Raw genomic sequence first — 57,325 nt, 5'->3', positions numbered from 1 at the left:
CGAACCTGGTCGAGGCGATGGGCTACGTCGCGACGCTCGGCAGCCACCGGGTCCCGACGGACGCGGCGCTCGTGCGCGCGGGAACCTCCCGTGCGGTCGTCCGGGCCAAGGTCGTCCGTGAGCTGGAGCCCGGGCGTCCGCGCACGACGCTGGTCGAGATCGAGGTCACGCCCGGCAAGGCGAACCGTGCGCGGGTGAACGGCGGCTCGCCCACCCGTGCGCGGGACGTGCTCGGCATCCTGCGCACGGTGCTCTTCGCGCCGGAGGACCTGTCGTTGGTCAAGGGCGACCCGGACGGCCGCCGGCGCTTCCTCGACGACCTGCTGGTCCAGCTCACGCCGCGGGTCGCGGGGACCGTGGCCGACTACGACCGGGTGCTCCGTCAGCGATCGGCACTGCTGAAGTCGGCGGCCGTGGCGCGGCGGGGTGCGGGTGCGGACCTGCGCACGCTGGACGTCTGGGATGCCAAGCTCGCGCAGACCGGCGCGCAGATCATCGTCGCGCGGCGGAGTCTGGTCAGGGCTCTGGCGCCGCACATCGAGAAGGCATACGCGCAGGTCAGCGCAGGGCAGGGCGACGCGATCGTGACGTACAAGGCGTCGCTGGACGCGGTGCTCGAGATCGACGACGACACGGCCGGTGTCGAGCTGGTCGAGGCGCAGCTGCTCGAAGCGATGGGCCGGTTGCGCAGCAAGGAGATCGAGCGCGGCGTCAGCCTCGTCGGGCCGCACCGGGACGACCTGGTCCTCACGCTCGGCGGGCTGCCGGCCAAGGGGTATGCGAGCCACGGGGAGTCGTGGTCGTTCGCGCTGGCGCTGCGGCTCGCCTCGTACGAGCTGCTGACGCGCGGCGACGAGGGGGTCGGGGGCGACTGGGGTCCGGACGGAGAGCCGGTGCTGATCCTCGACGACGTGTTCGCGGAGCTCGACGCCCGTCGCCGTGACCGGCTCGCGGAGCTCGTCGCACCCGCTCGGCAGGTACTCATCACAGCGGCCGTGGCCGACGACGTCCCGGCTCCGCTGGCGGGCGCGCGCGTGGATGTCATGGGCGGTGAGGTGGCGCGTGTCCTCTGAGGAGCTCTTCCCCCAGCCGAAGGCGGCAGACACCCCGCTGCGGGACCTGGTCGAGCTGACCCCGCCGCGCCAGGTGGCGCTCGGTGCGCTGGGTCGCGCGAAGGCCGCGGCCGCGCAGCGCGGGTACCGGCCGGGCGACCCGGCGAGGCGCCGACCGCTGGTCCCGGTGGCCGTGGGGACCGCCGGACCGGGTGCGCGCGACCCGCAGCTCATCGGCTCGACGGTCAGCGGGCTGCTCGACCAGCTGGGCGGGCCGTCGGACCAGGTGGCGGGCGTGCTCAAGCACCGGTGGTCGGAGCTCGTCGGCCCGCAGGTCGCCGAGCACTGCGAGTACGTGTCGTTCGAGGGCGGGGCACTCACGCTGCGCGCGCACTCGACGTCGTGGGCGACACAGCTGAAGTTCTTGGCACCGGCGATGCTCGGGCGGTTCGCGGCGGATCTCGGCGACGGGATCGTCCTCGAGATCACCGTGCTGAACCCGGGCGGACCTCGGTTCAAGACGGGTCCGAAGAGGGTCGCCGGGCGCGGCGAGCGCGACACGTTCCGCTGACCGAGGAATGCAAGGGTCGACGCCCCGGGGAAAAGAGGGTCCAGGCCCGTCCACCAGGTAGACTGTGAAGGTCATTCCTGGCGCATCTGTGCCTGGAACTCCAGCGTCATGGAGTGATCCGATCCGGTGAAGTTCGGTCGGCGCCCTCCGTCGCGTGTGAGAGCTTGAGGAGCACCACCGCCCGTGGCCGAGCAGAGCACCACCCCGTCCAGCACGTTGAAGAGCGGCAACGGCGGGTACGACGCCAGCGCGATCACGGTGCTCGAGGGGCTCGAGGCGGTGCGCAAGCGCCCCGGCATGTACATCGGCTCCACCGGCGAGCGCGGCCTGCACCACCTGGTGTCCGAGGTCGTCGACAACTCCGTGGACGAGGCCCTCGCGGGCTACTGCGACCACGTCGAGGTCACGCTGCTCGCGGACGGCGGCGTGCGCGTCGTCGACAACGGCCGTGGCATCCCGGTCGCCATCCACCCGACCGAGGGCCGGCCGACCGTCGAGGTCGTCATGACGATCCTGCACGCGGGCGGCAAGTTCGGCGGCGCCGGCTACGCGGTCTCCGGCGGTCTGCACGGCGTCGGCATCTCTGTGGTGAACGCGCTGTCCACACGGGTCGAGACCGTGGTCAAGCGCGACGGCTTCACGTGGCAGCAGAACTTCTCCGACGGCGGCAAGCCGCTGGGCGAGCTGCAGAAGGGCGAGCCGACCGACGAGACGGGCACGTCGCAGACGTTCTGGGCCGACCCCAGCATCTTCGAGACCACCGAGTACGACTTCGAGACGCTGCGCGCGCGCTTCCAGCAGTACGCGTTCCTCAACAAGGGACTGCAGATCTCCCTGACGGACGAGCGTCCGGAGCACGTGGGCACCGGCGACGAGCTCGCCGGCGACGAGGAGACGGCGCCGACGTCGCGCAACGTCACGTACAAGTACGACGACGGCCTGGTCGACTACGTGAAGCATCTCAACAGCGCCAAGAAGGTGGAGGTCGTCCACCCGGACATCATCGACTTCGAGTCCGAGGACACCGAGCGCCGGATCGCCGTCGAGATCGCCATGCAGTGGACCAACGCGTACTCCGAGTCGGTGCACACGTACGCCAACACGATCTCCACCACCGAGGGCGGGACGCACGAAGAAGGCTTCCGCGCCGCGATGACGTCCCTGATCAACCGCTATGCGCGGGAGAAGGGCATCCTCAAGGAGAAGGACGAGAACCTCACGGGCGACGACATCCGTGAAGGACTGACCGCCGTCATCTCCATCAAGCTGGGCGAGCCCCAGTTCGAGGGCCAGACGAAGACGAAGCTGGGCAACACCGAGGCCAAGACATTCGTGCAGCGCGTGGTCAACGAGCAGCTGGGTGACTGGCTGGACTCGCACCCGAACGAGGCCCGTGAGGTCATCCGCAAGTCGATCCAGGCCGCTGCCGCTCGCATGGCGGCCCGCAAGGCTCGCGAGGCCACGCGCCGCAAGGGTCTGCTCGAGTCGGGCGGCATGCCGGGCAAGCTCCGCGACTGCCAGTCGAGCCGGGCCGAGGAGTGCGAGGTCTTCATCGTCGAGGGCGACTCGGCCGGTGGCTCCGCGGTCCGTGGGCGCAACCCGCGCACGCAGGCGATCCTCCCGATCCGCGGAAAGATCCTCAACGTCGAGCGGGCGCGGCTGGACCGGGCGCTGGGCAACCAGGAGGTCCAGGCGCTGATCACGGCCTTCGGGACGGGCATCGGTGAGGACTTCGACCTGTCCAAGCTCAGGTACCACAAGATCGTGATCATGGCCGACGCCGACGTCGACGGCCAGCACATCCGGACCCTGCTGCTGACGCTGCTGTTCCGGTACATGCCGAACCTGATCACCCACGGTCACGTCTACATCGCGCAGCCGCCGCTATATCGGATCAAGTGGGCGAACGCCGACCACGACTACGTCTACACGGACCGTGAGCGCGACGCCGTCATCGCCGACGGGCAGGCCAACGGCAAGCGGCTGCCGAAGGACAACTCGGTCCAGCGGTACAAGGGTCTGGGCGAGATGGACTACCAGGAGCTGTGGGAGACGACGATGTCGCCCGAGCACCGCACGCTCCTGCAGGTCACCCTCGACGAGGCCGCGGCCGCCGACGAGATCTTCTCGATCCTCATGGGCGAGGACGTCGAGTCCCGCCGCTCGTTCATCCAGCGCAACGCGAAGGACGTGCGCTTCCTCGACATCTGATCGAGCGCGCGCACGGCCCGAGCAAGCAAGCAACGACGTAAGGAACCACGTTGAGCGAGACCACCGGCAACGAGATCGAGCACGGCCGCATCGACCAGGTCGACCTGCAGCTGGAGATGCAGCGCTCGTACCTCGACTACGCCATGTCCGTGATCGTCGGACGGGCACTGCCGGACGTCCGTGACGGTCTCAAGCCGGTGCACCGCCGCGTGCTGTACGCGATGTACGACGGCGGCTACCGCCCGGACCGCCAGTTCTCCAAGTGCTCGCGCGTCGTCGGCGATGTCATGGGCAAGTACCACCCGCACGGTGACACGGCGATCTACGACGCCCTGGTCCGCCTGGTGCAGGACTGGTCGCTGCGGTACCCGCTGGTGTCGGGCCAGGGGAACTTCGGCTCCCCGGGCGACGACCCCGCGGCCGCCCCGCGGTACACCGAGTGCAAGATGGCGCCGCTGTCCATGGAGATGGTCCGGGACATCGACAAGGACACCGTCGACTTCCAGGACAACTACGACGGCCGCACCCAGGAGCCCACGGTCCTGCCGTCGCGGTTCCCGAACCTGCTGGTCAACGGCTCGGCCGGCATCGCGGTCGGCATGGCGACCAACATCCCGCCACACAACCTGCGCGAGGTGGCCGAGGGTGTCCAGTGGCACCTGGACCACCCCGAGGCGTCGCGCGAAGAGCTGCTCGCGGCCCTCCTGCTGCGCATCAAGGGTCCGGACTTCCCGACGGGCGCGACGATCCTGGGCCACAAGGGCATCGAGGAGGCGTACCGCACCGGTCGCGGCTCCATCACGATGCGCGCGATCGTCGAGGTCGAGGAGATCCAGGGCCGCATCTGCCTGGTCGTCACCGAGCTGCCGTACCAGGTGAACCCCGACACGCTGGCGAAGAAGATCGCGGACCTGGTCCGCGAGAACAAGGTCACCGGGATCGCGGACATCCGCGACGAGACGTCCGGCCGCGCCGGCCAGCGCCTGGTGATCGTGCTCAAGCGTGACGCCGTCGCGAAGGTCGTGCTGAACAACCTCTACAAGCACACGCAGCTGCAGGACACGTTCGGCGCGAACATGCTCGCCCTCGTCGACGACGTCCCCCGCACGCTGAGCATCGACGCGTTCGTGCGCCACTGGGTCACCCACCAGCTCGAGGTCGTCGTCCGCCGCACCGCTTTCAAGCTGCGCGAGGCCGAGGCGGACATCCACATCTACCGCGGGTACCTCAAGGCGCTCGACGCGCTCGACGAGGTCATCGCGCTCATCCGCCGGTCGCCCGACGCCGATGAGGCCCGTGCCGGCCTGATCGCGATGCTCGACATCGACGAGCTCCAGGCGAACGCGATCCTCAACCTGCAGCTGCGCCGGCTGGCCGCGCTGCAGCGCCAGGAGATCCTCGAGCGCTACGCCAAGCTCGAGGCGGAGATCCTCGAGTACCAGGCGATCCTCGCCTCGGAGCAGCGCCAGCGGGACATCGTGTCCGAGGAGCTGGGCGAGATCGTCGCGAAGTACGGCGACGAGCGCCGCACGACGATCCTCCCGTTCGACGGCGAGGTCAGCGTCGAGGACCTCATCGCCGAGGAGGAGATGGTCGTCACGATCACCCGCGGTGGCTACGCCAAGCGGACCCGGTCGGACAACTACCGGGCGCAGCGGCGCGGCGGCAAGGGCGTGCGCGGCGCACAGCTGCGCGAGGACGACCTGGTCGACCACTTCTTCGTCACGACGACGCACCACTGGCTGCTGTTCTTCACCAACCTCGGTCGCGTGTACCGCGCCAAGGCGTACGAGCTGCCCGAGGGCGGCCGCGACGCGAAGGGCCAGCACGTCGCCAACCTGCTGGCGTTCCAGCCGGGCGAGAAGATCGCCCAGGTGCTCGACATCCGCGACTACACCAAGGCCGAGTACCTGGTGCTGGCCACGCAGCGCGGCCTGGTGAAGAAGACCCGCCTGTCCGACTACGACTCGAACCGGTCCGGCGGTGTCATCGCGATCAACCTGCGCGAGGACGACGAGGGTCTGCCGGACGAGCTGGTCTCGGCGCGGCTCGTCGACTCGGACCAGGACCTCATCCTGGTGTCTCGCAAGGGCCAGTCGGTGCGGTTCACCGCGTCCGACGAGTCGCTGCGGCCCATGGGCCGGGCCACGTCGGGTGTCACGGGCATGAAGTTCCGGGCCGACGACGAGCTCCTGGCCATGGACGTCGTGCGCGAGGACGCCTTCCTGTTCACCGTCACCGAGGGCGGCATCGCGAAGCGCACCGCGCTCACCGTCGAGAACTACCGCCAGCAGGGCCGCGGCGGTCTGGGCATCAAGGTCGCCAACCTGCCGGAGGCGAACGGCGACCTGGTCGGCGCCCTCGTGGTGGACCCCGACGACGAGGTCCTGGTCATCATGGAGCGCGGCAAGATCGTGCGTTCGGCCACCGCGGAGGTCAACGCCACGGGCCGCACGACGCAGGGTGTCATCTTCGCCAAGCCCGACAGCGGGGACAGGATCATCGCGGTCGCGCGCAACACTGAGCGACACCTGGCCGACGAGCCAGGTACCGTGGGCGCTGAGAATGGCCAGGTTTCGGACGTCCCGGACTCCCCCGTCGGTGAAGAGGCGTCCGAGGCTGAGGCTGTGACAGACCCGCCAGCGGAGGACGCATGACCGATTCCACGCCCCCCTCGATCCCGCCACGCAAGCGCCCGACGACCCCGACGACGGCCGGCCGTCAGACGACGTCTGCGCCGCGCACGGGGTCCGGACCGACGTGGAGCGACAGCGAGGACGCCGCGACGCACGTGCCGAACCTGAACGGCTCCAACGGGACGACCACGTTCACGGTGCCCGCGAGCGTGTCACCCCCGACGGTGACGCCGACGCGGACGTCCACGTCGGCGGCCCGGACGGCGACGCCGATCCGTCCGGATCGTCCCGAGGCCGGGACCACCACCGCGACATCTCCACAGGATCGTGACGCTTCCGTCCCCGGAACCAGCGGTGAGCCCGAGCCACCGTCCCCGATGATGGTGGCGGTGGACACCGCCACCGTCTGGCTCAAGAAGGCCGGCGTCGCCACGTCTGCCGCGTTCACTGCGGCCACCCGACCTCGTCCTCCCAAGGAGCCGTCCATGACCACCACTCCGGCGGCCCCCCGGACGGCCACGTCGACCGACAACCTCACGGGTGCCCGGCCGAGCACGGGACGCATCCCGACGGTCGGCTCGCACGGCGCCCCGCGCCGGGTCCGGCTCGCCATCTCGCGCGTCGACCCGTGGTCCGTGATGAAGCTGTCGTTCCTGCTGTCGGTGGCCATCGGCGTGATGATCGTCGTCGCTGCGGCCGTCGTCTGGTTCACGCTCAACGGTCTCCAGGTGTTCACCAAGGCGGACGACCTGGTCACCCAGATCACCGGGACCGAGAGCGGAATCGACATCCTGCAGTACGTCGAGTTCCAGCGGATCATCTCCGGCGCGACCCTGATCGCGGTCATCGACGTCTTCCTGCTCACGGCTCTGGCGACCATCGGCGCGTTCCTCTACAACATCGTGGCGGCGCTCGTGGGCGGTGTGCACGTGACCATGACGGACGAGTGATCGTCGGTTTGGGTGGTGCCCCTGCCCTGGGGTAGTCTCATCCGGCGCCACTGCGGCGCGCGCAGTGCACGGGCCTATAGCTCAGACGGTTAGAGCGCTTCCCTGATAAGGAAGAGGTCACAGGTTCAAGTCCTGTTAGGCCCACTCCCGACCCGTGGGGGAACCGATGAAGAAGCTCCTGCTCCTGGCGGCCGTTGCCGCCATCGGATTCTTTGTGTGGCAGAAGTACGCACAGGATCGTGACGAGCGAGACCTGTGGGCAGAGGTCACCGACACGTTCGAGTGACGGTCGGGGGCCCGCCGCTGTGCGGCACGGGGCCATGGCGCAATTGGTAGCGCACCTGCTTTGCAAGCAGGGGGTTAGGGGTTCGAGTCCCCTTGGCTCCACCACTCAGACGCGGGACATCGATGACCGATGTCCCGCGTCGTCGTTGTCAGCGACTGAGCACGGGTAGCGCGATCGGTGCGGCCCGGCGCACGCCGCGGACCAGCAGGTACGCGATCAGGGTGAGCTCGGCGACCGTGGTGACCGTCGCGACGACGGCGCTCAGGACGGTCGCGTCGGGGAGCCCGAACAGGATCACCGGGTCGAGCACCCATGCGACGGAGCCGGCGATCAGGAGCACACCGAGCCAGGTCGGGAACAGGGTGGTCCGGACCGCGGCCCAGCCCATCGGGAGCAGCCAGAGGCCGAAGAAGACCCCGCCGAGCGAGTAGCCGTAGGCGTGCAGGTCGAGCAGCAGCAGGGTGGTCGCTGCGTCGTACGCAGGGTCGATCGCGGTGATCAGGGCGCCGACCTGGAATGTCAGGTTGATCAGGATGGAGCTGGCGCCGACGGCGACGAAGACCAGCAGGGCGATGCCCGCGCGGCGGTGGACTCCGTCGAGCAGCCGGAAGAGCGTGAGGCCGAGGAGCACGAAGACGACGGCCATGAGGATGTCGGCCACGATGCTGAGTCGGAACAGGGCCTCGTGCTCGACGATCCCGGTGGCGGTGGCGGCCGCGTCGTCCGGAACGTACACCGATCCGCGCGCGGCGAGCTGCGCCCAGGAACCGAGCACGGCGAGAAGGAGATACAGGGCGCCCGCGGTTCGCGCGAGGGTGAGTGGTCTGATCATGGCCCCACCGTCCCGGTGCCGGGCGTGCCGCGGCATCGGCGCTGCGGCCAGCCCGGGCTCCACCGGATGGTGGAGACGGAGCGGCCGGAAGGTGGGCGAGGGCTGCGGACGCACTGCCTAGGCTGCCGTCATGCCCCAGAAGCCGCCCACCCCGCCGCAGCCTGCGCTGTCGGTCTGGTCCCGGGTCTGGCGATACCTGGTGGCCATCGCAGTGGGCGTCACCGCCTGGGCGATCTCGGCGGCCGAGCACACGAACTTCGCCCCCGAACCGGAGGGTGTGGCGGTCGGCCTGATCGCGCTCGACCTGCTGCTCGGGGTGCTGACGCTCGGGCTGCTCCCGCTCCGGCGGCGGTACCCGTTGGTGGTCGCGTGCCTGACGACCGTCGCGACGACGGTCTCCACGGCGAGCATCGGCCCGGCGACGATCGCGCTGGTCTCGATGGCCACGTGGCGCCGGCGGGCGTGGGTGATCGTCGTCGGAGCGGTGACGCTCGTCGTCAGCGTGCTGTCGGAGGTGTACTACCGCACCGCGTTCCCCGGTACCCCGCCCGACCGGTTCGTCATGCTGTTCGGCATCCTGGTCGGTATCACGTACTTCGTCGCGACGATGGCCACGGGCTACTACATCGGCACCCGGCGTGAGCTGGTCGCGTCGCTCCAGGAGCAGGTGGCGACGGCGGACCGTGAGCGGGAGCTCGCCTCCGAGCGGGCGCGGGACGCCGAGCGGACCCGGATCGCGCGGGAGATGCACGACGTCCTGGCGCACCGGATCTCGCTGGTCGCCCTGCACGCGGGAGCGCTGGCCTACCGCGACGACCTCACCCGCGAGGAGACCCGGGAGACGGCGCAGACGATCCAGTCGAACGCCCAGCTCGCCCTCAGCGAGCTCCGTCAGGTGCTCGGGGTGCTGCGGGCCGGGACGGACGCGGCGGGCATCGAACCTCCGCAGCCCACCCTGGCGGAGCTCCCCGCCCTGCTCGCCGACGCGGAGGAGGCCGGGTCGGCCGTCACGCTCGACACCACGGACCTGGCCGAGGACCCCCGCCCGCAGACTCTGTCCCGCACGTCGTTCCGGATCGTCCAGGAGGCCTTGACCAATGCCCGCAAGCACGCGCCCGGTGAGCCCGTGAGCGTCCGGCTGGCCGGTGGACCCGGCGCCCAGCTCCGGATCGAGGTGCGCAACAGCCTCAGCGCGCTCCCCGACGGGCGCCCCGGGGGTGTCGGCCTGGCCGGCCTGGCTGAGCGCGCGGAGCTGGCGGGCGGCGAGCTCGGCCACGGCGTCGGGTCCGACGGGTCGTTCGTCGTGGAGGCGAGGTTGCCGTGGCCGGCGTGAGCACGGTGCGCGTGGTCGTGGTGGACGACGACCCCCTGGTGCGCGCCGGGCTGCGGATGATCCTCGGTGGTGCACCCGACCTGGACGTCGTCGGGGAGGCGGTCGACGGGCAGGACGCGATGGACGTGATCGCCCGCGAGCTGCCGGACGTGGTGCTCATGGACATCCGCATGCCCCGGATGGACGGTCTGGCGGCGACCCGTCGGCTCAAGGAACGCGGGACGACCGCCCGGATCATCGTCCTGACCACGTTCGACACCGACGAGATGGTCCTCACCGCCCTGCAGCTGGGCGCCTCCGGGTTCCTGCTCAAGGACACCGCCCCGGCCGACCTCGTCGTCGCCGTCCGGCGGGTCGCGCTCGGGGAGCCGATGCTGTCGCCAAGCGTCACCCACCAGCTGATCGCGGCGGTCACCCGACCGTCCGACGACGGCCGGCGACGCAAGGCCCGCACGCTTCTCGCGCGCCTCACCGAACGGGAGCGGGAGGTGGCCGACGCGGTGTCCGACGGGATGACCAACACCGAGATCGCCCGGTCGCTGCACCTCGGGGTCGCCACCGTGAAGACGCACGTGGGCAGCGTGTTCACCAAGCTGGAGGTGACCAACCGCGTGCAGGTGGCGCGCTACGTGCACGACGCGGCCGACGACCGCTAGGTGGTGTGGACCTCCAGGGAGAACTCACCGCCCCAGGGCGCGCCCGCCGCTCCCGGACATCGTGCGGTCCGAGACGGCGATGTCGGCGCGAGCGCCCGCCGCTGCGCCGGCCGCCCATCCCCGACCCGAGAGCCGACGCGTCGTGCGGCGCAGGTCCGGGAACGCGTCAGCCACAGCGGCGTCGACGTCGCGATCCCGCGCGGCCAGGACCAGCGCACTCGACGTGCCCTCGGTCTCCGCCACGACGAGCACCTCGGCGTAGAACTGCCGCAGGCGGTCGGCGACGATCGATGCGAAGCCCGCGGCAAAGGTGCGCTTGTCGCTCACCGCGCTGCCGTGCCGATACATCTCCGCCAGCATCTGTGGCTCGAGCGACGCGGTCAGGACGGCAGCCATCGACATGTCCGAGGCGAAGCCGAAGGCGACGAACTCGGTGACACCATCCCGACGCACCCGCACCGGGCGACAGCCGAACGCGCGATAGACGGCATTGCGCAGCTCGATCCGGTCCGCGACCCATGATCCCTCGACGTGCACCTCCGCGCGGACCGGCTGACGCGCGCTCTCGCTCGTCATGCGCACCGCGGCCTCGTCGATGCTGTGCCGGAGCATGAGCTTCTCGGCGCGGACCCGGGCGAGCTCACGCTCCGGCTGGTGGGGCGAACCGCCGTCGGCGATCGCCAGCAAGGTGCGGATCAGCGCGAGGGTCTCGTCAGGGGACTTCGGCAACGGCGCTCCCGGGTCGGTGGTGGAGCGGCCACCGTAGGGGCAGGCACCGACACGCGGCGTGTGACGCGCGTACGACGAGCTGGACGCGTCAGATGCCGAGCTGCTCGCGGACGGCCGCGACCCCGACGAGGTCGACCTCCGGGCGCAGCTCGGCCGGTCGGCCGTCCCACGTCGCGCGGTCCAGCCCGTACCGACGGCTGGTAGCAGGCTTGCCCTCGCGGGCCAGGACCTCGGCGCCGTTCTGCGCATAGCCGATGCGACGGGTGACGCCGTTCGAGGAGGCGTTGTCGTCGAACGCGCTCGTCGTCGCGCGGAGGCCGTCGAACCCCTCGAAGAGCAGGTGCAGGATCATCAGCCGCATGCGGGTGCCGATGCCCTGTCCGTGGTGGCGCAGACCGAGCCACGACCCGGTCTCCGCGGTGCGCGTGACCGGGAAGTCGTGCGCCGTGAGCGACTGCGTGCCCAGCACCTCACCGTCCCGCACCACGGCGAGCTCGAGGTTCCACCTCTCCGGAGAGGCCGACGCGCGTGCACCCCACTGGTAGGTGAGCACGCTGCGCGACACCTCGGTCGGCGTGCCGCGCGTCCAGGGCACGGTGAACGGCATCGCGTCGGGCGCGTGCACGCCGTCGGCCGCGAGCCTCGCGAGGGCGTGGATGTCAGCGTCGTCCATGTACCGCAGCTCGAGGTCGCCGCTGCGGACGCGCAGCGCTGCGAGGGGCCAGAGGTCGTCCATCGGTGCAGGCTGCCCGGCGGCGCTGCCTCGGTCAACCGTATTGCGCTGGGGCGCTGTCGGTCCTCTCGTCTAGGTTGGACCGCTGTGACCGCACCCGTCATCGCCGCCCACGGCCTCACCAAGCGTTTCGGCGACTTCACCGCCGTGGACGGCATCGACTTCGAGGTCCCGCCCGGGGAGTCGTTCGGGCTGCTCGGGCCCAACGGCGCGGGGAAGTCCACGACCATGCGGATGGTCGGCGCGGTCTCGCAGCGCACGGCGGGAGACCTGACCGTGCTCGGCCTCGACCCCGACTCGCACGGCCCGGAGATCCGGTCGCTGCTCGGGGTGGTGCCTCAGGAGGACAACCTCGACACCGAGCTGCGCGTGCGGGACAACCTCATCGTGTACGGCCGCTACTTCGGCATCCCCCGGTCCGTGTGCGCGACGAGGGCCGACGAGCTCCTGGGGTTCGCGCAGCTCGAGGAGAAGCGCAACTCCAAGGTCGACGACCTCTCGGGTGGCATGAAGCGGCGGCTGACCATAGCCCGGGCGCTGATCAACGAGCCGCGCATCCTCATGCTCGACGAGCCGACCACAGGCCTCGACCCGCAGGCTCGGCACGTGCTCTGGGACCGGCTGTTCCGGCTCAAGGAGCGCGGCACCACCCTGGTGCTGACCACGCACTACATGGACGAGGCCGAGCAGCTGTGCGACCGGATCGTGGTCGTCGACAAGGGCAAGATCATGGCCGAGGGCAGCCCGTCGGCGCTGATCCGGCAGTACTCGACGCGGGAGGTGGTCGAGCTGCGGTTCGGGTCGGAGCGCAACGCGGAGGCCGCGGTCCGGATGGGCGGTCTGGTGGAGCGCATCGAGGTGCTCCCCGACCGGGTCCTGCTGTACGCGGAGGACGGCGAGGCGGTGCTCGAGCGCGTCACCGACCTCGGGCTGCACCCGACGACGTCGCTGGTACGACGCTCCAGCCTGGAGGACGTGTTCCTGCGGCTCACAGGGCGGAGCCTCATCGAATGACGACGACCCTCCCCGAGGCAGCCGTCACGGCCGCGGCCAGGCCGCGGCGCTTCGGCGCCTGGTACATCGCCGAGCACCAGCTGCGCGGCATGAAGGCGTACGGCTGGACCATCGTGGTCGGCAGCGTCGGCAACCCGCTGCTCTACCTGCTGGGCATCGGGCTCGGCCTGGCGGCGTTCCTCGACCAGCCGATCGCGTCCGGCGCCGACGGGCTCGTCGACTACGTGTGGTTCGTGGCGCCCGCGCTGCTGGCCACCGCCGCGGTCACGGTCGCGATGGACGAGTTCACCTTCGTCATCATGGCCGGGTTCAAGTGGCGCCGGATCTTCTGGGGCATGAACGCCTCCCCGGTCGCGCCGCCGCAGATCGCCGCGGGGCTGGTGATCTCGGTCGTGCTCCGGATGCTGTTCACCTGCACCATCTACTACCTGCTGATCCTGGCGTTCGGCGCGGTCGGCGACCCCGTGACCGGGGCTCTCATGCCGCTGGTCGGGGTGCTCGGCGGGCTGGCGTTCGGGCTGCCGCTGATGGCGTTCTCCGCGGGGCTGACCGAGGACAAGGGGCAGTTCGCGCTGGTGCAGCGGTTCGTCTTCACGCCGCTGTTCCTGTTCTCGGGCACGTTCTTCCCGCTCACCACGCTGCCGGTCTGGTTGCAGTGGATCGGCTGGATCTCGCCCATCTGGCACGCGAGCGAGATCGGCCGGACGCTCTCGTACGGCTCGCCGCCGGGTGCGTGGCCCGTCGGCTGGCACCTGGCGATCCTCGTCCTGCTCGCCGCGGTCGGCTGGGTCATGGCGCGGCGCGTGTTCGTGAGGAGGTTGCGGGCCGGATGACGACCACCACGACCGAACCCACCCACAAGGCCACGATCAGCTCCCTGTACGCGCGCAACGCACGTTCCGTGGTCGCGCGCGGGCTCAAGGCGACCAAGAGCACCAACTGGGTCATCGTGCTGTCCGGGTTCTTCGAGCCTGTGTTCTTCCTGCTCGCGATGGGCCTCGGGCTGGGCACGTTCATCGGCGACGTCGAGCTGCCGAACGGCGCGTCCGTCTCGTACGCGGCGTTCATCGCGCCGGCACTGCTGGCCGTCTCCGCGATGAACGGCGCGGTGTACGACTCGACGTGGAACGTGTTCTTCAAGATGCACTTCGGCAAGCTCTACGACGGGATGCTCGCCACGTCGCTGGGGCCGCTGGACGTCGCGTTCGGCGAGATCACGTACGCGCTGCTGCGCGGCGGTGTCTACGCCATCGGCTTCCTGACCGTGATGCAGGTCATGGGCCTGAACCTCGCGTGGTCCGCCGCCCTGGCCATCCCCGCGGTGCTGCTCGTGGCGTTCGGGTTCGCGAGCGTCGGCATGGCTGTGACCAGCTATATGAAGACCTTCCAGCAGATGGACTGGATCAACTTCGTGATGCTCCCGATGTTCCTGTTCTCGGCCACGTTCTACCCGATCACCGTCTACCCCGGATGGATCCAGGGGCTGATCAAGGCGCTGCCGCTGTGGCACGCCGTGGAGCTGGTCCGTGGCCTGACGCTCGGGGTGCTCGACGGCTCGATGCTCACGCACGTGGCCTACTTCGTCGCGATGATCGGCCTGGGTCTGGCGTTCACCACCGTGCGGCTGCGGGCGCTGTTCCTCGACTGAACGTCCGACATTTGAGACGGGTGTCCGGTGTAGGATTGGGCAAGTGATCGGGATCATCGACTACCGCACCGGTAATTCGCAGAGCATTGCTTATGCGCTCGAACATCTCGGTGTCCCGCACGCGCTCGTGGCCAAGCCGGGTGAGTGCGACGAGGTCGACAAGTACATCCTGCCGGGGGTCGGCGCCGCTGGCGTGACCATGGAGTCGCTGGCCCAGGAGGGCTGGATCGACCACCTCAGCGAGAAGGTTCTGGGCGATGGCCAGGGCTTTCTCGGCGTGTGCGTCGGGCTCCAGGTGCTGTTCGAGCACTCCGCCGAGGGTGACGTCGAGTGCCTGGGCTGGCTCCAGGGCAGCGTGCACGAGTTCGACAGCACGCAGGTCCGGGTGCCGCACATGGGCTGGAACACCGTCGACGTGCGCGGCGACCATCCCTTTTCCCGCGCATTCACGCCGGGCGGCTACTACTACTTCGTGAATTCATTCTTTGCGCGGCCCACCGACGATTCCACGCTGGTCGGAGTGACCACGTACGGCCAGGAGTTCGCGGCGGCCGTCGCGCACAAGAACATCATGGCGACGCAGTTCCACACCGAGAAGAGCGCGCGCGCCGGACTGCAGGTGCTGAAGTCGTTCTGCGACCTCGACATGAAGGACGTGACGGATCTCGATGCTCGCTAACCGGCTGATCGCCTGCTTCGACGTCAAAGACGGGCGCGTCACCAAGGCCCAGCAGTTCCAGGACAACATCGACGTGGGGGACCCGGCCGAGCTGGCCGACCGGCTCTACCACGAGGACGTCGACGAGATCGTCATCTACGACATCATGGCCAGCGCCCAGAAGCGCCAGATCGACCTGGCCATGGTCCGCAAGGCCGCGCACCGCACCTTCGTGCCGCTGACGGTCGGTGGTGGGATCCGGCACCTCGAGGACATGCACGAGGTCCTGCGCGCGGGGGCGGAGAAGATCAGCATCGACTCCATGGCCGTGCGCAACCCGCAGATCATCACGCAGGGGTCGGTCGAGTTCGGCCGGCAGTGCATCGTGCTGAGCATGCAGGTCAAGCGCGTGGACAAGACCGCGAAGATCCCCAGCGGCTACGAGATCGCCATCGACGGTGCGCGCACGTTCACCGGCATGGACGCGGTCGAGTGGGCGAAGCGCGGTCAGGACCTCGGCGCCGGCGAGATCGTGGTGAACAGCATCGACCGCGACGGGACCGGTGCCGGCTACGACCTGGACATCACCGGGCTGATCACCGAGGCCGTGAGCCTGCCGGTGATCGCGTCGGGCGGTGCAGGGCTGGTCACCCACGTGAGCGACGCCTTCGCGATCGGTGCCACGGGAGCGATCGTGAGCTCGATGCTCTACTCGCCGCGCGTCGAGCACACCCTGTCGGTCGAGGAGATGAAGGCGCAGCTCGGCGCGATGGGCGAGCGGGTGCGCCCGGTGCACAGCGCCGACTGACCCGGTCCGAACCTCGAAGGGCGCCCACCTCGGTCAGCGAGGTGGGCGCCCTTCGTCGTGCCGTCGGTCAGGAGACCGTGCAGGCCGCCCCGTTCACCGTGAAGGCGGTCGGGGCCGTGTTGGTGCCGGTGTGCGACCCGTTGAACCCGATGTCCGTGCTGGCACCCGGGGCCAGGGTGGCGTTCCACCCGAGCCCAGTCGCGGTCACGGCGGATCCCGTCTGGGCCCACGTGGCGCTCCAGCCCTGGGTCACCTGCTGGCCCGAGGGGAACGTGAATGCGAGGGTCCACGTCACCGGGGAGGTCGACGTGTTGGTGATCTTCACGCTGCCCGTGAAGCCGACGTTCCAGCTGTTGGCCGAGTACTTCACGGCGCAGCTGCTGGTGGACGTCGTCGGGAGGGTCGTGAAGGTCACCGACGTGCTCGCCGCCGAGGTGTTGCCGGCGCCGTCCTTGGCCCGCACCGCGTACGTGTACGCGGTGTTCGCCGTGAGGCCGGTGAGCGTCGTCGTCGCCGACGTCGGCGAGGCCACCAGGGTCGAGGTCGAGCCCTGGACCCGGTACACGTCGTACCCGGCCAGCCCGCTGCCGCCCGAGTCGGTCGACGCGGCCCAGGTGAGGGTCGCGCCGGTCTGGGTGATCGACGACGCGGCCGGGGTGCCCGGGACGGTGGGTGCGGTCGTGTCGGACGCGGTCGTCGTGGTGAACGTGACGCCGACCGAGTTGAGCGACACGTTCCCGGCGGAGTCCTTGGCCCGGACCGTGTACGTGTACGCGGTGCCGGGGGTCAGACCCGTCAGGGTGGTCGTCGTGCCGGTCGTCGACGCGACGAGCGTCGCGGTGGTGCCGACCACCCGGTGCACCTCGTACCCGGTGACGGCGTACGTGCCGGCGGTGGAGGCCGTCCACGTGAGCGTCGCGCCGGTCGTCGTGATCGCGGAGGCCACGGGGGTGCCGGGCCGACCGGGGACCACCACGTCGACCGGCGGGTCAGCGGTGGTGAACGTGCCGGCCGACGACGCGGCCGAGATGTTCCCGGCGACGTCCTTCGCCTTGACCGTGTACGAGTACGCGGTGCTCGGCGTGAGGCCGGACAGGACGGTCGACGCGGCCGTGGTCGACGCGACCAGGGTCGAGGTCGAACCCTGGACACGGTAGACGTCGTACCCGGCGACCCCGCTGCCCGAGTCCGTCGACGCGGTCCAGCTCAGCGACGCACCGGTCGAGGTGATGCCGGACGCGACGGGGGTGCCCGGGACGCTCGGTGCGGTCGTGTCGGTGACCGTGCCGGTCGGCTCGGTGCCCCAGATCAGCTTGCCGCCGTCGTAGAGCGTGATCGCCTTGGTCTTGGCCAGTGCGGTGGTGTTCAGGCCCGCGAAGGACGCGTCGTTGGCCGCGTTCCACGTGGAACCACCGCTCACCCGGAACTGCAGCTCGCGCCGGTGCTGCGACTGGCCTCCGGGGTAGATGTTCTGGCCCACGCAGCTGAGCTCGGCGTAGTAGAGCGTGCCGCCGGCGCTCACGGGCTTGCCGGTCTGCGTGCCGCACTCGCTGTAGTTCGTCGAGAGCGTCAGGTTCGCCGCCGAGTCACCGGAGTCGAGCGTGAACCAGTACCGCAGCGTGCCGTTCTTCAGCGCACGGGCAGGGAACGCCGACTGGTTGCGGATCATGGCCTTGATCTCGGTGAACGTGCCGCCGGCGGGCTGGTTGAGCATGGCCTCGACGAAGATCTCGTCGCCGTCGGGCTGCTCGGCGACGGGGAAGCCGGTCAGCGGGGTGCCGCCGTACTCCTGCGTCAGCCGCGCGAGCGCGCTCGAGAACCCGGCGTTGTAGTCGGTGGCCACCTCGTTGGCCGTGTAGTCGGACCGCAGGTCGGTGTAGGCGTCGTTGGCGCCGCTGGGTCCGCCGACGAGGGCGCCGTACAGGACGTGCCGCGTCTTCTCGGGCTGGGTCAGCGAGTCGAGCCACGAACCGTGCGCGGTGCGGTGGTGCGGGTTCTGCGGCGGGTTGGCGCCGAAGCCCACGACGTAGCTGGACTTGCGGGGGTTGTCGCCGAGCGCGTAGTTGATCTGGCGCACGCCGAAGTCGTGGTACCTGGCCTTGCGCGTGGCGTCGGTCAGCCAGTCGGAGTACACGAGCGCGACGAACGAGGTGTTCGCGGCGTAGCGCAGCGACCCCCACGAGTCGAGGACGGCCTGACCACCGGGCGAGTACGGGATCCGCTGACCGTTCACGCCGACCGTCCAGTAGTCGAGCCACCGGTTGGCGTCGTCGATGTACTGCTGCTTGCCGGTCTCCATGGCCAGCAGCGGGTACATCGCGTAGGTCTTGTCGTCCCACGCGACGGTCCACTTGTAGGACCGGGTCGTCGTCTGGTTCTCGACGCTCAGCTTCTGGTACTCCGCCTCGGCCTTCGCCAGGTAGGTGGCGTCACCGGTCGCCTTGTAGAGCCAGTACGCGCCCCAGACGAGCTCGTCCTGGTAGCCGGACCACGACTTGTAGTACGCCGCGGCGGCGGTGACGCAGTCGGAGTACTTGCCGCGGTAGGTGTCCGCGAACGAGTAGAGCTGCTTGGCGTGCGAGAGCAGCGTGGCGGAGTACGTCGGGTCGTCGGTCTTGAACACGATGGCCGCCGACGCCAGGGACGCCGCGGTCTCACCGGCGACGTCGGAGCCGGGGCAGGACGCGCTGACCTTGTACGACGGGCGCGCCATCGTCATGACCTCGGCGGGGCCCCACCACTTGTGGTCCGCCTCGCCGTCACCGATCTGCACGTACAGCTCGTTGGGTGCCGTGTGCGCCTTGATGAAGTAGTCGTTCACCCAGCGCAGGTTGCCCTTGAGCTCGTCGAGCTGGCCGGCCTTGGTGTAGCCCTGCGGCGCGGCGATCGCACCCCACGCGAGCATGGTGGAGCTGAACGCCATCGGCAGGCCGAACTTCACGTGGTCGCCCGCGTCGTACCACCCGCCCGTGAGGTTCTTGCCCACGTCGGAGCCGTCCGTCATCGCGGAGTCGCCGCGCCACGAGACGGGGTTGTCGGCGGGCAGGTCACCGGCGCGCTGCGCCTGGTAGAAGAACATCGACTTCTGGAGCGCCTCGGCGTAGTTGTACGCCGGGTCCGCGGCGGTCGCGGCGCCGGCCAGCGGGGCGACGAGCAGGCCGGCGGCGACGGTCAACGCGGTCGTGCACGCGATCGCGACGCGACCGCGGGATCTGGGGCGGGGCATGGGGTCCTCTTCCACGGCACGGGAGAAACACGGAGGCGGCGGGTGGCCCCGGCGTCGCCTCGCTGCGGCCCCGGCACGACGCGCCTGGCGCATCGTGCAGAGCGCGTGGTCCGAGGGTCAACGGCCAAAACGTTTCGGTAGACGACGACGGCCCCCGGTCCGTGGGGACCGGGGGCCGTGCGAGGTGCTGCGTCAGACCTGCTTGTCTCGCTCCTCGAGGTCACGCACCGGGTCCGGGATGGGGTCCACGACCGCAGCGGCGCCGGAGTCGACGACCGCGGGGGCCGTGACGTCGTCCGCCGGCTTCGTCGTGCGCCGCGTCGTGGCCTTCTTCGCCGCGTCCGTCGCGCCCGCAACCTTCTCCTTGGCGGCGTCGGTCGCCTCGGCCACCTTCTCGGTGGCGTCGGCCACCTTCTCCTTGGCTGCGTCCGTCACGGCCGTGACCTTCTCGGCGGCCTTGCGCGTGGCGTCGCGCCCCTTGGCGACGGCGCTGCCCGCCGCCTCCCCGACCGCGTCGGCCGCATCGCCCACGCGGGCGTGCGCGGTGCCGGCGTCCGTCGGCTCCCACGGCTCGGCCCACGGGTCCACGCTCGAGCGCGAACGCGTCCAGGCGGCGACCCCCGCACCGATGCCGATGAGCGCGGCGAGCAGCCAGAAGACCTTGGCGCCGGTGTGCTTCTTCTTGCCGGACGCCGCCTCGGCGGCCGCGGCGAGGGCCGCTGCCTGCTTCTTGCCACCCTTGGCGGCGCTGTCGGCGGCCTGCTCGACCGCCGCGCCGGCCCGGACCGCGGCCTCGTTCATCGCGGCGACCAGCTTGGGCAGGAGGTCGTCGACGAGCTTGTCGTGCGCCGTGTCGATGGCGGGCGACACCTTCTCGGCCGCACTCTCCACCTTCGGCGCGGCTGCCTTCACGCTCTCCTTGTACAGGTGCTCCACCCGCGGCAGCAGCCAGTCGATGGCCTGCTCGACCTTCGGGGTGGTCCAGTCCTTGGCCTGGGCGGCAGCATCCCCGGCCCTCGACGCGGCGGTCCCGGCGGTCTCCTTCGCGCTCTTCGCGGCGTCGGCGAGCGTGGCACCCAGGTCGGCCAGCTTGTCGCTGTCGACTTCGATCTTTGCGCGGCTCTTGGTGAACGGCATTCTCGGCTCCCGGCTCGTCGGCTGCACTGACCTCCCACTCTGCCACCGCGCGCGCGGCAGCGCAGTGGCTGTGGCCTGCGCACCTGTGAGATTGCCGGTGCTCCTTCGGGCATCGTGCGAGACTTCTCGCATGTTTGCGACCCTCCACACGACCGCCGGAGACATCCGGATCGAGCTGTACCCGAACCACGCGCCCCGCACCGTGCAGAACTTCACGGGGCTGGCCACGGGATCGACCCCCTGGACGGACCCGACCACGGGCGAGGAGCGGACCGACCCGCTGTACGACGGTGTCGTGTTCCACCGCGTGATCTCCGGGTTCATGATCCAGGGCGGGGACCCGCTGGGCACCGGCCGCGGGGGCCCGGGCTACACGTTCGACGACGAGATCCACCCCGAGCTGTCGTTCAACGAGCCCTACCTGCTCGCCATGGCGAACGCCGGCAAGCGCCTCGACCCCACCACGGGCAAGGTCGGCGGCACCAACGGCTCGCAGTTCTTCATCTCCGTGGCACCCACCGAGTGGCTCAACGGCAAGCACACGATCTTCGGCAAGGTCGCCGACGACGAGAGCCGTGCCGTGGTCGACGCCATCGAGAGCACCCGGGTCCGCCCCGGCGACCGTCCCGTCGAGGACATCGTCATCAACTCGATCACCATCGAGGACTGAGGGCACCATCAGCGGGTCCTCCTCCGAGCCGGGCGCGCCGGTCGCGCCGCCGGTCTGCCCTCGTCACCCGGACCGGGTGTCGTACGTGCGGTGCCAGCGGTGCGGCCGGCCCACCTGTCCCGAGTGCCAGCGCCAGGCCGCTGTCGGCGTCCACTGCGTCGACTGCGTCGCCGAGGCCGCCCGGGCGCTGCCCACCACCCGCACCGCGCTCGGTGGGGTCCGGCACGAGGGCCGGCCGATCGTCACGCTCACGCTGATCGGCCTGTGCGTGGTGAGCTTCGTCCTCCAGCTCGTCCTGCCCGACTGGACGGTGCGGTGGCTGTTCCAGCCGTACGTCGCGTTCTTCGAGCCGTGGCGGTTCCTCACCGCCGCCTTCCTGCACTCCCCAGGCCAGTACCTGCACATCGTGTTCAACATGGTCGCCCTGTGGTTCGTCGGGCCCACTCTGGAGAACACGCTCGGTCGCGCGCGGTACATCACCCTCTACCTGATGTCCGCCATCGGCGGCTCCGTCGGCTCGGTGCTGCTGGCCACGGCCACGGACAGCTGGGCGACCACCAGCGTCGGTGCGTCCGGTGCGGTGTTCGGCCTGTTCGGCGCGATCCTCGTGATCAGCAAGCGGCTGGGCGGCGACGTCCGCGGCATCCTCGTGCTCATCGGCATCAACCTGGCGCTCGGCTTCGTCATGGCGAACATCGCGTGGCAGGCGCACGTCGGTGGGCTGCTGACCGGTGGGCTGCTCGCCGCGGCCTACGCCTACGCGCCGCCGGCCCGCAGGAAGCTCGTCGCGGTCGCCGCACCGGTCGCGCTCGGTGCCGTGCTGCTCGTCGCCACCCTGCTGACGTACGCGTCGATCGGCGCCTTCTCCCTCTGACGTGCCGGAACGTGCGGCCCTCACGATCGCCTGGAGAGCCGGTTTCGACGGCCTCGTCGCCGTCCCCACGCTTACCCACACCTGTGGAACTACACCCGTGTAGTTATCCACAGACTTGTGCACCGCTGGGGACAGCCGCCGCGTTGTCGCAGGTCAGAACGGGTGGCTGTGGACGACTGTCGCGGCGCCGCGGTGGGGGCGAAGGTGGGGACGGAGCACCGATGGGGAGGATTCGGACGTCCCGGCCCAGGGGTCGACGAAGGCGCCGCCCGCACGGTGTGCGAGCGGCGCCCAGGTGCGAGTGTCCGGCGTCAGCGCCAGCGCGTCGTCATGGCGAAGCCACTGACGATGAAGGCGAACCCGATGAGCAGGTTCCACTGGTTGATGCCGGGGATCGGGTACTGCGACTGCGTGAGGTACGTGACGACGATCCAGATCAGACCGAGGATCATCAGCCCGAGCATCACGGGGAGGAACCAGGGCGCGTTGACCTTGGGTCCCGTCGACTTGGCGGGCGGCGGTGTGTACGTCGCCTTCTTGCGCGACTTCGACTCAGGCACGTCCGGTGCTCCTGTCCTGCGGCGATGCGGCCCTCGGGCCACGGGAGACCACGCGGGTGACGTCGTGGTCGTGGGGTGGTCGATCATGCTGCGACGGTGCCGCATCGTCACGGACTCGTCGCTTCGTGACCTAGCGTAGTGCCAGCCCGTACTGTGCCCGTCTTCCCACCCGCTGGGCGTCCCGCCCGAGGAGCCGTTCGTGACCGACCACCCGCACCGCGCGCGTCGTGTCGTCGCGCGCGGAACGCTGTCGGTCGCGCTCGTCCTGGCCCTGTCCGGCGCGCTCTTCGCAGCGAACGCCAAGTTCGCCCGCGCCTCCGGCGAGCGTCACCCGCAGGACCTGCGCGAGCTGGCCCAGGTGGAGACCGACCGGGTGGAGCGGCTGTCCACCGAGGTCGACGACCTGCGCGCGGTCGTGGACGACCTGACCACGAGAGAGAACGCCGGGACGCCCGTGGGCGAGCCCAGCACGGCGTACGTGGTCGAGGGCGGGATCGTGCCCGTCACCGGGCCCGGGGTGACCGTGCGGCTCGACGACGCGCCCGCCGACTCCCCGCGGCGCGAGGACGCACTGCCCGACACGCTCGTCGTGCACCAGCAGGACCTGCAGGCCGTGATGAACGCCCTGTGGGCCGGCGGCGCCGAGGCGATGACGCTGATGGACCAGCGGGTGATCTCGACCAGTGCGTTCCAGTGCGTCGGCAACGTCCTGAAGCTGCACGGCCGGGTGTACTCGCCGCCGTACGTGGTGCAGGCGATCGGCAACCCGGACGACCTGCGCAAGGCCCTGAACGCGTCCCCGGCCGTCCAGCTGTACCTGCGTGACGCCGCGGAGGTAGGGCTCGGCTGGTCGGTGACGGACGCGGACCAGCCGCTCGAGCTCGCCGCGTACTCGGGCACCACCGAGCTGGGGTCCGCGACCGTGCCCGACGGCGTCGAGATCCTGCCCGGGCTGGAGGCGGCCGAGGCGGCCCAGCGGGCCAGCACCGGACCCACCCCCACCCCCGGATCCGAGGACAAGCAGTGAGCGAGACGACGACCGAGCCGCCTCCCCTCACCCGTCGCGAGCGGCGCAAGGCGAGCCACGCCCGCGACGTCACCTACCGCGTGGTCGGGGTGATCGGCGAGCTCCTGATCACGCTCGGCGTCCTGCTGTTCGCGTTCCTGCTTTGGCAGCTGTGGTGGACGGATGTCGTCGGCAACCGGGCGCAGGCCGAGATCGTGGCCGAGCTCCCGTTCGAACCCGTGCCGACGGCCACGCCGAGCGCCGGGGCACCCGCCGGACCCGTCATCGCCCCGCCGCGTCGCGACGAGCCGCCCGTCATGGCGGAGCCGCCGCACGCCACGACCTTCGCGACGATCCAGGTGCCGCGCTGGGTGGGCGAGCCGGAACGCCCGATCAGCCAGGGGACCGACCGGGCGACCGTGCTCGACGTGCTCGGCGCCGGGCACTACGAGGGCACGGCGATGCCCGGCGGACTCGGCAACTTCGCGGTCGCCGGCCACCGGACCACGTACGCCAAGCCCTTCAACCGGGTCGAGGAGCTGCAGGTCGGCGACCCGCTGATCATCCGCACGACCGACAACATCTGGTACGTCTACCGGGTGACGTCGACGGAGATCGTGGATCCGTCCAACGTCGGCGTCATCGCGCCCGTGCCCGGCGACCCCGGCGCGGTGCCCACGGAGCGCCTCATCACGCTGACCACGTGCCACCCGATGTTCTCCGCACGGGAGCGGTTCATCGTGCACGGCGTCCTGGACTACTGGGCGCCGACGTCGGACGGGATCCCGGCCGAGCTGGCCGGTGGCGCATGATGGTCACCTGCGCGCGGGACGGAGGACGCTGATGTACGGATGGTTGTGGCGCAGGCTGCCCGGTCCCGCGGGCGTGCGCGCGCTGATCCTCACGGTCGCGGCGCTGGCTGTGCTGGCTGCGTGCTTCCTGTGGGTGTTCCCGGCGGTCGCGCCGTTCATGCCGTTCAACGAGACCACGGTGGGTGAGTGAGATGACGCGGATCCTGGTGATCGACAACTACGACTCGTTCGTCTACACGATCGTCGGCTACCTCAACCAGCTCGGTGCCGAGACGGTGGTCGTCCGCAACGACGCCGTGCCGCCCGTCGAGGAGCGCGCCGGGTTCGACGGTGTCCTGGTGAGCCCTGGTCCCGGCACCCCTGCCGACGCCGGGCAGAGCATGCAGGTCATCCGCGACTGCGCGGCCGTCGGCCTGCCGATGCTCGGGGTGTGCCTCGGTCACCAGGCGCTCGGTGAGGTGTTCGGCGGCACGGTGACTCACGCCCCCGAGCTCATGCACGGCAAGACCAGCCAGGTGGAGCACAAGGGCGAGGGTGTGCTCGCCGGGCTGCCCGACCCGTTCACCGCGACGCGGTACCACTCGCTCGCGGTCGTGAACGACACGGTGTCCGACGAGCTGGAGGTCACGGCGACCGCCCACGGCATCATCATGGGCCTGCAGCACGTCTCGCTGCCCCTGCACGGCGTGCAGTTCCACCCGGAGTCGGTGCTGACCGAGGGCGGTCACCGCCTGCTGGCCAACTGGCTCGAGATCTGCGGCGACGACCAGGCCGTGGCGCGCTCGGAAGGGCTGCACCCGCTCGTCCGCCTCTGACCCCACGACGAAGGGGCCGTCCCAGCCGGGACGGCCCCTTCGTCATGCAGCTACTTCGTGGGCGACGGCGTCGGGTTGCCCGCCGGTCCCTTCGCCACGTGGATGTCGATCTGCTGGTCCAGCGGGACCTCGTCTCCCGCCGTGGGATCGGTCCGGATCACCGTACCGACGGGGGCCTCGGACTGGTCGTCGATGCGGTTGAAGTTGGTCAGCCCGAGCCCCTGCAGCTGCTGCACGGCCTGCTCGTACGTCTTGCCGACCAGGTCGTTCGGGATGATGGCCGTGGTGGGCGTGACCGCGATCGTCAGGTTGATGACCCGGCCCTGCTTGACCGGCGTGTTCGCAGGGACGTCCTGCGTGACGACCGTGTCGGGGGTGTTGGGGGACTCGACCGGCGACGTGTTGACCTGCAGCTTGGCGGCGTTGAGGAGCGCCGTCGCCTCGGCCTTGGTCTTGCCGACCACGTCGGGCACCAGCACGTTGCCGGTGGAGACGAAGAGCGTGACGGTGGAGCCGGCACTGACCGACGTGCCCTCGGGGGGGTCGGTCTTGGTGACCTGGCCCTGCGGGAACTCGGGGTTGTCGTCGTCCTGCCGGTTGGCGGAGACGGTCAGACCCGCGTCCGTCAGGATGTCGGTCGCCTCCTGCTCCGTCTTGCCGGCGACGGACGGCACGGCCAGGCTGGCAGGCCCGGTCGAGATGATGGCCGTCACGGACGACTCCTTCTCGACGGGCGTGCCCTCCGCGGGGTCCGTCCGGATGACGAGGCCGACCGCGACGGTGTCGCTCGCCTCGTCGGCGCGTTCGTACAGCAGGTCCGCCTCGGTGATCTTGGTCCTTGCCTCGGCCTCGGTCAGGCCGACGACCGTCGGCACCGGCACGGTCGTGTCCGGCGCCTCCCGGTTGTTCGCGATGAGCAGCGCGACGATCCCCGCCACCGCGAGCACGGCGATCGCGATGAGCAACGGCAGCAGCCACGGCCGCCTGTTGCCCTCGTCCTCGTCGTCGATCCCCTCGGTGGTGGCGACGGCGGCACCCGTGGCCGCCCACGGCGACGTGGCGGGCGGCATCGTCTGCGTCGTCGCGACCGGCGGCGCCATGAGCTGCGTGGCCTCGGTGGCGGGCGTCGCGATGAGCGCCGCGGCGGCGAGCGCCCCGACGGCCGGCGCACCGACGGCACCGCCGCGCACGGCAGCCTCCAGGTCGGAGCGGAACTCGGCGGCGCTGGAGTAGCGGGAGTCACGCTCCTTGGCCAGGGCCTTGAGCGTGATGCGGTCCAGCGAGTCCGGGACGTCCGACGCGAACGTCGACGGCACCGGCGCGGCCTCGCGGACGTGCTGGTAGGCCACGGCCACGGGCGAGTCGCCGGTGAACGGCGGGCGACCGGTCAGCAGCTCGAAGAGCAGGCAGCCGGTGGAGTACAGGTCCGAGCGGGCGTCGACGGTCTCGCCGCGCGCCTGCTCCGGCGACAGGTACTGCGCGGTGCCGATGACGGCCTGCGTCTGGGTCATGGTCGCCGCGGAGTCGGCCATCGCGCGGGCGATGCCGAAGTCCATGACCTTGACCGCGCCCGTCGGGGTCAGCATGACGTTGGCGGGCTTGATGTCGCGGTGCACGATGCCCGCGTGGTGCGAGTACTCCAGCGCGGACAGGACGCCGGAGGTGATCTCCACGGCCTCCTCGATGGGCACGGCGTGGCCGTCCCGCAGGATGTCGCGGACCGTGTGGCCCTCGACGTACTCCATGACGATGAAGGGGACGTGCGCGACGACGCCCGTGGGCTCGGTGAAGACGTCCTCGCCGGTGTCGTAGACAGAGACGATCGCGGGGTGGTTCAGCGCGGCCGCGGACTGGGCCTCACGGCGGAACCGGTTCTGGAACGAGGGGTCCCGGGCCAGGTCGGAGCGCAGGATCTTGATGGCCACCGTGCGACCGAGCCGCGTGTCGTGGCCGATGTGCACCTCGGCCATGCCACCACGGCCGATGAGCTCGCCGACCTCGTACCGTCCGGCGAGGGTGCGGGATCCGTCGTCCACCACTAGGCGTCCTTTGCTTCCGTCGATGCGGGGTCTGCGGCGAACGCTGCGGACCCGTTGTCGGTGATCATCCCATCCGGGGCATCGGCACGAGGGTAGTGGGCCGTGGAAGCCGAGAGCCGGGTTCCGCCGTCCGCAGGGCCGTCCGCCTTGATGAGCTGGTTCGCGAGGGCCGCACCGAGGAGTCCGATGAGGAGCAGGACGAGCGCGAGGAGGGGCCAGGACAGCCGGCCGGTGCGGCCGATCCGCACCCCCGTCGTCGTCGACGCGCGTCGGGCCGCGGCGCGTCCGGTCGGTTCGTCGGACCGGCGCGTCCGCCGCGGCGGGTACGACGGCGGCGGACCGGCCGGCGGCTGGACCGTCGTGGACGCCGTCGCGAACGTGTCGGGGGTGCGCTGCATCTTGCTGATCAGCACCGGGATGCCCGAGGGCGGTGTGCGCGGGACCAGCTTGTCCAGCAGCTGCGCCAGCTCCTCACCGGACGCCGGCCGTGCGGTCGGCTCCTTGGAGAGCAGCCGCAGGACCAGGGCCGCCAGTGGCTTGTCGACGCTCGCGGGCAGCGGCGGGACCGCGTTGTTCACGTGGGCCACGGCGATGTCGACGGCCGTCGGACCCGTGAAGGGCCGGTGCCCGACGAGGGCCTCGTACGCGATGATCCCCAACGAGTACAGGTCGGACAGCGGGGTCGCGGGCTTGCCGACGGCCTGCTCCGGGGACAGGTACTGCGCGGTGCCCATCACCATGCCCGTGGCGGTCATCGTCACCTGGTTGCGGGCCAGGGAGACGCCGAAGTCGGTGATCTTCACGCGGCCGCCTCGGCCCAGCAGGATGTTGCCCGGCTTGACGTCCCGGTGCACCACCCCCGCGAGGTGGGCGGCGTGCAGGGCGCGAGCGGTCTGCGCGAGGATCGGCAGCAGGCGTCGCGTGGGCAGCACGGGCTCGCGCTCGAGCAGGTCGGACAGCGGCTCGCCGACGACCAGCTCCATGATCAGGAAGCCGGAGCCCTCCTGCTCGCCGTAGTCGAACAGCTGCGCGATGTTCGGGTGCGACAGGGACGCGGAGTTGCGCGCCTCGGTGCGGAACCGCTCGAGGAAGCCGCGGTCGCCGGCGAACTCCGAGCGCAGCACCTTGACCGCGACCGGGCGGGCGAGCGCGTCGTCGTACCCCTCCCACACCTCACCCATGCCACCGACGGCGATCTGCCGGACCAGCCGGTAGCGCTCGCCGAGCAGGAGACCCGAGGACGTCTTCATGATCCCAGCACCGCCTCGATGACGGCCTTCGCGATGGGGGCCGCGACGCGACCGCCCGTCGCCTCGTTGCCGGCGTTCCCGCCGTGCTCGACGATCACCGCGACCGCGACGCGGGGGGCGTCGGCCGGCGCGAAGGCCGTGAACCACGCGTGCGGCGCCTGACCCTCGGCTGTCTGCGCGGTGCCGGTCTTGCCGGCCACCTGCACGCCGGGGATCTGCGCGGCGACGCCCGAGCCGCTCTCCACGACACCGACCATCATGTCCCGCATCGCCGCGGCCGTGCCGGGCGACATCGCGGTCGAGTACAGGGTGGGCTCCGTCTCGGACACCCGGTGCAGGTCCGCCGACCGCACGGTCTGCACCGTGTACGGCGTCATCAGCTGGCCGCCGTTGGCGATCGCCGCGGAGACCATCGCCATCTGGAGCGGCGTGGCCCGCACGTCGCGCTGTCCGATGGCCGACTGGGCCGTGACGGGCAGGTCCATCTCCGCGGGGAACACGCTCTCGACGACCTTCATCGGGATGGTCAGGTCGGGGTCGTTGAACCCGAACCGCTCCGCCTGCGCTCGCAGGGCGTCCGCGCCGACGTTCAGGCCCAGCTGCCCGAACGCGGTGTTGCAGGAGATGCGCAGAGCATCGGCCAGGGTGATCGGGTCGGCGCCGCAGCCACCCCCGCCGAAGTTGCCGATGGTCGCGGTGGTCTGCGGCAGCGTGAGCCGCTCGGGCGCGGGCAGCGTGCTCTCGGGCGTGTACTGGCCGCTCTCGAGGGCCGCCGTCGCCGTCACCAGCTTGAACGTCGACCCGGGCGGGTAGGTCTCCTGCGTCGCGTTGCTGCGCAGCGGGTTGCCGGGCGCCGAGCTCAGCGCCTGGTACGCCGCCCCCGCGGCTGCGATGTCGTGCGACGCGAGCGCGTTCGGGTCGAACCCGGGAGTCGAGACGAGCGCGAGGATCTTGCCCGTCGACGGCTCGAGGGCGACGACCGCGCCCTGCTGGCCGGCCAGACCGTCGAACGCCGCCTGCTGCGCGGCCGGGTTGATCGTCGTCTCGACGGCCGCGCCCTCCGGCTGCCGGCCGGTGAGCAGGTCCCGGATCCGCGAGAAGAACAGCTGGTCCCCGCGGCCGGTCAGCTCCTCGTTCGCGGCCCGCTCCAGCTCGGTGCGACCGTTCACGACGGAGTAGAAGCCGGTCATCGCGGAGTACAGCTCGCCGTTGGTGTACGACCGCTGGTAGCCGTAGGAGTCCTCGACTTTGGTGGACAGCGCGATCGCGTCACCGGCGACGACGATCGGCCCGCGGGCGTTGCCGAACTCCCGGTACAGCGTGCGGACGTTGCGGCTGTCGTTGTTCAGGCGGTCGGCCTGGAAGTACTGCACCCACGTGGCGCTGGCCATGAGGCCGACGAACATCACGAGGACGACCGTGGCGAGGCGGCGGAGCGGCGTGTTCATCGCACCCCCCGCATGACCTCGGTCGGCTGGTCGTCGTCGCCGACGACGACCGGGGTCCCCGCGATCGGCGTCAGCGACGGCTTCATCGACGGCGCGGGGCGCCGGGCCTCGTCGGAGATCCGCAGCAGCAGCGCGACGATGACCCAGTTGGCGACGAGGGACGAGCCTCCGTACGCGATGAACGGCGTGGTCAGGCCGGTCAGCGGGATGATCCGGGTGACGCCGCCGACCACGACGAACGTCTGCAGCGCCACGATGAACGCCAGGCCGCCCGCGAGGAGCTTTCCGAAGCCGTCGCGCACCCCGATCGCGGTGCGCATGCCGCGCTCCGTCAGGATCGCGAAGCACAGCAGGATGGCGAGCAGACCGGTCAGGCCGAGCTCCTCACCGAGCGACGCGACGATGAAGTCCGACTCGGCGAACGGCACCAGGTCCGGCCGGCCCTGCCCCCAGCCGGTGCCGAACAGCCCGCCGCTGGCCATACCGAACAGGCCGCGCACCAGCTGTCCGGAACCGCCTGGGCTCTGGTCGAAGACGGCTGGGTCGAACGCATTGAGCCAGGCGTCGAAACGTGCCCCGACGTGCGAGAACGCACCGGCGGCGATGACCGCGCCGGCGACGAACAGCAGGAGGCCGATGACCACCCAGCTCAGCCGCTCGGTCGCCAGGTAGAGCATGGCGACGAACAGTCCGAAGAACAGCAGCGAGGTCCCGAGGTCACGCTCGAGGACGAGGACCGCCACCGACGCTCCCCACACGATGAGGATCGGGCCGAGGTCGCGCGGGCGCGGCAGCTGCAGACCCAGCACCTTGGGCCCGGCGAGCGCGAGGGTGTCGCGATGGGTGACCAGGTAGCCGGCGAAGAAGATGGCGAACGCGATCTTGGCGAACTCCGCCGGCTGGAAGCCGACCCCGCCGACGCGCACCCAGATGCTGGCACCGTTGATGGTCCGCCCCAGGCCCGGGACCAGGGGCAGCAGGACGAGCACGAGACCGGCGATCATCGCGGTGTACGTGTAGCGGCGCAGGGTGCGGTGGTCGCGCAGCAGGACGATGACGGCCGCCGCGAGGATCACCGAGATCGCCGTCCACACCAGCTGACGCTGCGCGAACGTGTCCTCACGCCCCCGCGCCGCGTACGCGAAGTCGATCCGGTAGATCATCGCGAGCCCGATGCCGTTCAGCGCCACCGTGATCGGCAGGATCACCGGGTCCGCGAACGGTGCACGCCAGCGCAGCACCAGGTGGATGCCGATGGCGAGGGCGGCCATGCCGAGCCCGTAGCCGATCACGTCGGGCGGGACCTTGTTGGTGGTGCCGATGCCGGCGAGCGCGTACGACGCCACGCCGATGGCGAGCGCGAGCAGCAGCAGGCCGAGCTCGACACCCCGGCCGGCCCGCACCCGGTGCGGCTGGACGGTAGCCATCACGCGCGGCTCACGGTGTGGCCGTCCCGGTGGGGACGGAGGTGGCGCTGGGGGTGGCGGTCGGCGTCGGGCGCGACGACGGCGCGGTGTCCTCCTCGAGCATCGCGACCAGGTCGCGGGCGTCGTCGAGAGAGTCGGCGTGGATGGTCTGCTCGACGCGCTCCCGCAGGTAGCGCGAGTCGAGGTCGTCCAGCGACGTGCCCGTGCGCTCGACCACCGACGACAGCGCGATCGGGCCCAGGGTCTGCGGGAGGCCGCGGAAGATCACGACCTCGTCGTCGTCGACCCCCACGTAGTACTGCGTCTGTGTCCAGCTGTACGCGACCACGGCGGCGCCGACGACGAGCGCGGCGATCCCCAGCCACATGACGACCGACCGCCAGCGGCGGGGTCTCGTCGGGTGCTCCTCGTCGTCGTCCGTGACGGCCGCGGCGGGGGTCGTCTCCTGCGCGTCGTCGTCCACCACCTGAGCGGCCCGCGCCAGCCCGGCAGCGCGTGCCGCCGGACCGTCGGCGGCGGCCGTCGGGTCGTTGCGGGTCAGCGCCGCGGCGCCGACGACCGTCGCGTTCGTCGTCGGGCCCTCACCGTCGGCGACGTCGTCGAGCTCCACCACGTCCGCGAGCACGACCGTGATGTTGTCCCCGCCGCCGGCCCGCAGCGCGAGCTGGACCAGCCGGTCCGCGCACGCGTCGACGTCGGAGATCGTCGCCATCGTCTCCTCGATGGTCTCCGCGCTCACGAAGCCCGACAGGCCGTCCGAGCACAGCAGCCACCGGTCGCCCTTGCGCGCCTCGCGGACGGACAGGTCGGGGGTCACCTCCGGGTCGAAGTCGCCCAGCACGCGCATCACGACCGAGCGCTGCGGGTGGTGCTCGGCCTCCTCGGGCGTGATCCGGCCGATGTCCACCAGGTGCTGCACGAACGTGTGGTCGGTGGTGACCTGCGTGAGGATGCCGTCGCGCATGAGGTACCCGCGCGAGTCGCCCAGGTGCACCATCGCGAGCTTGTTGCCGGCGCGCAGGATCGCGAGCACCGTCGTGCCCATGCCGCTCAGGTCCGGGTCGGCGTCGCTGCGCGCGATGATCTCGTCGCGGGCGTCCGCCAGGGCCGCCTCGAGCTGGTCCAGCGCGTCGTCGGGACCGTGCGACTCGCCGTCCAGCGGCGCGAACGCGGCGACGGCGACCGAGGACGCGACATCGCCACCCGCGTGCCCGCCCATGCCGTCCGCGACCATCAGCAGGTGCGGACCGGCGTACGCCGAGTCCTGGTTGTTGGAGCGCACGAGTCCGACGTCGGACCGCGCCGCATATCTGAGTGCGACGGACACCGGGTTACCTCTGCAGCTCGAGAACGCTCTGGCCCACGCGGACGGGTGTACCCGTCGGGACGGGAGTCGGAGCCTCGACGCGCTGGTCCGCCACGTATGTCCCGTTCGTCGATCCGAGGTCCTCGACGAACCACTGGCCGCCCTGCGGGAAGATCCGCGCGTGCCGCGACGACGAGTAGTCGTCGTCCAGGACGAGCGTGCAGCCGGGTGCGCGGCCGATGAGCACGGACGACGCCCCCAGCGGGATGATCGTGCCGCGCAGCGGACCTTCCGTCACGACGAGCCGGCCGGGCCCGCCCCCGCTGCGCGTCGAACGGGGGATGCGGGTCGGTGCCGTCTCCGGCCGTGCGGGCTCCGTGGCGACAGCTGCCGCGGCCGCCGCAGGAACCGCAGCCTTGCGACGGCGACGGTCGGTGATCCGCGTCCCGTACAGGTCACGGCGCAGCACACCGATGGCGAAGAGCACGAGCACCCACAGCAGGGCCAGGTAACCCAGCCGCAGCAGGGTGATCGTCAGTTCACTCATGTGCCGGCGTCACTCGTCCAGGTCCGGCTCGCCGCCTGTCCAGAACAGGATCCGGGTGCGCCCGATGGTCAGCGTGTTGCCGTCCAGCAGGGTCGCGGCCGGAACCTGGTGGCCCTCGACGAAGAGTCCGTTGGTCGAGCCCATGTCCGTGGCGACCACCCCGTCACCGGTCACCCGGATCTCCAGGTGCCGCCGAGAGACGCCCGGGTCGTCGACGATGATGTCCGCCTCCGAGCCGCGTCCGATGACCGTGACGGGCCCCGTGAGGATGTAGCGCTGACCGTCGATGTCCACCAGGGGGTGCCGCGCGCTGGGCGCCGACGTGGCCCCCGCGGGCGCGACCGCACCGCGCACCGTCGCGCTGTGCACCCGGAACCGCGCCGCCTCGAGCTCGCTGTCCTCGCTGAACGACACCGTCACCGGACCCACGAACGCGTAGCGCTGGCTGGCGGCATAGTCGGTGACGTTGTTGGCGAACTCGTCCGCCAACGCCTCCGCACCCCACGACTCCACCTGGTCGTAGTCGGCAGTTGCGAGCTCGATCGTGAACTCGTTGGGCACGACCGTGCGATCCCGACCCACGACGGCCGCCCGGTCGTCCACCTCGCGGCGCAGCGCGCTGGAGAGGTCGAGCGGCTTGAGCTCGCTCTTGAAGGCCTTGGCGATGGCGTTGTTGACCACCCGCTCCACGCCGTTCTCGAACCTGTCGAGGATGCCCACGCCCACCTCCCCCGTCCCTCTCGCGTCGCTGCAGGCAGGTCGCCTACCCGCAATCCGCCTTGATCGTATCTGTGACCCGCCAGTACGGGGTCGGATGCAGGGTGATGTGCGCGCGGCGTCTCATCGCGGCAGGTGCGTGGTGCCTGCAGGCGGTTCAGAACCTGCCCGGTCGTCGTGCTAATGTTCTGCGGCGCGCGCGAGTGGCGGAACGGCAGACGCGCTGGCTTCAGGTGCCAGTGTCCGAAAGGGCGTGGGGGTTCAAATCCCCCCTCGCGCACAGATGGGTAGCTCCCCAGGGGGCCGCTCGAGCAGTACCGAGACTCCCGGTCAGAGCGATCTGACCGGGAGTTTCGTCGTTGGTGGGCGGTGGCAGAGCGCCTGGACCCTTGTGCGAGACCGCGCGCGTCGAGGATGGTCGTTCCTGTCAACGTCGCCGCCCCGGGGGTACGCCATGTCCAACATCGCCCGTCGATGCTCCGACGCCTCGTGCCCCGCCCACGGCAAGGTGCAGGCGACCCCGACGTGCGCGGTGTGCGGCAGGCCGACCGAGTGGACCGTCCTGCGTGTGCCGCCGCCGGGTACCGGTCCGATCGCGCCGATCTACTCGACGCCGATGCCGCTCAAGGAGCCGCAGCCGCACACGCGGCCACCCGGTACCGAGACGCGCACCTGCACGAACCCGGGCTGCGCCGACTTCCACGTGGTCCAGGACGCGACGGTCTGCGCAGCGTGCGGGCACGCGACCGTCGTCGCGAGGGCTCTGTGACGGACCGGGTCGACCTCAAGAAGTCGCTCGACAGCTACCAGGCCCGACGGGGGCAGTTCCGGATCGTCGACGTGCCCGACCTGCAGTACCTGATGATCGACGGCCACGGCGATCCGAACACCTCGCCGGCGTTCACGGACGCGGTCGAGACGCTCTACCCCGTGGCCTACACGCTCAAGTTCGCGAGCAAGCGCGACCTCGGACGCGACTACGTGGTCCCGCCGCTCGAGGGTCTGTGGTGGGCGGAGGACCTGGCGTCGTTCACGGCGGCGCGGGACAAGTCCCGGTGGGACTGGACGCTGATGCTCCTGGTCCCGGACTGGTTGGGCGAGGAGCTGGTCGCCGCGGCCATCGAGAAGGTCGCGGCGAAGAACCGGCCGGCGCGGCTGGACGACCTCCGGCTGGCGCCCTTGTCCGAGGGGCGGTGCGTGCAGACGCTGCACGTCGGATCGTTCGACGACGAGGCCGACGTGCTCGCGCGGCTGCACCACGAGTTCATCCCGCACAACGGGCTGCGGATGACCGGGACGCACCACGAGATCTATCTCAGCGACTTCCGGAAGGTCGCGCCCGAGAAGCAGCGCACCATCCTGCGGCAGCCGGTGACCTCGGCGGTCTGAGCGGACGCGTCGTCGAATCGCCGGTCTGGCTGGGGTGATATGTGGTCAGATGTCCATGCGCACCCACCCGCCCACCGGGCGGCGGGGACTGTGGCGTAGGAAGCAGTCTCCGAGAGGGGCATCGCGTGAGCGCACCACGGGCGGTCGTCCGGCAAACCTCGGGAGTCATCGCCGTGCTCACGGCCGTCCTCCTGGTGGCGTCGTGCGGTGACGGTGGGATCTCCCTTCCGACCCCGACCCGCACGCCGACGCCGACGATCACGATCCCGCCGCTGCCCACCCCCACGCCGACGATCACGATCCCGTCGCTCCCGACGCCGACGCTGCCGTCCCGTCCCACGCCGACCGAGACGGCGATCGCTCCCGAGCCGACGCCGACCGAGCCGGAGCCGGAACCGACCCCCACCCCAGAGCAGCCACCGGAGCCGACCCCGACGGAGCCGGCGCCCGTGCCGCTCCCCACGCCGGTGCCGACCGAGACAGCTGTCGCCCCGGAGCCGACGCCGACCCCCACGCCGACCCCGACCCCGACTCCCACGCCGACGCCGACGGTGACGCCTTCGCCGTCCGCGTCGACCGACGTGCCGGCTGAGGACGTTGCCGACGGCACCCCGGCGTGGGTCTGGTGGCTGCTCGGGTTCCTCGTCGTCGGCCTCGGCGTCGGTATCCCGCTGATCGTCCGGGCGCGTCGCCGAGCCGCCTGACGCCCGCACGTCGATCCGAGTCGCGCCTGAGGTCCGTCGCGCCCGCACATGAGAAACACCGTGCCGAATCGTTTAGCCAGTCGGCGTGCGGAAAGCGGTCTCCTACGATCGAGAAACCGGTTGCTCACCCCTCCGACACCGGGACGCCCGACTCCGTGGGTCGAGGTAGCGGCCTGAACTCCAATGACGAAGATGAGGCAACGATGAGACGAGCATTCGCACGACGGCCCCTCGCGGCAGTGGCCACGCTGGCCATGGCCACCACGATCGGCGTGACCGCCATCTCGATGTCCGCCGCGCAGGCGGCGACCGGCGGGGTGACCGGCTACGCCACCCAGAACGGCGGCACGACCGGTGGCGCCGGCGGCACGACCGTCACCGCGTCCACCGGCACCGCGATCCACACGGCCCTGTGCAACCGCGCCAGCACCAGCACCCCCATCACGATCCAGGTCTCCGGGACGATCACGGTCGGGAACACCGCCAAGGTCTCGGGCACCGGCTGCAGCACCGCGGACGGCGTGATCGAGCTCAAGAACATCAGCAACGTCACCATCGTCGGCGTGGGCGGCGGTGCCACGTTCGACCAGATCGGGATCCACATCCGGGACTCGCGGAACATCATCATCCAGAACGTCACCGTCAAGAACGTCAAGAAGTCCGGCTCGCCCACGTCCAACGGCGGCGACGCGATCGGCATGGAGAGCACCGTCCGCAACGTGTGGGTCGACCACGTGACCCTCGAGGCCTCGGGCGGCGAGTCGGAGGGCTACGACGGCCTCTTCGACCTGAAGAACGACGTGCAGTACGTGACGCTGTCCTACAGCATCCTGCGCAACTCGGGCCGCGGCGGGCTCATCGGCTCAAGCGAGGACGACCGGGGGAACGGGTTCATCACGTTCCACCACAACAGCTACTCGAACCTCGACTCGCGCACCCCGCTGCTGCGCGGCGGCATCGCGCACATCTACAACAACTCGTACACGAACCTGGTCGAGTCGGGGATCAACTCCCGGGCCGGCGCCAAGGCGAAGGTCGAGAACAACTACTTCAAGAACTCGAAGGACGTCCTCGGCACCTTCTACACGAGCGAGGCCGGCACCTGGCAGGTGGCCGGGAACATCTTCGACAACATCACCTGGTCGGCCAAGAGCAGCGAGAACAACCCGGCCGGACCGAACGTCGTGTCGACGACCTCCGTCAGCATCCCGTACTCCTACACGCTGGACGGCGCGAGCTGCGTGCCCGCCATCGTCAGCCAGACGGCCGGCGCCAACACGGGCCTGAAGGTCTCCGACGGCTCGTGCACCCCGACGACACCGACCGCCACGCCGACGTCGACCTCCACCCCGACGTCGACCCCGACCACCACCCCGACGTCGACGCCCACCCCGACCCCGACGTCGACCACGCCGAGCGGGACCAACCTCAGCCTCGCGGCGGGTGCGGACGGGTCGAGCAAGGGCAGCGGGACCAGCTACGGCAACGTCAAGGACGGCTCCCTGAGCACGTACTGGTCGCCGAGCGGCTCCACCGGCAGCATCTCGATCAAGTGGGGATCGGCCACCAGGGTCGCGAAGGTCAACATCCGGGAGACCTCGGGCGCCAGCGGCCGGATCGGTGCCTGGAAGCTGATCAACGCCGACACGGGCGCGGTGCTCAAGACCGGCACCGGGGCGGGCGTCATCAGCTTCACCGCGACGTCGCTGAAGAAGATCACCTTCGAGATCACCAGCGCGTCCTCGACCCCGCAGGTCGCGGAGTTCGAGACGTACGCCAGCTGACCTGAGCGTCACCGCGCGACCCGCTCCAGAGCGGGTCGCGCGGCCCCCATCGACGGACGAAGAAGAGGAACACGATGAGACGAGCACCAGCACGACGGCCCCTGGCCGCTCTGGCCACCCTGGCCATGGCGGCCACGATCGGGGTGACCGCGATCTCGATGTCTGCCGCGCAGGCCGCGAGCGGAAACCTCAGCCTGGGCGCGGGCGCCGACGGGTCGAGCAAGGCCAGCGGCACCAGCTACGGCAACGTCAAGGACGGCTCCCTGAGCACGTACTGGTCGCCGAGCGGCTCGACCGGCAGCATCTCGATCAAGTGGGGATCCGCCACCGCCGTCTCGTCGGCCAGCATCGTCGAGACGTCCGGTTCCAGCGGCCGGATCGGTGCCTGGAAGCTGATCAACGCCGACTCCGGCGCGGTCCTGAAGACCGGCAGCGGTGCGGGCGTCATCAGCTTCAGCTCGACGTCGCTGAAGAAGCTCACGTTCGAGATCACCAGCGCGTCGTCCACACCGCAGGTCGCGGAGTTCGAGACGTACGCCGGGGGCACCACGCCCACGTCGTCGCCGACGTCGTCGCCCACGTCGACCCCGACCTCCAGCCCGACCTCGTCGCCCACCGCGCCGCCGTCCGGCTCGTGGCCGACGGCGACGGGCCAGAAGAAGGTGTCGTCGACGATCGCGGTCTCCGGCACGCTCGACGGTGGCAACGTCCGGTACTACGGGATCTCCTCGGGTGACCAGGACGAGTCCCAGCCGCCGATCTTCCAGCTCTCCGACGGCGCCACGCTCAAGAACGTCATCATCGGCACCGGTGCCGGCGACGGCGTGCACTGCACCGGCACCTGCACGCTGGAGAACGTCTGGTGGGAGGACGTGGGCGAGGACGCCGCCACGCTCAAGGGCTCGTCGAGCTCGCAGGTCATGACCGTCAACGGCGGTGGCGCCAAGGGTGCCTCCGACAAGGTCTTCCAGCACAACGGCCCGGGCAGGTTCGTCATCAAGAACTTCCAGGTGACCGACTTCGGCAAGCTCTACCGCTCGTGCGGCAACTGCTCCAAGCAGTACGCACGCACCGTCGTCATCGACAACATCAAGGTCACCGCGCCGGGCAAGTCGCTGGTCGGGATCAACTCCAACCTCGGCGACAAGGCGACGATCACGAACGTGACGATCTACAACGACTCGTCGAAGAAGATCGTCATCTGCGAGGAGTACAAGGGCGTGACCTCGGGCGAGCCGTCGAAGATCGGCTCCGGACCGTCGTCCGCGTGCGGCTACTCGACCTCGTCGATCACGTACAAGTGACGCGCTGAACGACACGGGACGGTCCCGGACCCTCACGGTCCGGGACCGTTCCCGTGTCTGCGACGATGCGGAGCATCTGACCCGAACCGTCATCGCGAGGCCACGTGATCACCGCCGCCGAGCTGTCTGCCATCCCGCTGTTCGCCGACCTGACGCCGGAGCAGCTCGCGTTCCTCGCGCGGGCGGTCGAGGACATCCCGCTGCTGCCCGGCGAGTACGCCGTGCACGAGGGGGACGAGCGGGCCCTGTTCGTCGTCGTCGACGGGCGGGTGGACCTCACCAAGGAGATCAACGGCGTCGACCGCGTCATCGGCCCCCGCGGTCCCGGCGAGATCTACGGGGAGGTGCCGGTCATGCTCAGCATGAACATGCCGGCCGGCTGCGTGGCGGTCGAGGCGTCGCGGATGATCAAGGTGGACGTCGGGACGTTCTTCACGCTCGCCGCCACGGCACCGCAGGTCGTCGCACGCGTGGGTGCGCTCGCGCAGGGCCGCATGGAGGGCCTCAAGCAGATCGCCGCCGAGAAGCCCACGCCGGACATGGTCGTCGTCGGCCCGCTCGTGGACCCGCGCGTGCACGAGCTGCGGACGTTCCTGCACCGCAACCGCATCGCGTTCGAGACGCACGACGCACCCCACGGTCTCGTCGTCGAGCGCGCCGACGGCACCCGGCTCGTCGACCCCACCGTGCGGGAGATCGCGCTCGCGGGCGGGCTGCGGGTGGTGCCGTCGCGCGACGAGTACGACGTGGTGATCGTCGGAGGCGGGCCGACGGGGCTCACCGCCGCGGTGAACGGTGCCGCGGAGGGGCTGCGCACGCTGGTCGTCGAGAAGTTCGCGCCGGGCGGTCAGGCCGGGACGTCGACGCGGATCGAGAACTACACCGGCTTCCCCTTCGGGGTCTCGGGCGACGAGCTGGCCAGCAAGGCGCTGCGGCAGGCGGGACGGCTGGGCGCGGAGATCGTCGTGACGCGGGCCGTCGAGAGCGTGGATCCCCGGACGCTGTCGGTGACGCTCGACGGCGGCAGCCAGATCGGCGCCAAGGTCGTGCTGCTGACCTCGGGCGTCGAGTGGCGGCACGTGCCGCTGGCGGCGATCGACCGCTTCGTCGGCAACGGCGTCTACTACGGTGCCGCGCGCAGCGACTCCGGGCTGGCGCACGGCAAGGACGTCTACATCATCGGCGCCGGCAACTCTGCGGGGCAGGCGGCCCTGTTCTTCTCACGCTTCGCCCGGAGCGTGACCCTCGTCGTCCGCGGTGAGTCGCTCGCCGCGAGCATGTCCCAGTACCTGATCGACCAGATCGGCTCGAACCGGCACGTCACCGTCGAGACACGCTCCGAGGTCGTGACGCTGCACGGGCAGGAGGTGCTCGAGCAGATCGAGGTCGTCGACCGGCGCACGGGGACCGTCGTGACGCATCAGGCCGAGGTGCTCTTCGTGATGATCGGCGCCGACGCGGTGACGTCCTGGCTTCCCGACGAGGTCGCGCGCGATGCGCACGGCTACGTGCTGACCGGCCCGGACGCGAGGTTGTCCGGCGGGTGGATGCAGGCCCGGGAGCCGTTCGCGCTCGAGACCACCGTGCCGGGGCTGTTCGCGGCGGGCGACGTCCGGTCGGGGTCGGTCAAGCGAGTGGTCTCCGGCGTCGGGGAGGGCGGCATGGCGATCGCGTTCGTGCACCAGCTGCTGGCGCTCGGATGACCCCCGCCATCTGGACCGCTGCCCTACAGTTCACGCGTGCGTGAGGACCAGAGCACCTTCCAGGTCGACCTTCGCGGCATCGTCGACCTGCTGAGCCACCACCTGTACTCCGGCCCGCGCGTGTACGTCCGCGAGCTGATGCAGAACGCGGTCGACGCCGTCACGGTGCGGGGCGCGGCCGACGACCGGCCCGCGCTGCTCCTGGTCCCGACGGACGTCGCGCCCGACGGCCGGCTGCATGCCATGGACTCGGGCGTGGGTCTCGACGCCGACGACGTCCGCACGTTCCTGGCCACGATCGGCCGGTCCAGCAAGCGCGACGAGCTGGGCCTGGCGCGCTCCGACCTGCTCGGGCAGTTCGGCATCGGCCTGCTCAGCTGCTTCATGGTCAGCGAGGACATCGAGGTGGTGTCGCGACGGGCCGACGGGCCGTGGGTCCGGTGGGTCGGGCACGCGGACGGCACGTACGAGCTGACGACGCTGCCGGACGGCCTCGACGCCGGCGACGACCGAGCGACCTGGCTGGCCGGCGGACCGGGCACCTGCGTGACGCTGGCCCCGCGGCGCGGCACGGAGCACCTGCTCGACACCGTCTCCGTCGTGGCCCTGGCCCGGCACTTCGGCTCCTACCTGCCGCACCGGGTCGTCGTGCGCACGGCTGAGGGTGAGGTGGAGGCGAGCCTGCAGACGCCGCCGTGGCGGATCGAGGACCCCGAGCGTCGTCGGGCCGCCTGCGTGGAGCTCGCGACCGCCGAGCTGGGTGGGCCACCGTTCCACGTGCTGCCGATCCGGGTCCCGCAGGCCGGGCTCGACGGCGTCGCCGTGATCGGCGGGCACCGCGCGGCCAGCGCCAGCCAGGGCCGCCACCGCGTGCACCTCAAGGGCATGCTCCTGTCCGACCAGGTGGCCGACCTGGTCCCGGAGTGGGCGTTCTTCGTCCGCTGCGCGGTGGACTCCCAGCTGCTGCGCCCGACGGCGAACCGGGAGGCACTCTTCGACGACGACCTGCTCGAGCACACGCGCACCGAGATCGGCGCCCAGGTGCGCGCGTGGCTGGTGCGCATGGCGTCGACGCAGCCCGAGCGGATGCAGCGGTTCCTCACCATCCACCAGGTGGCCGTCAAGGCGATGGCCCTGCAGGACGACGAGATGCTCCGGATCGTCCTGCCGCTCCTGCCCTTCGAGACCAACCAGGGCCGGTGCACGCTGCCGGAGCTGATGCGGACGACCGACGTGGTGCGCGTCGCGGCGACCGTGGACGACTTCCGCCAGGTCGGTTCCGTCCTGGCGGCGCAGGGCGTCGCCGTGGTGAACGGCGGCTACACGTTCGACCTGGACCTGGTGCGCAGGCTGGTCGACGTCGAGCCGTCCGCCGTCGTCGAGGTCGTCGTGCCCGGGGACGTCGACGGGCACGTCCGGCTCGTGCCCGACGAGCGGCTGGGGGAGGTCGCGGCCGCGCTGGCCGACGTGCGGGCGGCGCTCGACGTCGCCCAGGTGGATGTCGAGCTGCGGGCGTTCGCGCCCGCGTCGCTGCCCGCGCTCCTGCTCGACGAGGGCGACCGGCGCGAGCGGCGGGAGGTGCGCGCCGCTGCCGCGGAGGCCGACGACGTCTGGAGCGCGCTCCTCGGCGCGTTCGACGACGGCGGCAGCGACCGGCCGCGGCTCCTGCTCAACGACACCAACCCGACCGTGCGCCGGATCCTCGTCCTGCAGGACACGGCGCTGCGGCAGGTGGCGGCCGAGTCCCTGTACGGGCGGGCTCTGCTCGCCGGCGGCCGGCGGCTCCGCCCCGTCGACACCGCTCTGATCGACCGCTCGTTCAACACGCTTCTCGACCGTGCGGTCGACGAATCCGGAGGGACCCTCGCGTGACCGTGACCCGAGCCGAGGTGCAGCAGCTGCTGGACCAGGTAGCCCTCACCCCGAGGTTCGAGCGGACCGCCGCCGCGGAGGAGCTCGTGCGCGCCGCCGACGCCTCCGGCGACGACGAGATGCGGTTCCGCGCCCGGCTGGAGCTCGTCGAGTCGTTCTTCTACGCGACAGCGAAGCACCGGATGTTCGCGCCGTTCGCGTACCTCGTGCAGTGCTACGACGCCGAGCCGGACTGGCTCACGGACGACGACCGCTACCGGGTGCTGTGGCTGCACAAGTGGATGGTGGTCGACCTCCTCGACCACCCCGAGATCTCGCTGGACCAGCTGGAGACCGTGCTCGACGGCATGCGGAGCCGGTACGTCGCCGCGGGCGAGGGCCTCGCCCCCGTGCTCAGCTGTGCCTACGTGCTGCACGCGCACGTCCACGGAGCCGCCGCGTCGGAGGCCGAGTACCTCGCGTGGCGGCGGGCACCGCGGACGCGGCTGTCGGACTGCGAAGGCTGCGAGCCGGACCAGCGCATCACGCACCTGGCCGAGCTGGGCCGGCACCAGGAGGTCGTCGACGAGCTCGAGCCCGTGGTGCGCGGCCAGGTCGGGTGCTCCGAGCAGCCGCAGCGCGCCATCAGCATGGCGCTGGCGTCGATCGTCGAGCTCGGCGACGTCGAGACGGCCGCCGCGTCGCACCGCAGCGCCTACCGTGCGAGCCGTCGCAACCCCGGCGAGACGGCGGCGGTCGCGCGGCACCTCGAGGTGCTGGCCCGCACCGGCAACGTCAGCCGCGGCCTGGACGTGCTCGCGGAACAGCTCGACGCCCTGGACCGACCGTCGTCGCCGATGACGGGGATGCAGCTCGCCGCCGCGGCCGCCCGGCTGCTCCGGCCGCTGGTCGACGCGGGGGACGGCGACCGGCTGGTCCGGGGGCGCGGCCGGGAGCCCGAGCGAGCGGTCGACCTCCTCGCTCGCGTCGAGGAGCAGGCGCTCACCACCGCGCGCCGGTTCGACGAGCGCAACGGCACGACGGCCGTCGGCGACAACGTCCGGGACTGGCTCGCGGCGCCCGACCTGCCGGCCCTCCCGCTCGGCAGCACCCACCCGGACCGGACGACCGCCCCGCAGCTCGACCTGCCGCGGGTCCCAGCGCATCCCGCCCTCCAGGAGGACGTCGACCTGGCCACCCTGGACGTCCCCGCGCTGGCGGACCTCTGCGAGCTCGCGCAGCGCGTCGCGTACCGCCCGACCTGGGACCGGCTGGCCACGCACTGGCTGGCGCGGCGCGGCACGGAGACCGCCGCCGTGCGGGCGCACGCCGACCTCGACGCGTTCTGCGCGTGGAGCTCGATCGACCCGGAGCCGGAGCTCACGCGCAGCGCTGCCCGGCTCTACCGGCAGCTCGGCGACGAGGCCGAGGCGGTGCTCGTCGAGCTCCTGGGCGACCTGCGCGCCGGGCTCCCGATCGAGACGGAGACCGTGCTCAGGGCGGTGGACGCCACCGGGACGGGCAGCCAGCGCGCCCTGGTCCGCTCCCGGCTGGCCGTGGACGCCCCGGACGAGCTCGCCGCCCGGCTGCGCGGCGAGGCCCTCGACCTGCTGGCCACGCTCGGTGAGCTGACCCCGCACGACCGCGGGCTCGTCGCGCGCCTCCGCCTCGCGACCGCCCCCGACGGCCCCGTCCTCGAGTCGGTCCACGACGGCGAGGAGCCCGAGGTCCGGGTCCAGGTCCTCGGCGGCCGGGCCGGCGCCAGCGCGAGCTCCGGCGACCTGCCCGCCGCGTTCGGCCTGCTCGACGAGGCCGCGGCAGTCGCACGGACGGCCGGCGCGCCCGCGCTGGCGCTCCACGTCGAGGCGGCGCGCGCCCGGGCGTTCCTCGCATCCGGGGAGCACGAGCGTGCGGAGGCCCACGCGATGGCCGTAGCCGCAGCCGCCCTCGACGAGGACCTCGCCGACATCGCCATCGACTGCCGGACCTTCGTCGCGCTCGTGATGGCCCAGCGAGGTCGCGAGCTCGAGGCGATCGAGCTCGCCGAGTCGACGCTCGGGATCACCCCCCGCGACGCCGTCGTGCCGCGCCGGCAGCGCGCGTACCGGACCGAGCAGCGCCTGTCCCTGCTCGACCTCGCCTCCCGCCTCTCGTCGTCGATGGAGGAGTCCGACCGTGCCGAGGCCCTCGCGCGCGAGGCGGTCGAGCTCGCCACCGGTGCCGACGGGACGGCCGCGCTCGCGTGCCACGCCCTGCACCGCCTCGCCGGTCTGCGGGAGTCGGTGGACGCGGTCGAGGCGACGCGCCTGTACGCCGAGGCGCTCGACGCCGCGCTCGCCAGCGGGCAGGACGCCGCGGCCCTCGTGGTCCGGCGCGACCGCATCTGGGCCCGGTTCGACGCCGACGGGCTCGACGCGGCGCTCGCGGACCTCCAGGGCGCCCGCACCGCCAACGAGGTCGCACAGGCCCGGGTCCTCGCCGACCCGTCGTCCGCAGGAGACCTGGCCACCTGGGACTTCCCGTGGGAGGACGCCACCCTCTGCACCCTGTCCGCACAGCTGCTGGAGCACGCGGGCGAGCACGAGCGCGCGCTCGACGCCCTGGACGGGCTGCCGGCCACGTGGGAGGAGCTCGGCGACGGCGCCCGGGCGCTCGACAGCGAGAGCCTGCGCGGCGTCGCCCTGCTCGAGATCGGCCGGGACGCCGAAGGTCTCGCGCTGCTGGACGACGTCGCCGTGCGCGCCCGGGCCGCAGGTGCGACCCAGGTGAGCAGCCACGCGGCCAGCGCGGCGGCGATGTGGCTCGACCAGGCCGGTCGTCCCGAGGAGGCCCAGGCGTTCTGGGAGCGGCACTTCGGGGACGACGGCTGATCGACGGTCGCGGCGTGTGCGGCGGGGGCGTGTCAGTGGTCGGTTGCACCCTGGACCCATGATCACTCTCTCGTGCTCGTGCGGTTCCGCGGGGACCACCCGTCGCCACCCCATGCGCGGCCTGTCCGCCGACGAGCGGGCGACGCTGATCCGGGACGCGTTCTCGGTGAGCGGGGGCTTCCTCGCGCTCGAGGTCGACGCGTCCTGGCACCCGGGCTCGGTGGAGCCCACCGAGTCGTGCGTGGTGCTCGCCGACCTGGACTCCCTCGACGCCTCGGCCGGGCTCGACGCGGAGGGCGCCAAGGCGATCCGGGACCTGCTGGAGATCGGGCACGTGCGGGGTCAGTCGCTGCCGGCCCCCGTCGAGGTCGGCTCGGTCCGGTTCCGGGTGGCGCCGGCCGACGAGTTCGGGCCGGCCATGTCCTACCTCGTGACCGAGGGCACCGAGACGCTCCTGGAGGCGACTGTGCCGGTCCCCCACGCCGACCTGCTGCCGGCGCTCGTCGCGGTGCACCGCGAGCGTGGGGTGGACGGCCTGACGAGTCTCGACGTGCTCGCCGCACGGTTCGGGCTCGCGACGGCCCTCGCGCGCCTCGACAGCGGGCGCGCCGCCGTCGCGTGACCGCCTGACAGCATGGGGTCCATGCAGGTCACCGTCGTCGGCGCAGGGATCGGCGGGCTCGCCGTGGCGGTCGGCCTCCGCCGCCGCGGTCACGAGGTCACGGTGCTCGAGCGCAGTCCCGACCTGTCGGCTCTGGGTGCCGGCATCTCGCTCTTCCGCAACGGACTGACCGCCCTGCGGGTGCTCGGCCTGGAGGACGAGGTCCGGGCGATCGCGGCGCCGGTCGGCACCGGGATCAGCACCGGTCAGCGCCAGCCCTCCGGACGATGGCTGGTCCGGGTGCCTGCGGGGACGGTCGACGACCTGGCCGTGGTGCACCGCCGCGACCTGCAGCGCGTCCTGCTCGATGCGCTGCCGGCAGGTGTCGTGCGGACGGGCGTCGAGGTGACGGGGGTCGAGCACGCGCGCGGCACGGTGGTCGACGCCGCGGGGGCGCGGACGTCGGCGGACCTGGTCGTCGGTGCCGACGGGCTGCGCAGCGCTGTCCGGGGCACGTTCGCCCGAGGTGCAGGTCCGCGGTACGCCGGGTACTCCGCGTGGCGCGGGGTCACGGACGTGCCGGTCGACCTCCTGGGCGGGGCCGGTGAGACGTGGGGGCGCGGCGAGCGGTTCGGGTACGTGCCGCTGCGGGACGGGCGGGTCTACTGGTTCGCCGTCGCGACCCTCCCGGCCGGCACGCTGTTCGCCGACGAGCACGCCGAGGTGGTGCGCCGGTTCGGCCGCTGGCACCCGCCGATCCCCGCGCTGGTGGCGGCCACCGGCACGGTCCTGCGGCACGACATCCACGACCTGGACCGACGGCTGCCGTCGTTCGTGCAGGGTCGGGTGGCGCTGCTCGGCGACGCGGCGCACGCGATGACGCCCGACGTCGGGCAGGGCGGCGGGCAGGCGCTCGAGGATGCCGCGACGCTCGCGGTCCTCGCCGACCGCGCTGACCTGCGGTCGGCGCTGCAGGAGTACGACCGGCTGCGGCGGCCACGCACGCAGTCGATGGCGAGCCGGGCGCGCAGCGTCGGTCGCGTGGCGCAGCTGCACTGGGCACCGGCGGCCGCCACCCGTGACGTGCTGCTGCGACTCCTGCCGGACTCGGCGTCCGCGCGCGCCGCGTCCGCGATGCTGCGCTGGGAACCGCCCCGCTGACTACCCCACGCAGTAGGGGCACGGCAGCGTGATCGCGACCGCGACGGCGGCGAGCACCAGCGCGCGCGCCACGTGCGACCCCGCACGCGTGAGGTCGGCGGGGGCGGCCAGGACGGGCACCGTGTCCACGGGCGCGGCGGCCCGTCCGAAGCACCCGCACCCCGCGACCGCCTGCACCGCCGCCGAGGACCCGGTGGGCGTGAGCGAGGCCCGGACCAGGGCCGCCACCTGCACGCCCGCGAAAGTCACGAGCAGCAGCGCGCTGAACCACGCCGTGACGACGACGTGGGTGCGGGTGAGCAGCAGCACCCCCAGCCCGAGCTCGACGATCGGCAGCGCGCCCGCCGCGACGGCCAGCACGGGGACGGGCAGCGGCAGGAGCGTGCGGAGCCGCTGCGGATCGAGCGGGTGCCGCAGCTTCGCGACACCCGCCCACAGCCACATCAGCCCCAGGCCGACCGTGAGGACGACCGCGATGTCCGCCTTGACGTCGGCGCTCAGCATGTCGGGATGCACCTGACGGACCGCATGATGAAGCCCATCCACGCGAAGATCGAACCCCAGGCGACGCCCCCGACGACCGTCGCGATCGCGCACGGCAGCCCGGCGAAGATCAGCATGAGGATCGCGACGACGGGCACCACGACGGCGACGAGCCAGAAGAGGATGCAGTGCAGGGTCCTCATCAGGCTGCACGGCGTGCTCGCCGCGCAGAGCAGCGCCCAGATGATGAAGAGGATCAGACCGACGGCGGCGATGATCGCGCCGACGACGATGACCCACGGGACGCTGATGCAGACCCCGACGACCGTGACGATGGTGCCGATGATCAGCAGGATCAGCGAGATCACCAGCAGGATCGCGCAGGACGGCGGAGGTGGCGTCGTCGGGCACGTCACGGTGGTCGACGAGAACGCGTCGGTGCAGTCCGGACGGTCCGGGCTGCTGACGGTGGCCGTGGCGGTGCCGCTGGCCCCCGGTGCGAGCGTGACGCTCGTCGTCGGCCCGGTCGCGGTGCCGCCGCCCGGCAGTGACCAGGTGACGGTCGAGCCGGGCGAGGCGTCGGTGACGGTCACCGAGAGGTCGAACACGCACGTCGTCCCGGGTCGCTGGGTCGCGACGACGCCGCTCAAGGTCGGGCAGGGCGGCGTTCCGCCCCCGCAGTCGACCGTCACCTGGACGGGCTCCGCGTCGGTGCAGGCGGCGGGGTCGGACCCCGTGACGGTGAGCGTCACCGTGCGCACGCCGTTGGTGCCGGCCGCGTAGGTGTGGCTCACGGGTGGGGGTGCGGCGGACGTCTGCCCGTCGCCGAAGTCCCACGCGTACGTGACCGGCTGGCCGCCGGGCCCGGGCGTCACGGTCGCGCTGAAGCTGAACGTGCAGCCGTTGACCTGCGTCGCCGTCAGCGGTCCGGTGATCGTCGGGCAGGTGCAGTCCGCGACGGGCACCACGCGGGTGGCCGTGAGGATCAGCGGGTCGCACGGCGCGGACCGGCTGATCGCGGCGGTGACGGTGTACTGGCCGGCTGCCGGGAAGCTCATCGTGAGCGTGTTCCCCGTCGGGGTCGGCAGCGGGATCGGCACCGGCTGCATCTGGCTGTCGTAGACGTTCCAGCTGTACGGCCCCGTCCAGGGCACCGACGGTGTCGCCGTGAACGTGACCGGGCCGGTGGTACCGCCCTGTGCGCAGAGGCTCTGCCGGTTCGCCGTCAGCGTCAGCGTCGGGCACGGCGTGGTCGGGCAGGGAAGGACGACGAGGCCGGCACCGGGCGACGACTCGAACTGCACCGACGTCGACGTCGAGGTCCCGCCGCTGTGCGTGAGCACGACGGTGGCCGACGGGTAGTACGTGCCCGGCGAGTAGCTGGTGCTGCGCGTCACCGCGTTTGCCCCGACCGACCCGGTGGACTGCGTGGGCGGTTGCGGCGGGAGGGCCGTGTTCCAGTAGATCGTGTAGGTCCACCCCGGCGGGACCGGTGGGGAGAAGGTCACCACGAGGTCCACGGGTCGCTTCCCGTTGGCGTCGCAGTCGCCGATGACGACCGATCCGACGGGCGCGGGGGTGACCGGCGTCGTCAGCTCGTCGCCGTCGACCTCGACCCCGAGGACCCCCTCGTACGCGTTCCCGAACGGGGAGACGTAGCTCTCGTCCACGGTGTTGGCCGGCCCGGCGACCGGCGGCAGGAGCGCAGGCTCGGAGACCGACGACGCCGCAGCGCGGTCGATGAGCACGCTCCAGATACCGCGACCGTCGGCCACGGTGGCCGGCACGGTGATCCAGGCGGTCCAGCCGGCGACGCTGGGCACCGATCCGAGGACCGCGCCGCTGGGCGCGACGACGGTGAACACGAACCCGGAGCCGGGGTTCGCGCCGAGGTACAGGCGGACCCGGTTGACGCGGAAGCCCGTCGCGGCCGCGGAGTACCCCTCATCGAGAGTGCCCGCAGCAAGCCCCGCCCCGGCGTCCCACGGCGGTGGTGGGTCGCCCGCCCACGTCGGGCCTGCCGCCCAGCCGGACGACTCGAGGTCGCCCAGCCGCACGACCGGGAACCAGACGTTGTGGACCTGCTTGGTGGCCACCGGACCCGGCGGCAGCCCCCAGACCGGCGGCCTCGTCAGACCGGAGACCGGGTCGAGGTCGAACGGCTGGAGCGGGACCGTGCCGGGGTAGCCGCCCGCCCAGGGCGGTGGCGGCTGCCGGACAGGGGTTCCCGCGGGCGGGGAGTCACACCAGTGCGTGCGGACGTGTAGCAGGACCATGGCCCGATCCCTTCCTCGCGGTTATGAGGGAGGAGGGTGCGGACGACCGTCCAGATACGCAGGGGGTGGAGGGCCCGGTTCACGCCGTCGGCGCGTGCCGGTCGAGGAATCGGTAGACCTCCGTCGTGTCCACCCCGGGGAACACCCCCACGGGCAGCGCGGCGAGCAGGGACGCGTGCGGGCGGGCGCTGGGCCAGGACTTGTCGGACCAGCGCTCGGCCAGCTCGGTCGGGGGCTGCCGGCAGCACATCGGGTCGGGGCACTTCGACGCCGCGCGCTCGGTGGTCTCGCGCCCGCGGAACCAGCGGACGTGCGCGAACGGCACCCCGACCGACACGGAGAACGCGCCCTGCGACGACGGTTGCACGCGGGAGGTGCACCAGTACGTGCCGGACGACGTGTCGGTGTACTGGTAGTACGGCGTGAATCGGTCGGGCAGCGTGAACACCACGCGGGCGGTCCACTGCCGGCAGACGGGCTGTCCCTCGATGGCGCCGAGGGGGTCGGCGGGGAACTTCACGCCGTCGTTCTCGTACGCCTTGTGCAGGGTGCCGCCCTCGTGGACCTTCATGAAGTGCACGGGGATGCCCAGGTGACGTGTCGCCAGGTTGGTGAACCGGTGCGCGGCCGTCTCGTAGGGCACGGCGAAGGCGTCGCGAAGGTCCTCCACCGACAGCCGGCGCTCCGCCTTCGCCTCCTGGAGGAAGGGCACGGCACCGTCCTCGGGCAGCATCATCGCGGCGGCCAGGTAGTTCGCCTCGACGCGCTGCCGCAGGAAGTCGCCGTAGTCCTTGGGCTCCGCGTGGCCGAGCACGTGGCTCGCGATGGCCTGGAGCAGCGGCGAGCGGGCGTCGCTGGTGCCGGGGTTGCCCTGCGGCAGGTAGATGCGCCCGTGCGCGAGGTCGGTGACCGATCGGGTGGAGTGCGGCAGGTCGGGCACGTAGTGCAGGCCGAAGCCCAGGTGGGCGGCGATGTCCGCGGTGGCGCGCTGCGACAGCGGTCCGCCGGGGTGGTCGATCGCGGTGAGCAGCGTGCGGGCGTGCTCCTCGAGCTCGGGGAAGTAGTTGTCCTGCGCGCGCATCCGGATCCGCAGCTCGGCGTTGGCGCGACGGGCCTCCTCCGGGGTCGCGGCGTTCTCCATGAGCAGGCGCTGGATCTCGGCCTGCAGGCGGACCAGGGCCTCGAGCGCGTCGGCGGGCAACGACCGGCCGACCTTCACGGGTGAGACGCCCAGCGATGCGAAGAGCGGTCCGCGCTGCGCGCGCTCCAGCTCGACCTCCAGGGCGGCCCGTCGCGTCGGCGGCTCGGTGCGCAGCAGCTCCGACAGCGGGACGTCGAGCGCCTCCGCCACCTGCGCCAGCAACGAGAGCTTGGGCTCGCGGTGACCGTTCTCCAGCATCGAGACCTGCGAGGGCGCGCGGCCGATGGCCGCACCGAGGTCGTCGAGCGTCATGTTCCGGCCCGTGCGCAGGTGCCGGATCCGTCGTCCCAGCACCAGCGTGTCCAGGCCGCCGTTGGCCGTCGTCGTCATGCCGTCCACCATCGCCCGAGCCTGCGCTTCTGTCCAGGAGAAGGATTGCCGATCTTCTGCGGACTTTGCGTGGGAAGAACTGCCGAACACCAGGGAACGTGGAGGTCAGGCCGAAGGGCCGAGAAGAACGCCCCAATGACGGAGGACACGATGAGCACGTACAGGCACGGCGACCAGACCGAGACCGCGGCAGAGCTCGCGGCGAGCTGGGACCTCGACGCGCGTTGGGCCGGCATCCGCCGCACCCACACCGCCGAGGACGTCGTCGCCCTCCGGGGGTCGGTCCGCGAGGAGAGCACGCTCGCCCAGCGCGGGGCCGAGCGGCTCTGGCAGCTCCTGCACTCGCGCACCCTGGTGCCGGCGCTGGGGGCGCTGACCGGCAACCAGGCCGTGCAGCAGGTCCGCGCCGGGCTCGAGGCGATCTACCTGTCGGGCTGGCAGGTGGCCGCCGACGCCAACCTGTCCGGCCAGACGTACCCGGACCAGTCGCTGTACCCGGTGAACTCGGTGCCCGCAGTGGTCCGTCGGATCAACAACGCGCTCCTGCGCGCCGACCAGATCGAGTTCGCGGAGACCGGCCGCCGGTCCCGCGAGTGGCTCGCGCCGATCGTCGCCGACGCCGAGGCCGGGTTCGGTGGACCCCTGAACGCCTACGAGCTCATGCACTCGATGATCTCCGCGGGCGCGGCGGGCGTGCACTGGGAGGACCAGCTGGCGGCCGAGAAGAAGTGCGGTCACCTGGGCGGCAAGGTGCTGGTGCCGACGTCGCAGCACGTGCGGACCCTGTCCGCCGCGCGGCTCGCGGCCGACGTCGCCGGGGTGCCGTCGGTCATCGTCGCCCGCACCGACGCGCTCGGAGCCGACCTGCTGACATCGGACATCGACCCCCGCGACGAGCCGTTCCTCACCGGTGAGCGGACCGCCGAGGGCTACTACCGGGTGCGTCCGGGCCTCGACCCCGTCGTCGCCCGCGCCGAGGCGTACGCGCCGCACTCCGACCTCATCTGGGTGGAGACGTCGACCCCCGACGTCGCCGCCGCGATCGAGTTCGCCGAGCGGATCCACGACAGGTTCCCCGGCAAGCTGCTCGCCTACAACTGCTCGCCGTCGTTCCACTGGCGCTCGCAGCTGGACGACCTGCAGATCGCGCGGTTCCAGCGGGAGCTGGCCGGCCACGGGTACGTGTTCCAGTTCATCACCCTGGCCGGGTTCCACGCCCTCAACCACTCGATGTTCGACCTCGCCCGCGGCTACGCCGAGCGCGGCATGAGCGCGTACGTCGAGCTGCAGGAGGCCGAGATCGCCTCCGAGTCCGACGGCTACACCGCCACGCGTCACCAGCGCGAGGTCGGCACCGGCTACTTCGACCGCGTCGCCACCGCGATCAGTCCCGAGAGCGCCACCCTCGCGCTCGCCGGCTCGACGGAAACCGCCCAGTTCACCCACTGACCTGCAGGAGCACTCCCATGACCATCACCATCACCCCGCCGAGCACCCGACCTCGTCTGGAGATCACCGGACCCGACGTCGCCGGGACCGACCAGATCCTCACCTCCGAGGCGATCGACTTCCTCACCGACCTGCACGTCCGGTTCTCCGGCCGACGCCACGACCTGCTGCTCGGCCGCCAGCACCGCCGGACGCGGTTCTCGAACGGTGCCGACCCCGACTTCCTGCCCCTGACGGCGGGCATCCGGGCGGACCCCGGCTGGCGCGTGGCCGGACCCGGACCGGGCCTGGAGGACCGCCGCGTCGAGATCACCGGCCCCACCGACCGCAAGATGACGATCAACGCGCTGAACAGCGGCGCGAAGGTCTGGCTGGCGGACATGGAGGACGCCACCAGCCCGACGTGGACCAACGTCATCGGCGGGCAGCACTCGCTGTTCGACGCCATCCGCGGGCAGATCGACTTCACGTCGCCCGAGGGCAAGGAGTACCGCGTCGGGGACACGACCCCGACGATCGTGTTCCGGCCGCGCGGCTGGCACCTGACCGAGAAGCACCTGGAGTTCACGGACCGCGCGGGCCAGATCTGCGCGGCGTCTGCGAGCCTCGTCGACGCCGGCCTGTACCTGTTCCACAACGCGCAGGCGCTCATCGACTCCGGCCGCGGCCCGTACCTCTACCTGCCCAAGCTGGAGGGTCACCTGGAGGCGCGCCTCTGGGACGAGATCTTCCGGTTCACCGAGACCTACCTGGGCCTGCGGTACGGCACCATCCGCGCCACAGTGCTCATCGAGACCATCACGGCCGCGTTCGAGATGGAGGAGATCCTCTACGAGCTGCGCGACCACTGCGCCGGCCTGAACGCCGGCCGCTGGGACTACATCTTCAGCGTCATCAAGAACTTCCGCGCTCGCGGACCCCGGTTCGTCCTGCCGGACCGCAGCAGCGTGACGATGACCGTCCCGTTCATGAAGGCGTACACCGAGCTGCTCGTCGCCACCTGCCACAAGCGGGGCGCGCAGGCCATCGGCGGCATGAGCGCCTTCATCCCCGACCGTCGCGACCCGGAGGTCACCGACAAGGCGCTGGCCCAGGTCAGGGCGGACAAGCAGAGGGAGGCAGGGCAGGGGTACGACGGCACCTGGGTGGCTCACCCCGACCTCGTGCCCGTCGCCCGCGAGGTGTTCGACGCGGCCCTCGGCGACCGGATCGACCAGCGGCACCGCCTGCGTGAGGACGTCCACGTCACTGCCGCGGAGCTGCTCGACATCCCGTCGGCCGGCGGCGGCGAGCCCGGTGCCGTCACCGACGGCGGGCTGCGCGGCAACGTGTCGGTGGGGGTCCGGTACCTCGAGGCGTGGCTGCGTGGCATCGGCGCCGTCGCCATCGACCACCTGATGGAGGACGCCGCCACGGCCGAGATCTCGCGGTCGCAGGTGTGGCAGTGGGTGCACCAGGGCGTCGTGACCGCCGAGGGCAGCCGCATCGACGCCGCGCGGGTCGAGCAGGTGCTCAAGGAGGTGCTGGCCGACCTCCCGCGGACGGCCGACGACCGGTTCGACGACGCGGCGGACCTGTTCCGGCAGGTCGCGCTGGCCGAGGACTTCCCGACGTTCCTCACCGTGCCGGCGTACACGCAGTTCCTGGTCGCGCACTGACCGACGCCGCGCACTGACGCGACTGCCGCACTGACGCGACTGCCGCAGTGACGCGACCGTCGCACTGACCGACGCAGCCCGGACCGCCCATCCGGTCCGGGCTGCGTCGCGCTCAGCCGCCGGGGTCGTCGGCACCCCGGACCGTGCGCCAGGATGTCCCGCATGGTTGACGACGTACGCCCCGTGCTGGTCACCGGCGGAACCGGCACCCTCGGCCGCGCTCTGGTGCACACGCTGCTCGACGCCGGCCGGCCGGTGCGCGTGCTCAGCCGTCGCGAACCCACACCCGCGGCTCCGGCAGAGGCGCAGTGGGCGGTCGGCGACCTGCTCACCGGCGACGGGCTGGCCGAGGCGGTGACCGGGGTGAGCGCGGTGGTGCACTGCGCGAGCGACCCGCGCAAGCCCGACGACGACCTCGACGCCGCGGTGCAGCTGCTGCTCGCCGCCCGCGCGGCCGGGGTCCCGCACCTCGTCTACGTCTCGATCGTCGGCGTCGACCGCGTCCCCTACGCGTACTACAAGGCGAAGCACCGGGTCGAGGAGATCGTCGAGGACGGCGGCGTCCCGTGGACGATCCTGCGCGCCACCCAGTTCCACGACTTCGTCGCGACGCTGCTCGACTACCTCTCGCGCGGTCCGGTCGCGCTGGCGCCGGCGGGCATGAGCGACCAGCCCGTCGACGTGCGCGAGGTGGCATCGCGCCTGGTCCAGCTCGTCGACGCGGGCCCGTCCGGCCGCGCCGACGACCTGGGCGGCCCGCAGGTCCTCACCGTCACCGAGCTCATGCGCACGTACCTCGCGGCGAGAGGTCGACGCCGGCCCGTGTGGACCGTGCCGTTCCCCGGCCCGCTGGGCGGGTTCCGCCACGGTCACCACCTGACGCCCGAGCACGCGACCGGCCGGCTGACGTTCGCGGAGTGGGCGCAGTCGCGGTCCTTCTGACCGTCAGCGCTGCTCCCAGGTCCAGGCCCCCGTCGCGTCCACGATCTGCACGTCCACGAGGGTCCAGGACCCGTCGGGGTCGGTGGCCACGCACTGGAACGACGTCACCGCGCCCGCCACGAGGTCCTCGGGGCACTGCACGGTGGTCGCGACGCCGGTCTTCTCCGCCATCCCGGCGGAGATGGCCGACTCGACGGCGAGGGTGTCGATGATGTCGGTCGACGCGTCCGCAGCGTCGTCGGCCATGACGGCACGGACCACGCCCGTCACCAGGATCGCGCCGATGACCGCCCCGACGAGGGACAGGCCCAGCGCCCACCGCGCTCGCCCCCGGCCGGCGGGCTCGCACCCGGCGGACTCGAGCGACGTGGCCCGCCGCAGCCCGACGACCGCCAGGACGATCCCCGCGACCGCCGCGATCGGCACGCCGAGCATCGCGAGGATCGAGACCACGAGCGCGACCCGCGCGGGCGTGTTCCGGCCGGGCGCGCGCTCGCCGGACGGGTTCGTGGCGTCGTCGTGGTGGGCGTCGTGAGCTGTCGGCGCCCCGAAGTCGGGGATGGTGGCCTGCACGGCGGCCGGTGCGGAGGCGAAGGCTGGCGGTGCGGTGATGACGGGTGGCGGCGCGGGGGCGGCGGCTGTCGGAGCGGGCGTCGCCTGGACGCGGGCAGTCCACCGCGTCCCGTCGAACCAGCGCTGATGCGTCGGATTGCTGGGGTCGGTGTACCAGCCGGGAGCCGCGATCCGGAAGGACGGAGCGGTCAACGCCATCTCCCCTCGTCGTGACACTCCTGGCCTCGCCACCTGGATCGGCACGCGGTGACGCGAACTTGAGCATTTGCGACGAAGTGCACCACGGGTCCGCTCTGCGAAAAACCCCTTGGCGCCTCGGACGGACCGGACGTACGGTCGTCGGACACGGGAAGGAGGTGGTCCAGGACATGTTCTATTCCAGGACGCGTGAGGTGACTGTCCGCTAGTCGCCCGAAAGTACTCGGACGGATTGCACAGACGATCCGCCCGCAGGCCCTCCAGGACCGGCGAGCGAATCCATGGCAGTCACCGCAGCCCGTGGGAGCCGCGACCTCGTCCTTCGCGGCAGGGCCTCCTCGGAGGTCCGGCCCACGGGCTGTTGCCTGCCTGCTTCGTGGCAGGGTGGAGCCGTGGCCCTCAAGAACCCTTCTCAGATCAACCAGATGCGCCCCGCCGGAAAGTTCGTCGCAGGCGTGCTGTCCTCCTTGCGTGACGTCGCCCGCGAGGGGATGACGCTCAAGCAGCTGGACACCCATGCGCACCAGATGATCGACGCGGCCGGCGCGCACTCCGTCTACCTGGGCTACCACCCGTCGTTCGGCGCGATGCCGTACCCGGGCGTGCTGTGCACCTCCGTGAACGACGCCGCCCTGCACGGCCTCCCGTCCGACTACGTGCTCGTCGACGGTGACGTGCTGAGCATCGACTTCGCCGCTCAGGTCCAGGGGTGGGTGGCCGACTCGGCGCTGACGTTCCAGATCGGCACGCAGTCGCCCGCCGTCACCGCGCTCATCGAGACCACCGAGCGAGCGCTCGCCGCCGGCATCGCGGCCGCGCGCGCGGGTGCGCGGATGGGCGACATCTCGTCGGCCATCGGCACCGTCGGTCGCTCCGGCGGGTACGGCATCAACGCCG

Annotated in this window: 51 protein-coding genes and 3 tRNA genes (2 of these 54 only partly in view); 36 read left to right on the top strand and 18 right to left on the bottom strand. The window is 71.4% G+C overall.

The genetic code is table 11. The annotated features are described in order from the left end of the window. The 4 genes from recF to gyrA all read left to right on the top strand — a co-directional run. Positions 1–1,073: the 3' portion of a DNA replication/repair protein RecF gene (gene recF / locus J2X26_RS04415; protein WP_307490144.1), read on the top strand. The gene continues 109 nt to the left of window position 1, outside the view; the window shows 1,073 of its 1,182 coding nt (coding positions 110–1,182); the start codon falls outside the window, past its left edge; its stop codon occupies positions 1,071–1,073. Further along, positions 1,063–1,623 carry a DUF721 domain-containing protein gene (locus tag J2X26_RS04410; RefSeq protein ID WP_307490143.1) on the top strand — a complete coding sequence of 187 codons (561 nt, stop codon included), beginning with the start codon at positions 1,063–1,065 and terminating at the stop codon, positions 1,621–1,623. The genes recF and J2X26_RS04410 overlap by 11 nt, the downstream gene beginning before the upstream one ends. Positions 1,624–1,806: 183 nt before the next feature. Beyond that, positions 1,807–3,834: a DNA topoisomerase (ATP-hydrolyzing) subunit B gene (gene gyrB / locus J2X26_RS04405; protein WP_307490141.1), complete on the top strand. Its 2,028-nt coding sequence runs from the start codon at positions 1,807–1,809 to the stop codon at positions 3,832–3,834. A 50-nt stretch (positions 3,835–3,884) separates the two neighbouring features. Next, positions 3,885–6,491 carry a DNA gyrase subunit A gene (gene gyrA, locus J2X26_RS04400; RefSeq protein WP_307490140.1) on the top strand — a complete coding sequence of 869 codons (2,607 nt, stop codon included), beginning with the start codon at positions 3,885–3,887 and terminating at the stop codon, positions 6,489–6,491. Between the two features lie 64 nt (positions 6,492–6,555). Here the strand turns inward: gyrA and J2X26_RS04395 are convergent, their stop codons facing one another. Beyond that, the gene (locus tag J2X26_RS04395) at positions 6,556–6,777 is read right to left on the bottom strand and encodes a hypothetical protein (protein WP_307490139.1); all 222 of its coding nucleotides are present in this window, start codon (positions 6,775–6,777) and stop codon (positions 6,556–6,558) included. Positions 6,778–6,955: 178 nt separating this feature from the next. Here J2X26_RS04395 and J2X26_RS04390 point away from each other — a divergent pair, with 178 nt between their 5' ends. The 4 genes from J2X26_RS04390 (at position 6,956) to J2X26_RS04375 (ending at position 7,810) form a co-directional block, all read left to right on the top strand. Continuing rightward, positions 6,956–7,420, top strand: coding sequence for a DUF3566 domain-containing protein (locus J2X26_RS04390; protein ID WP_307490138.1), 465 nt, complete (start codon positions 6,956–6,958; stop codon positions 7,418–7,420). A 70-nt stretch (positions 7,421–7,490) separates the two neighbouring features. Then, positions 7,491–7,564, top strand: a tRNA-Ile gene (locus J2X26_RS04385). A gap of 22 nt (positions 7,565–7,586) precedes the next feature. Further along, positions 7,587–7,706, top strand: coding sequence for a DLW-39 family protein (locus J2X26_RS04380; RefSeq protein WP_307490136.1), 120 nt, complete (start codon positions 7,587–7,589; stop codon positions 7,704–7,706). A gap of 28 nt (positions 7,707–7,734) precedes the next feature. Continuing rightward, a tRNA-Ala gene (locus J2X26_RS04375) sits at positions 7,735–7,810 on the top strand. A 44-nt stretch (positions 7,811–7,854) separates the two neighbouring features. Here J2X26_RS04375 and J2X26_RS04370 read toward each other — a convergent pair. After that, the gene (locus tag J2X26_RS04370; RefSeq protein WP_307490135.1) at positions 7,855–8,538 is read right to left on the bottom strand and encodes a DUF4386 domain-containing protein; all 684 of its coding nucleotides are present in this window, start codon (positions 8,536–8,538) and stop codon (positions 7,855–7,857) included. Positions 8,539–8,668: 130 nt separating this feature from the next. Between J2X26_RS04370 and J2X26_RS04365 the strand changes: the two genes are divergently transcribed. Then, the gene (locus tag J2X26_RS04365) at positions 8,669–9,871 is read left to right on the top strand and encodes a sensor histidine kinase (protein WP_307490133.1); all 1,203 of its coding nucleotides are present in this window, start codon (positions 8,669–8,671) and stop codon (positions 9,869–9,871) included. Then, on the top strand, positions 9,859–10,527 hold the full coding sequence (locus J2X26_RS04360) for a response regulator (RefSeq protein WP_307490132.1): 669 nt from the start codon (positions 9,859–9,861) through the stop codon (positions 10,525–10,527). Before J2X26_RS04365 ends, J2X26_RS04360 begins: the two co-directional genes overlap by 13 nt. Before the next feature lie 24 nt (positions 10,528–10,551). Here J2X26_RS04360 and J2X26_RS04355 read toward each other — a convergent pair whose 3' ends face one another. Both J2X26_RS04355 and J2X26_RS04350 read right to left on the bottom strand, forming a co-directional pair. Beyond that, positions 10,552–11,256 (bottom strand): DUF7168 domain-containing protein, encoded by a 705-nt coding sequence (locus J2X26_RS04355; RefSeq protein WP_307490130.1) that lies wholly within the window; start codon positions 11,254–11,256, stop codon positions 10,552–10,554. Between the two features lie 88 nt (positions 11,257–11,344). Further along, the gene (locus J2X26_RS04350) at positions 11,345–11,992 is read right to left on the bottom strand and encodes a GNAT family N-acetyltransferase (RefSeq protein ID WP_307490129.1); all 648 of its coding nucleotides are present in this window, start codon (positions 11,990–11,992) and stop codon (positions 11,345–11,347) included. An 84-nt stretch (positions 11,993–12,076) separates the two neighbouring features. Here J2X26_RS04350 and J2X26_RS04345 point away from each other — a divergent pair, with 84 nt between their 5' ends. Genes J2X26_RS04345 through hisF form a run of 5 tightly spaced genes read left to right on the top strand, consistent with a single transcriptional unit; the run spans position 12,077 to position 16,117 of the window. Beyond that, on the top strand, positions 12,077–13,003 hold the full coding sequence (locus tag J2X26_RS04345; protein ID WP_307490127.1) for an ABC transporter ATP-binding protein: 927 nt from the start codon (positions 12,077–12,079) through the stop codon (positions 13,001–13,003). Then, a complete protein-coding gene (locus tag J2X26_RS04340) occupies positions 13,000–13,836 on the top strand; it encodes an ABC transporter permease (RefSeq protein ID WP_307490125.1) in 837 nt (278 codons plus the stop codon). Before J2X26_RS04345 ends, J2X26_RS04340 begins: the two co-directional genes overlap by 4 nt. Beyond that, positions 13,833–14,651, top strand: a complete 819-nt coding sequence (locus J2X26_RS04335; RefSeq protein WP_307490123.1) for an ABC transporter permease — start codon at positions 13,833–13,835, stop codon at positions 14,649–14,651. The genes J2X26_RS04340 and J2X26_RS04335 overlap by 4 nt, the downstream gene beginning before the upstream one ends. 43 nt (positions 14,652–14,694) lie before the next feature. After that, entirely contained in the window at positions 14,695–15,330 is a 636-nt protein-coding gene (hisH, locus tag J2X26_RS04330) for an imidazole glycerol phosphate synthase subunit HisH (RefSeq protein WP_307490121.1), read from the top strand. Next, positions 15,320–16,117, top strand: a complete 798-nt coding sequence (hisF, locus tag J2X26_RS04325) for an imidazole glycerol phosphate synthase subunit HisF (protein WP_307490119.1) — start codon at positions 15,320–15,322, stop codon at positions 16,115–16,117. The genes hisH and hisF overlap by 11 nt, the downstream gene beginning before the upstream one ends. Before the next feature lie 67 nt (positions 16,118–16,184). Here the strand turns inward: hisF and J2X26_RS04320 are convergent, their stop codons facing one another. Then, on the bottom strand, positions 16,185–19,343 hold the full coding sequence (locus J2X26_RS04320; RefSeq protein WP_307490118.1) for a glycoside hydrolase family 9 protein: 3,159 nt from the start codon (positions 19,341–19,343) through the stop codon (positions 16,185–16,187). Between the two features lie 192 nt (positions 19,344–19,535). Then, entirely contained in the window at positions 19,536–20,480 is a 945-nt protein-coding gene (locus J2X26_RS04315; protein ID WP_307490116.1) for a hypothetical protein, read from the bottom strand. Between the two features lie 130 nt (positions 20,481–20,610). Between J2X26_RS04315 and J2X26_RS04310 the strand changes: the two genes are divergently transcribed. Together J2X26_RS04310 and J2X26_RS04305 are read left to right on the top strand one after the other, a co-directional pair. Further along, on the top strand, positions 20,611–21,150 hold the full coding sequence (locus J2X26_RS04310; protein WP_055916107.1) for a peptidylprolyl isomerase: 540 nt from the start codon (positions 20,611–20,613) through the stop codon (positions 21,148–21,150). 76 nt (positions 21,151–21,226) lie between these two features. Then, positions 21,227–22,024, top strand: coding sequence for a rhomboid family intramembrane serine protease (locus tag J2X26_RS04305; RefSeq protein WP_307490114.1), 798 nt, complete (start codon positions 21,227–21,229; stop codon positions 22,022–22,024). Positions 22,025–22,335: 311 nt separating this feature from the next. On the opposite strand, the gene J2X26_RS04300 is transcribed toward J2X26_RS04305, so the two are convergent. Continuing rightward, positions 22,336–22,584, bottom strand: a complete 249-nt coding sequence (locus tag J2X26_RS04300) for a cell division protein CrgA (protein WP_307490112.1) — start codon at positions 22,582–22,584, stop codon at positions 22,336–22,338. 199 nt (positions 22,585–22,783) lie between these two features. Here J2X26_RS04300 and J2X26_RS04295 point away from each other — a divergent pair, with 199 nt between their 5' ends. The 4 genes from J2X26_RS04295 to J2X26_RS04280 are packed head-to-tail and all read left to right on the top strand — an operon-like array spanning position 22,784 to position 25,217. Further along, positions 22,784–23,611, top strand: a complete 828-nt coding sequence (locus J2X26_RS04295) for a DUF881 domain-containing protein (protein WP_307490111.1) — start codon at positions 22,784–22,786, stop codon at positions 23,609–23,611. Next, positions 23,608–24,402: a class E sortase gene (locus J2X26_RS04290; protein ID WP_307490109.1), complete on the top strand. Its 795-nt coding sequence runs from the start codon at positions 23,608–23,610 to the stop codon at positions 24,400–24,402. The genes J2X26_RS04295 and J2X26_RS04290 overlap by 4 nt, the downstream gene beginning before the upstream one ends. Positions 24,403–24,433: 31 nt before the next feature. Next, positions 24,434–24,592, top strand: a complete 159-nt coding sequence (locus J2X26_RS04285) for a hypothetical protein (protein ID WP_307490107.1) — start codon at positions 24,434–24,436, stop codon at positions 24,590–24,592. Position 24,593: 1 nt separating this feature from the next. Next, on the top strand, positions 24,594–25,217 hold the full coding sequence (locus J2X26_RS04280; RefSeq protein ID WP_307490105.1) for an aminodeoxychorismate/anthranilate synthase component II: 624 nt from the start codon (positions 24,594–24,596) through the stop codon (positions 25,215–25,217). A 50-nt stretch (positions 25,218–25,267) separates the two neighbouring features. Here J2X26_RS04280 and pknB read toward each other — a convergent pair whose 3' ends face one another. From pknB to J2X26_RS04245, 7 genes are read right to left on the bottom strand one after another with little or no spacing between them, the layout of a single operon-like run. Next, positions 25,268–27,256 carry a Stk1 family PASTA domain-containing Ser/Thr kinase gene (pknB, locus tag J2X26_RS04275; RefSeq protein ID WP_307490103.1) on the bottom strand — a complete coding sequence of 663 codons (1,989 nt, stop codon included), beginning with the start codon at positions 27,254–27,256 and terminating at the stop codon, positions 25,268–25,270. Continuing rightward, positions 27,256–28,506 carry a serine/threonine-protein kinase gene (locus J2X26_RS04270; protein ID WP_307490101.1) on the bottom strand — a complete coding sequence of 417 codons (1,251 nt, stop codon included), beginning with the start codon at positions 28,504–28,506 and terminating at the stop codon, positions 27,256–27,258. Before J2X26_RS04270 ends, pknB begins: the two co-directional genes overlap by 1 nt. Beyond that, a complete protein-coding gene (locus J2X26_RS04265) occupies positions 28,503–29,954 on the bottom strand; it encodes a peptidoglycan D,D-transpeptidase FtsI family protein (RefSeq protein WP_307490100.1) in 1,452 nt (483 codons plus the stop codon). Before J2X26_RS04265 ends, J2X26_RS04270 begins: the two co-directional genes overlap by 4 nt. Beyond that, positions 29,951–31,381: an FtsW/RodA/SpoVE family cell cycle protein gene (locus J2X26_RS04260; RefSeq protein ID WP_307490098.1), complete on the bottom strand. Its 1,431-nt coding sequence runs from the start codon at positions 31,379–31,381 to the stop codon at positions 29,951–29,953. Before J2X26_RS04260 ends, J2X26_RS04265 begins: the two co-directional genes overlap by 4 nt. Positions 31,382–31,391: 10 nt before the next feature. Continuing rightward, positions 31,392–32,708, bottom strand: coding sequence for a Stp1/IreP family PP2C-type Ser/Thr phosphatase (locus tag J2X26_RS04255; RefSeq protein WP_307490097.1), 1,317 nt, complete (start codon positions 32,706–32,708; stop codon positions 31,392–31,394). A gap of 4 nt (positions 32,709–32,712) precedes the next feature. Next, positions 32,713–33,234 carry an FHA domain-containing protein FhaB/FipA gene (locus J2X26_RS04250; RefSeq protein ID WP_307490096.1) on the bottom strand — a complete coding sequence of 174 codons (522 nt, stop codon included), beginning with the start codon at positions 33,232–33,234 and terminating at the stop codon, positions 32,713–32,715. A 9-nt stretch (positions 33,235–33,243) separates the two neighbouring features. Continuing rightward, the gene (locus J2X26_RS04245; RefSeq protein ID WP_307490094.1) at positions 33,244–33,954 is read right to left on the bottom strand and encodes an FhaA domain-containing protein; all 711 of its coding nucleotides are present in this window, start codon (positions 33,952–33,954) and stop codon (positions 33,244–33,246) included. A 194-nt stretch (positions 33,955–34,148) separates the two neighbouring features. On the opposite strand from J2X26_RS04245, the gene J2X26_RS04240 reads away from it, so the two are divergent. The 11 genes from J2X26_RS04240 to J2X26_RS04190 all read left to right on the top strand — a co-directional run bounded on the left by J2X26_RS04240 (position 34,149) and on the right by J2X26_RS04190 (position 47,318). After that, positions 34,149–34,231 (top strand) — tRNA-Leu (locus J2X26_RS04240). Between the two features lie 174 nt (positions 34,232–34,405). Continuing rightward, positions 34,406–34,720: a hypothetical protein gene (locus J2X26_RS04235; RefSeq protein WP_307490092.1), complete on the top strand. Its 315-nt coding sequence runs from the start codon at positions 34,406–34,408 to the stop codon at positions 34,718–34,720. Further along, positions 34,717–35,340 (top strand): GyrI-like domain-containing protein, encoded by a 624-nt coding sequence (locus J2X26_RS04230; protein ID WP_307490091.1) that lies wholly within the window; start codon positions 34,717–34,719, stop codon positions 35,338–35,340. Before J2X26_RS04235 ends, J2X26_RS04230 begins: the two co-directional genes overlap by 4 nt. A 125-nt stretch (positions 35,341–35,465) precedes the next feature. Next, entirely contained in the window at positions 35,466–36,044 is a 579-nt protein-coding gene (locus tag J2X26_RS04225) for a hypothetical protein (RefSeq protein WP_307490089.1), read from the top strand. Between the two features lie 203 nt (positions 36,045–36,247). After that, entirely contained in the window at positions 36,248–37,828 is a 1,581-nt protein-coding gene (locus J2X26_RS04220) for a pectate lyase family protein (protein ID WP_307490088.1), read from the top strand. 74 nt (positions 37,829–37,902) lie between these two features. Beyond that, positions 37,903–39,132 (top strand): pectate lyase, encoded by a 1,230-nt coding sequence (locus J2X26_RS04215; RefSeq protein WP_307490086.1) that lies wholly within the window; start codon positions 37,903–37,905, stop codon positions 39,130–39,132. 104 nt (positions 39,133–39,236) lie between these two features. Then, positions 39,237–40,835: an FAD-dependent oxidoreductase gene (locus J2X26_RS04210; protein ID WP_307490085.1), complete on the top strand. Its 1,599-nt coding sequence runs from the start codon at positions 39,237–39,239 to the stop codon at positions 40,833–40,835. A gap of 36 nt (positions 40,836–40,871) precedes the next feature. Further along, a complete protein-coding gene (locus tag J2X26_RS04205; RefSeq protein WP_307490084.1) occupies positions 40,872–42,707 on the top strand; it encodes an HSP90 family protein in 1,836 nt (611 codons plus the stop codon). Further along, complete coding sequence (locus J2X26_RS04200; RefSeq protein ID WP_307490082.1) at positions 42,704–45,556, top strand: hypothetical protein; 2,853 nt, start codon at positions 42,704–42,706, stop codon at positions 45,554–45,556. The genes J2X26_RS04205 and J2X26_RS04200 overlap by 4 nt, the downstream gene beginning before the upstream one ends. A gap of 58 nt (positions 45,557–45,614) precedes the next feature. After that, the gene (locus J2X26_RS04195; RefSeq protein ID WP_307490081.1) at positions 45,615–46,178 is read left to right on the top strand and encodes a hypothetical protein; all 564 of its coding nucleotides are present in this window, start codon (positions 45,615–45,617) and stop codon (positions 46,176–46,178) included. A gap of 21 nt (positions 46,179–46,199) precedes the next feature. After that, on the top strand, positions 46,200–47,318 hold the full coding sequence (locus J2X26_RS04190; protein WP_307490079.1) for an FAD-dependent oxidoreductase: 1,119 nt from the start codon (positions 46,200–46,202) through the stop codon (positions 47,316–47,318). On the opposite strand, the gene J2X26_RS04185 is transcribed toward J2X26_RS04190, so the two are convergent. From J2X26_RS04185 to J2X26_RS04175, 3 genes are all read right to left on the bottom strand, one after another. Next, positions 47,319–47,822, bottom strand: coding sequence for a MauE/DoxX family redox-associated membrane protein (locus tag J2X26_RS04185; RefSeq protein WP_307490077.1), 504 nt, complete (start codon positions 47,820–47,822; stop codon positions 47,319–47,321). Further along, entirely contained in the window at positions 47,816–50,077 is a 2,262-nt protein-coding gene (locus J2X26_RS04180; RefSeq protein ID WP_307490075.1) for a PKD domain-containing protein, read from the bottom strand. The genes J2X26_RS04185 and J2X26_RS04180 overlap by 7 nt, the downstream gene beginning before the upstream one ends. A 79-nt stretch (positions 50,078–50,156) precedes the next feature. After that, positions 50,157–51,608, bottom strand: coding sequence for a helix-turn-helix transcriptional regulator (locus J2X26_RS04175; protein WP_307490074.1), 1,452 nt, complete (start codon positions 51,606–51,608; stop codon positions 50,157–50,159). A 150-nt stretch (positions 51,609–51,758) separates the two neighbouring features. Here J2X26_RS04175 and aceA point away from each other — a divergent pair, with 150 nt between their 5' ends. From aceA to J2X26_RS04160, 3 genes are all read left to right on the top strand, one after another. After that, positions 51,759–53,057: an isocitrate lyase gene (gene aceA, locus J2X26_RS04170; RefSeq protein WP_307490072.1), complete on the top strand. Its 1,299-nt coding sequence runs from the start codon at positions 51,759–51,761 to the stop codon at positions 53,055–53,057. Positions 53,058–53,074: 17 nt separating this feature from the next. Continuing rightward, a complete protein-coding gene (gene aceB / locus J2X26_RS04165) occupies positions 53,075–54,715 on the top strand; it encodes a malate synthase A (protein WP_307490070.1) in 1,641 nt (546 codons plus the stop codon). A gap of 162 nt (positions 54,716–54,877) precedes the next feature. Continuing rightward, complete coding sequence (locus J2X26_RS04160) at positions 54,878–55,657, top strand: SDR family oxidoreductase (protein ID WP_307490069.1); 780 nt, start codon at positions 54,878–54,880, stop codon at positions 55,655–55,657. Between the two features lie 3 nt (positions 55,658–55,660). On the opposite strand, the gene J2X26_RS04155 is transcribed toward J2X26_RS04160, so the two are convergent. Further along, the gene (locus J2X26_RS04155) at positions 55,661–56,428 is read right to left on the bottom strand and encodes a DUF2510 domain-containing protein (RefSeq protein WP_307490068.1); all 768 of its coding nucleotides are present in this window, start codon (positions 56,426–56,428) and stop codon (positions 55,661–55,663) included. Positions 56,429–56,820: 392 nt separating this feature from the next. On the opposite strand from J2X26_RS04155, the gene map reads away from it, so the two are divergent. Then, positions 56,821–57,325, top strand: the 5' portion of a protein-coding gene (gene map, locus J2X26_RS04150) for a type I methionyl aminopeptidase (RefSeq protein WP_307490066.1). The gene runs 260 nt beyond the window's last position; only the first 505 of its 765 coding nucleotides appear in the window; it begins with the start codon at positions 56,821–56,823; the stop codon falls past the right edge of the window.

It is taken from the genome of Cellulomonas humilata, from assembly GCF_030814415.1.
In the GTDB taxonomy this organism is placed as follows: Bacteria; Actinomycetota; Actinomycetes; order Actinomycetales; family Cellulomonadaceae; genus Cellulomonas; species Cellulomonas humilata_A.
This window is presented reverse-complemented; position numbering and strand designations above follow the sequence as displayed.

Excerpts from the sequence above, each read along its gene's own strand:
- J2X26_RS04155 (WP_307490068.1), bottom strand. The coding sequence starts at position 56,428 with ATGGCGTTGACCGCTCCGTCCTTCCGGATCGCGGCTCCCGGCTGGTAC.
- J2X26_RS04160 (WP_307490069.1), top strand. The coding sequence starts at position 54,878 with ATGGTTGACGACGTACGCCCCGTGCTGGTCACCGGCGGAACCGGCACC.
- J2X26_RS04365 (WP_307490133.1), top strand. The coding sequence starts at position 8,669 with ATGCCCCAGAAGCCGCCCACCCCGCCGCAGCCTGCGCTGTCGGTCTGG.
- J2X26_RS04390 (WP_307490138.1), top strand. The coding sequence starts at position 6,956 with ATGACCACCACTCCGGCGGCCCCCCGGACGGCCACGTCGACCGACAAC.
- J2X26_RS04350 (WP_307490129.1), bottom strand. The coding sequence starts at position 11,992 with ATGGACGACCTCTGGCCCCTCGCAGCGCTGCGCGTCCGCAGCGGCGAC.
- aceA (WP_307490072.1), top strand. The coding sequence starts at position 51,759 with ATGAGCACGTACAGGCACGGCGACCAGACCGAGACCGCGGCAGAGCTC.
- J2X26_RS04175 (WP_307490074.1), bottom strand. The coding sequence starts at position 51,608 with ATGACGACGACGGCCAACGGCGGCCTGGACACGCTGGTGCTGGGACGA.
- J2X26_RS04190 (WP_307490079.1), top strand. The coding sequence starts at position 46,200 with ATGCAGGTCACCGTCGTCGGCGCAGGGATCGGCGGGCTCGCCGTGGCG.
- J2X26_RS04320 (WP_307490118.1), bottom strand. The coding sequence starts at position 19,343 with ATGCCCCGCCCCAGATCCCGCGGTCGCGTCGCGATCGCGTGCACGACC.
- J2X26_RS04310 (WP_055916107.1), top strand. The coding sequence starts at position 20,611 with ATGTTTGCGACCCTCCACACGACCGCCGGAGACATCCGGATCGAGCTG.
- hisF (WP_307490119.1), top strand. The coding sequence starts at position 15,320 with ATGCTCGCTAACCGGCTGATCGCCTGCTTCGACGTCAAAGACGGGCGC.
- J2X26_RS04315 (WP_307490116.1), bottom strand. The coding sequence starts at position 20,480 with ATGCCGTTCACCAAGAGCCGCGCAAAGATCGAAGTCGACAGCGACAAG.
- J2X26_RS04265 (WP_307490100.1), bottom strand. The coding sequence starts at position 29,954 with ATGAACACGCCGCTCCGCCGCCTCGCCACGGTCGTCCTCGTGATGTTC.
- J2X26_RS04215 (WP_307490086.1), top strand. The coding sequence starts at position 37,903 with ATGAGACGAGCACCAGCACGACGGCCCCTGGCCGCTCTGGCCACCCTG.
- J2X26_RS04250 (WP_307490096.1), bottom strand. The coding sequence starts at position 33,234 with ATGAGTGAACTGACGATCACCCTGCTGCGGCTGGGTTACCTGGCCCTG.
- J2X26_RS04335 (WP_307490123.1), top strand. The coding sequence starts at position 13,833 with ATGACGACCACCACGACCGAACCCACCCACAAGGCCACGATCAGCTCC.
- J2X26_RS04185 (WP_307490077.1), bottom strand. The coding sequence starts at position 47,822 with ATGCTGAGCGCCGACGTCAAGGCGGACATCGCGGTCGTCCTCACGGTC.
- J2X26_RS04285 (WP_307490107.1), top strand. The coding sequence starts at position 24,434 with ATGTACGGATGGTTGTGGCGCAGGCTGCCCGGTCCCGCGGGCGTGCGC.
- J2X26_RS04260 (WP_307490098.1), bottom strand. The coding sequence starts at position 31,381 with ATGGCTACCGTCCAGCCGCACCGGGTGCGGGCCGGCCGGGGTGTCGAG.
- J2X26_RS04235 (WP_307490092.1), top strand. The coding sequence starts at position 34,406 with ATGTCCAACATCGCCCGTCGATGCTCCGACGCCTCGTGCCCCGCCCAC.
- aceB (WP_307490070.1), top strand. The coding sequence starts at position 53,075 with ATGACCATCACCATCACCCCGCCGAGCACCCGACCTCGTCTGGAGATC.
- J2X26_RS04280 (WP_307490105.1), top strand. The coding sequence starts at position 24,594 with ATGACGCGGATCCTGGTGATCGACAACTACGACTCGTTCGTCTACACG.
- J2X26_RS04380 (WP_307490136.1), top strand. The coding sequence starts at position 7,587 with ATGAAGAAGCTCCTGCTCCTGGCGGCCGTTGCCGCCATCGGATTCTTT.
- J2X26_RS04195 (WP_307490081.1), top strand. The coding sequence starts at position 45,615 with ATGATCACTCTCTCGTGCTCGTGCGGTTCCGCGGGGACCACCCGTCGC.
- J2X26_RS04340 (WP_307490125.1), top strand. The coding sequence starts at position 13,000 with ATGACGACGACCCTCCCCGAGGCAGCCGTCACGGCCGCGGCCAGGCCG.
- J2X26_RS04270 (WP_307490101.1), bottom strand. The coding sequence starts at position 28,506 with ATGAAGACGTCCTCGGGTCTCCTGCTCGGCGAGCGCTACCGGCTGGTC.
- J2X26_RS04180 (WP_307490075.1), bottom strand. The coding sequence starts at position 50,077 with ATGGTCCTGCTACACGTCCGCACGCACTGGTGTGACTCCCCGCCCGCG.
- J2X26_RS04220 (WP_307490088.1), top strand. The coding sequence starts at position 36,248 with ATGAGACGAGCATTCGCACGACGGCCCCTCGCGGCAGTGGCCACGCTG.
- J2X26_RS04370 (WP_307490135.1), bottom strand. The coding sequence starts at position 8,538 with ATGATCAGACCACTCACCCTCGCGCGAACCGCGGGCGCCCTGTATCTC.